The following is a 42,807-nucleotide window of genomic DNA, read 5'->3' as shown; positions in this document are numbered from 1 at the left end:
GATTCGGATCATTTTCAACAATGGTTTTATAGTGTGTCGATAACCGTTTATCCGTCGGTGTCTCATCACTTAAGTACCATGCTAATAAAGCCGGGTGATTGCGATATTGCTCTGCCATCAAAGTAATCGCTTCTACCTCATCATCCTCATCCTCAATAAACGGCGGCGCATATGGGAAATCGTAGAAGAAATCTTTGAGTGAAAAAATAACTTTCTGCCCATATTGCTCAGCTAAATTAAGTTGGTCAAGATTAGGATAGTCATAAGGCATAATCGTATTAAATGGACTGTCGCTTAAATCTTGCAGTTCACTCTCATCAATATTAGCTGTATAAATGCCAATTGGGAAAAAGAGCTCACCATCTCGCCAAAAGCGACCATAATCATCTACATAAGATTTCGGTAATTCACTAACTGTACTCACCTTTTTAATCTTAAATCTCTCAACAAATGCTTCCGCTGGCTTATTCGTTACATAGGTTGTCACGACCGCTTCATAATCTCCTGCAGCTAACGCAGTCGTATCGAACTCTGCAAGCGTATCTAACTTCTCGGTCCAAACTTGCTCCTCGATCGTTTCTTCATCCGCATTTACTAATTTAACGGTTGTCGTATAATCTTCGGCTGTCAGACCAACTGTTCCACGCGTAGCAACTGTAACAATTGGATTACCATCCGGCATGAGTATACCTCTATATTGCGGTGTAACTAACTTCGCAATAAGCGGATCTGGTTTATATTCAACGATTTTCAAATCATCGAACCAGATTGTCCCACTCTCCCCGTAAGAATACAATGCGAAATCAGCATAAACGGTGCCTTTATCCGCAATATAAGTCGGCAAACGAAGCTGTATCCATATACCGTTACTCGACATTGGATCCATGTACTTCCCTAGCTTCCAGCCACCATTTTCATCGTATCCATCCACGGCAATACGCGCGCCTGCCCACATGCCTGTAAGATCTGCCGTTTTTACCCAGACTGTTGCATCATAGGCATAGCCTGCTTTAACCGGAATACGAACGGAAACCGTCGGATTACTACCATTAAACGTGTATTTCAAAGCATATTCACCGTTATTAACTTCAGATGTATCATAATCGGTAAAAGATTTATCCCATGTCGTATCTGTGATATCCTCAAATGAAGTTTCATAGTTGCCATTCGTATCTTCTTCCACAAATAGCTTTTCCGTAATACGCAAATCATCAAACCAGATCGTTCCACCCGTACCTTCTGAATATAGTGAAAATTGTGCAGATACGACATTCTCACCCGCTACATACGTCGGAAGACGAACTAATTGCCATTCTTCTTCGCTATTCACTGGATTCATATATTTCCCGAACGACCAGTTACCTGCTTGATCATAGGCATCAATCGCTACTCGTCCGCCTGCCCACTGTCCTGTAAGCTCCGCTGTCTTCATCCATACGCTTACATCATACGCATAGCCTGCTTTGACAGGGATACGAATAAAACTAACAGGCTTATTACCATCATTCGTATATTTCAATGAATAAGAGCCTGTATGCATATCGCTTGCATCACGTTCCGTGAAATCAGTGATAAATGCCAAGTCCTCTGCATCTTCAAAGGATGTTTCATAAAATACTTCGCTTGTTTCATAAAAAACCGAATCGACGGTCTCAGCATGAGCCAATGGTGTCGGAACAATTCCCGATGAAAATATAAAATATTGAAGCACAATTAATACCACTGCCAACTTAAACTTCATAAGCAAATTCACCTCATCCTAGTATATAAATTTCCTTAATTAATTCATCGAACCCATTTTTCCCAATTATGTATTACGCTTCACCTCCAAATCGAATAAATGTCAACAAAGTGATAGAAAAACAGCATGGATGTAAACGTTTTCTATTGACTCCACAGGGTTTAGTCGTTTAAATAAAGAAACAACTTGCTAATCATTCTCTAAACGCCCCTGCGCAACATTATTCTAGCAATGATTTCGAAATCGTTATTACACTATCGTTCACAAATGTTATACAATCGTTCCTATTTACAGAGGTGAAAATGGATGAGCCAATTCGCTATTCAAGATGTGATGTGCTCTGCTTATGCTGAGGATAACGTGAGGTTTTTTGATTTTAATAAAGAGATGGTAGACGGCCTCCCTTTTAAAATCTATCGCATTTCCGAATCGTATCCGAAATTAGGAGATCACAAACACAACTATGTCCAAATTTGGTACATCAAAAAGGGGCATCTTGTCCACACCATGTATAATGAGCAGGTTGAGCTTGTTCCAGGGAACCTATTTATTGTTCCGCCTCATATCATTCACCGATTTACGATATTATCTCCACAGCAAATCGAAATCATCGGATGTGAATTCATCCCACAACTACTGACCTTGCATAAAACAACCAAAATGTTATTTGCGGATGACGATGAAATCTATTCCAAAATCACTTTAAGCGGAAGCGCCGACATAGAGGCTCAGCAACTATTGGAAAAAATGCTTATTGAATATGAAAGAAAAGAAACGCACTACGAGACAATCATTATGGGCAAAATTTTTCATCTCGTTGGTATCACGATGCGTGCTCGGCTTAATAGTCTACAAATTAGTCATCCGAACAATCGCATGCGACATCACAATATTATTGAAAAAGTGCTTTCCTATATTGATATGCACTATGCGGAGGAATTAACGATCGAGGATGTTACACAAGTGGCGCATCTTTCACGTACCGTTTTTTGCGATTTGTTCAAACGCGCTACGAACAAAACCTTCCAAGAATATTTACAAGCAACGCGTCTCAGTCGTGCAATGGAGCTATTGCTGCATTCCAATATGCGAATTGCAGACATTTGTTATGAAGTCGGTATTAATCATCCAGCCTATTTTTCGAAAATATTCAAAAAACAGTTCGGCGTTACACCCATTCAATATAAACACAAGGCTTTGCATTCGACCCATTAACGACATCTACTTACTAAAGGATGATCCTCCTTGTTCATTAAACAAAAGACGACACTATCCGTGTTCATGAAATTATTTTTGTCCTTCTCTGCGATTATTATTGCACTGTACTTCCTGTATTGGATGATGAACAATGCGGCTTCCAAAACCATTCAAACAGAAATTGAACAATCACTGCAATCTCGCGTTCATTTCTATCACAATTCACTAGAAACGGATATTAAACGTGTCATTCAGTTGAAAAACGAGTATCTACACGATAATGATCTTGCGAAAATCAGCTTCTCACGTGAACAAATGAGTGACTATGAATTCGCCGAGGCGATTCTTCGAATCAAGAATCGTCTATTACTGTTGAAAACCTCCAGCCTATATGTCGAAGATGTGCAAGTTTACATTCCACTGATTAACCGAACGATTTCACCGGAAGGTTATGTTGCCAATCCAACTGAAACAGAAATTACTCAATTAAGGAAATCGAATCTAACAGCTCCCCTCGTAAATTGGCAAAACAAGTTATTGATTGTTGGATTTTCTCCGGAACTGATTAGCAAGGATATAGAACCGATCATTGTCTTTAAGGTTCAACTTTCTATTCCTAATATTCGCTCTTCCTTGAAACAAATTGATACAACCAATAAAGGCGGCATGATCTTTATTGACCATGCGCATCAATGGGCAATCTATGGACATAATACTCCCTCAGAAATTGAACAAGCCCTATACGCCTATTATCAAAACAACGAAGCCTTGTTAAAGACGGGCACCTTCTATCATCAAATTAATGATGAAAGATATGTGGTAATTGCGGAGAACTCCTCTCTGCTAAACTCCACCTCGCTCATTTATTTCCCGGAAAGTGATATTTTGAAGCCATTACAGAACAGCAAAACCTGGATTTGGTGGATTTCTATCGCTTCTATTCTTATTCTATTCGGCTTTTCCATATGGACTTACCGCTTAATTCAACGTCCTTTGCTTAGTCTCGTTCTTGCTTTCCGTAAAGTTGAACACGGTGATCTAACTGTATCCATTAAACGCCGTAGATCTGATGAATTTAGCTACCTATATGATCGCTTTAACGCAATGGTTAGTGAACTCAATGTTCTTGTAAAGGAAGTCTACGAACAGAAAATACGGTCTCAACGAGCTGAACTTAAGCAATTACAATCTCAAATCAATCCGCACTTTTTATACAACAGTTACTTTGTCGTACATCGACTTGCTAAAATTCCAGACATCGATAATGTCGTACGGATTTCCCGACATTTAGGGGAATACTTCCGCTACATTACCAAGAACGATCGAGATGCCGTCACTCTCAAAGAAGAGCTGGCGCACACACTTGCTTACATTCAAATTCAAATGTACCGTTTCGATCAACGTATCCATACCATTTGCGAAGAAATACCGGATTATTGTCGAGACATCTATGTCCCCAAACTGTTTTTGCAACCCATTATTGAAAACGCATATGAGCATGGACTTAAAAACACGCTTCAGAATGGTCTTGTTGAAATTAGCTTTAAGCTTGCGGATAAAGATTTATATATATGCGTCACAGATAACGGCCAAGAGCTGTCGTCGGAACAACTCCAAATTCTACAAGACAAACTCAGTCATCCCAATGATCTGGCGGATACGACCGGCATGCTTAATGTCCATCGACGACTCCAACTGATCTATGGTCAGCAATACGGTATCACACTCTCCAGAACTGAAATCGGAGGCTTGAACGTTACACTCAAATTAAATACAAATCCCAAGACGGAGTGACCACAATGAATGAAAATCCCTATAAATTAATGGTCGTTGATGATGAACGCATGATCGTAAATGGGCTGGTCCAATTAATCGAGGATCATTTTCTTGATGCTGTTGAGGTACGTAAAGCCTATTCGGGATCAGAGGCTTTAGCCGCGCTGCACAAATATCCTGTGGATATTCTCATGACGGACATCCATATGCCTGCTATGACAGGTCTTGAATTGCAAAAGGAAGTAAAAGATCGATGGCCAAAGTGTCAAATGATTTTTCTTACAGGATTTAATGATTTTGAATATGTACAAGAAGCGATCCGCAATGAGAGTACAGATTATATTCTCAAAACAGAGGATGATACTGTCATTCTTGACGCCATCCAAAAAGCGATTACACGCTTGAACAATCAATTTCAGGCAGAAGCATTTCTTGCAAATGCACAAATGAAAATGAAACAAGTTCAACCGATTTTACAAAAAGAGTTTTTATGGCGTATTTTAAATGAACATGAATATACCGAGGTTGAACAACTCCAAAATCAATTAACTGATTTGGAAATCCCATTATGTGCTGACCAACCTGTATTACTCGTACTCACAAGAATCGATGATTGGGGTAATAAGTCGTCCACCAATGATCGACTTTTGATGCAATATGCCATCTCCAATATCGTATCGGAATATATGGGTTCTATGACTACTCACTACTCCCTAACCTATGACAACCATAAGTTCATATGGCTTATTCAAGTTAAACAAGGGGATCAAAGCAAGATAATCACAAATCAATCTATTCCATCCTATGTTTATCAAAATTTGGAAGCAATAATGACAACGTGTAAACAATACCTTGGCGTCACGTTATCCATGCTTGCTGCTAACCATGTTGTCTCCTGGTCAATGTCTGCTTCGAAGTTTTTGGAACTACAACGAATACTCAATATTCAATTTGCAACAAAACAAGAATTTATACTCTTAGAACCTGAAGAGTATATACCAATTCCCTTGCCCACAACATCGATTCAAATTCAGCTCAGCAAAATACCGATGCTTGGTACTTACCTTGAAACAGGACAACGCGAACCCTACTTTACGCTTTTCGTCAGCCTAATTAAGCTTGTCCAAGATAATTCGAAGGAGCAACAAGGTATTCAACTTCATTTGTACTACACCATTGTATCGATCTATATTGCCTATTTATATCAATCAGGTATTTTACATGAACTAAGTCATCGTATTGATATCCAGACGCTAACCCACTTTGAAGGTCACCCTACCTTTGAAAGTGCTGTTCATTACTTACAACAAACAGCTGAGGTCATTTTCTCTCATAAAAAAGAGGATATCGCCGAACGTGACCGAGAGGTCGTACGCAAAATCAAGCAATACATCAAACAAAATCTCGCAGGAGATCTCTCATTAACACGAATTGCCAGCTTGGTTGGCTTTAATCGTTCTTATTTATCACGGCTGTACAAACAAATGACCGGCAAAGGGTTATCTGAATACATTTTTGAAGTGAGAATTCATCATGCAAAAACATTATTACGTCAACCACAACTTAAAATCCATGAAATATCGGATCTGCTCGGCTTCGAATCACCTGCGTATTTTACACGTTTCTTTAAAAAAGCGACTAACTTGACGCCGACAGAATACCGTGAACTTGATCACTAAATCAATTATGTAAAGTGGTAAACAAAAGTCAAGAAAGGTAACAAGTTTCTCGTATCTGGCGGAACGCGTATTAACCTATACTTACAAACATAACGATCCTAAAGGGGAGGAATTGCTATTCAACAAGTTTTTAATGTGCGTGATTTCGGGGCATTGGGTGACAGTGTAACAACAGATACTGCTGCCATTCAACAAGCCATTGATGCCTGTGCATATCAGGGTGGAGGAACGGTCTATGTTCCACCAGGAAACTATCTTGTTGGGCGTATAGAACTTAGAGACCATATCACGCTATGGCTTGAGGCTGGATCCGTACTCCTTGCAAGCACGAACCAACAAGACTATCAAATCGTTGATGTGTATGCAAAATGTACGAATTCGACCCGTTATTACGGCTTATTGGTTGCACAAGGCGCTACCAATATCACGATCAAAGGCAAAGGGCGTATAGATGGTCAGGATAAAGCGTTCTGGACACCAAAAGAAACAATTGGCGAGGGCTGGAACAGCACACCGCCACGCTATGATCCAAAAGATTGGCGCCCCATGCTCCTCCTGCTTGAAGAATGTCATAACGTCGAAATTACAGGCATTACAATTTCAGCATCGCCCGTCTATGCAGGTTGGCTGATTGATTGCAATTATGTGTCCTTACACCATCTACTCATTCAAAATGATTTTTATGGACCTAATAGCGATGGCTTCCATATTAGCTCTTGTCGCTACGTCAACATCCATGCTTGTCATTTCGTTACAGGTGATGATTCGATTGCCATCGATAGCAATGGTCAACAAAACGCACAGCACTTTACGATTAGCAACTGTACATTCAATACCTCCGTTAATGTGTTTCGAATCTATACCGGGCTAGATCCATGGGTAAGAGAGGCCGTTTATAGTGAAATTCGCAACATCACCGTAACGAACTGCTCGGTTGTCAATGCTGCTGGTGTACTTAATGTAACTGCGGAAGATGGCTGTATTGAAGGAATTACCATCTCCAATATGACGATTGGGATGGAACAAGAAGGCACAGCGATTTTCCTAATGGCGAGTAACGGGAAAATTCGCAACATTCATCTTCAACACTGGTACGTTAATGGCAATGGCGCATGTACAATAATTGGCTTACCGGAAGATGAAATTACAGATGTCGCACTCTCTCACATGAACTTTAACCTTACAGCTAAGAAGAAAATGTATGGATACGATATCCCCGATCCCATTCCTAGTTATGCGCAGCATCACTTTGCCCCTTACGGATTTTATATTCGTAATGCGGCAAACGTATCATTAACTCAAGTTCACATGAAACAATGTACGAGTACTGTGCCAAATGATTGGTACACGATCAAATGTATGAAGGTTGACCATTTATATGTCGAAGGTCTCGTTTATGAAAGCGAGACTGTCTTTACAGAAACTCCACTCGTGTATCTGGCAGACGTTCATACTGCCCAGTTCACGAATTGTCGAACTTTAACTAAGACGAAAACCTTTGTGCATGTAACAGGTATCCTACCGACTCAGCTATATTTCACCGGAAGTATGTTGGAACAGGTCACCACTCTTTGTAAAGCAGATCCAAACACAACGTACAACCTTAAATCAACACCAAATCATATTTAGGAGCTGAAAACATGAAAACTACATCAACGAAATGGATGCTTTGTCTCGCTCTCAGTGCATCATTAGTTTTAGCATCTGCTTGTGGTAAAAATAACAACGAAGTAAGTCCTGGTACACCGGCTACATCTGAAGCAACAAGCACACCGGATGATAGTGCTGCTGAATCAATTGATCCATTCGCTAAATACGATCCACCTATTGAAGTTACAGCTGTAAGAGACTTGCCTGCAAGTATTCTCTTTAGAGAAGGCGAGAATATCGACAACAACGTTTGGAGCAGAGAATACGAAGAAAAATTAGGTATCAAAATAAAGTATTTGTGGACGAGCAATTCCGACTACTCACAACGTTTAAATGTCTCCATCACTTCAGGTGACTTGCCGGATATCTTCCCAGTAGACGCTGTTCAATTGAAGCAACTCGTTGATGCAGGTCAAGTGGAAGATTTAACGGAAGTATTTGAAAAGTATGTTTCTCCTGAAGCAAGAGACCTTATTCTAAAAGATCCAAACCAAATGAAATCCGCAACATTCGATGGTAAATTAATGGCATTACCGCGTGTTGGTTCACCGTATGATTCTTCCCAAGTGCTTTGGATTCGTGCGGATTGGCTCAGAAATCTCAATATTCCAGAGCCCAAAACTCTAGAAGATGTTGTTGCGATTGCAGCAGCGTTCACAACACAAGATCCAGATCAAAATTCCAAAGATGATACTTACGGCTTTGCCTTAACGAAGGACCTTCATAAGGGCGGCTTTGCTAATATCCAAGGTTTCCTTAATGGCTTCAACGCATATGTAGGCGCTTGGATTCAAGGTAGTGACGGCAAGCTTACATTTGGAAGCGTGCAACCTGAAATTAAAAATGGATTGGCTAAGCTACAAGAAATGTATAAAGCTGGATACATTGATGAAGAGTTCGCTGTAAAAGACGGATCTAAAGTCATGGAAGATCTCGTTTCCGGCAAAATCGGTCTTTCCTATGGCGCATGGTGGAACCCTGCATGGCCACTTCAAACTGTAAAGGATCAAGATCCAACAGCCGAATGGAAAGCTTATGGCATTCCTGCACTTTCAGGCACAACAAACAAGCTTCAACTTTCTTTCCCCGTTGCACAATATTACGTTGTAAAAAAAGGGGCGAAAAATACAGAAGCAATCATCAAACTACTTAATATTCTTGTTGAAAATGGCTACTCCAAAAATGCAAACATTGAAAAATACTTTATCGCTGAAGATGGCTTCCTTTATAACAACTATCCGCTCGTATTCGTTTCGCCAGCCGATGGTAACGTCAATATTCATTTGAATATGAAGCCCGCTTTAGAAAACAAAGATGACTCCAAATTAACTGGAGAAGAAAAAGGCTACTACGAAAAAATTATGGCATATCGTGCTGGCGATCCTAAGAGCTGGACAAATGAAGGTATGTACGGTTTAGATAGCGCTTGGCCTTTTGTCAAGGAAAAAATCGATGCAGATCTCATTCAACATGATCAATTCTTCGGTGCACCAACGCCAACAATGAGTCAAAAAAATGCAAATCTAGACAAAATGCTTATGGAAACATTCACGAAAATCATCATGGGTGAAGTCAGTGTAGACGAGTTCGATAAATTCGTGAGTAATTGGAATAAACTGGGTGGTTCTGATATTACGAATGAAGTAAATGAATGGGCAGCTGCACAATAAGCCTAACCTAATCTTTCAAAAACGGCTGTTGTTTTCAGTACTTGAAAAACACAGCCGTTTATCTTTCAAGATCTGGAGATGGATGAAGAATGAACAAAAAATTAGTCAGACAGCTCCCGCTGCACTTCATGCTGCTACCGGGCATAATTCTGATCCTGATTTTCAGCTACATCCCAATGGTCGGTATTGTCATTGCATTTCAGCAATTTATACCTACGAATGGACTTTTCGGCTCGGAATATATTGGATGGGGTAATTTTGAATATGCATTTCAATTACCAGACTTATCAATCGTACTAAAAAACACGCTCTTTATCTCGATTATGAAAATCATCGTCGGCTTAATTGCGGCACTTGTTACAGCCCTGTTACTAAATGAAGTGCGCTTGATGTGGTTGAAAAGAAGTGTGCAAACGATCGTTTATTTACCTCACTTCTTGTCTTGGGTTGTATTGGGCGGCATTTTAATTGATATTTTGTCCCCCTCCAGCGGCATCATCGCAAAGGTTTTCACTTTCATTGGACTAGAGCCCATCTTTTTTCTCGGAAAAAATGACTGGTTTCCATATGTAATCGTTATATCTGATGTATGGAAAGAATTTGGTTTTAATACCATTGTCTATTTAGCCGCGATCACGAGTGTTAATCCGGCTCTTTATGAAGCTGCTAAAATTGACGGCGCCAATCGTTGGAAGCAAACCTGGCATATTACCCTGCCAGGCATGCGCCCGATCATTGTATTGCTTGCGACACTAAGCTTGGGAAATGTACTGAATGCAGGCTTTGATCAAATCTTCAACTTATACAGTCCTGCTGTCTATAAATCCGGCGATATCATCGATACAATGGTTTATCGCATCGGTTTGATTGACTTCCAGTACGGACTTGCAACTGCCATAGGCTTATTCAAATCAATCGTTTCTTTCATTTTAATCTCGACTTCTTATTGGTTAGCCTATCGCTTTGCAAACTATCGGATTTTCTAATTAATAATCCATATTGTTGGCAGAAGATTTGCTTAACAGAAAGGTGTGTTCTTCTTTGAAAGTATTTTCGTGGTTTAATAATACCTTCCTGATTCTTCTAGCTTTTATATGTTTATTCCCTTTGCTTCATATATTGGCCATCTCTTTTAGCTCAAGCGCTGCCGCTTCGGCTGGTCTTGTCAAACTATGGCCTGTTGATTTCACGCTAAAATCTTACGAATTCATTCTCTCCAAACACGAATTTTTGAAATCAATGACCGTTACTTTTCAACGGCTTGTTATCGGTACTGCTGTAAACATGATTCTCACCGTTCTAATCGCGTATCCCTTGTCCAAGGAAACGAAAGATTTAAAGTTCCGAACGCTCTATGCATGGTTTTTTATTTTTACCATCTTGTTCGGAGGCGGTCTCATTCCTTGGTATATGACGATTAAATATGTGGGAATTATGAATAGCATCTGGGCATTAATCTTGCCAAGCGCTGTCCCTGTATTTAATGTTATTCTACTCTTGAACTTTTTTCGGGGAATACCGAAAGAGCTTGAAGAATCGTCTTTTATCGATGGTGCAGGGTATTGGACAACCTTATGGAAAATTATGGTCCCCATTTCATTACCCGCGATGGCCACTGTCGGCTTATTTACAATGGTTAATCATTGGAACTCTTGGTTCGATGGCCTGATCCTGATGGGAAGATCCGATCAATATCCACTCGCCACCTACTTACAGACAATCATTAAAGGGATGGACTTAACGAAATTAAGCGGGCAGGATGCAATCGTCATGTCCAAAGTTTCTGACCGAACAGCCAAAGCGGCTCAAATATTCGTGGGTACGTTACCTATTCTGATTGTATATCCTTTTCTACAAAGATACTTCGTTCAAGGGATTGTACTCGGCAGCGTCAAGGAATAATGAAACACGGCTTTTCCTAACCTTACAGACAGGAAAAGCCGTGTTTTTTAACATCATTATGTCCTGCTCCGAAGATTCTACTTTGACTCTTGCAAGTATGAAGGGCGAGTAGTATAATTTCAAGTAATCAGCGTTTAAGAAAACGCTGTCTATTTTAGCGTCGGGGTATGGCGCAGCCTGGTAGCGCGCACCCTTGGGGTGGGTGAGGTCGCACGTTCGAATCGTGTTACTCCGATCATAGTAGTCGATGCGGGAACCCGTATCGGAACAGAAGACCGCTCTCTACTGTATTTTTATATACAGTGGGGAGCGGTCTTTTTCGTAGGGATCCTCTTAGATCATCCTGCTTCGCTTCCGGAAGCGGCCCGGCGATAAGCCCGTCATGTGAGTGAACCACTTTGTAAAAGCATGAATAGAGCCGGCCTGAACATGGTCCGCGATCTCAAGGAGAGTATCGTTTGTGCTTACAAGCAGCTGCTTTACAAGCTCTATTTTACGTTGCATGAAGTAGTTATAAGGTGTTCGGCCTGTATGTTCGCGAAATAGACGAGACGCATGATCAGGGTGATAAGCGGTATATTGGCTTAACCATTGCCTGTCGTAGCGTTCTCTCACCCGTTGATCCAGTTGATCAGCTATAGCAAGCACAACGGGATTAGTTGTCTCAAGCGACAACTCGGACGCTTCGCCTGTTTTCTTCATCGCAATGAGCAGCTCGATTACATAAGCCCGCAGTTGCAATGGAGCAAAGGCTTCATTGGCGCCATAGACACGGACAAGTCTTTCGAAATAAGGAAGGAACACTTGTCTGGACAACTTCTGATAATCTTGAATAAATAGCGTCTCCGACAGGTTGTCGCCAATGCAAATACGGTTGTCCATGCGGGTGTATTCTTGTCCCTTCACGAAAGAAATGTGCGGCATTATGCGGCGATCGATTGGAACGAGCTCGGAGCTCCAGTTGAAATGAAGGCCGTACAGAGAGAAGGGCTCCGCTTCATCCGCGATGATGGAATGTACAACGTTAGGTCCGTAATAGAATAAATCTCCGCTGCAGGCCTCGTATGCTTTCTCCTGAATGCATACGAGGCCTTTTCCCGATGCAACAAACAAGAACTGATAATCTTCGATGACACGCGGCCCGAAGCTGTCGCCGGCATGACAGTTCAAGTAGTTTGCATAAGATACGACGGGGGAAACCATATGCCACGGAATTCGGGCCGGATTGGGCTTGTCAGGCATTGGACATAGCTCCTCATTATATCGATAATCGTTAAATATAAGTCTGCACTATCTAAATACTTCTGTAAATACTGTATTTATACTAAAAGCTATAGATCGATATTTGATAAATAAGGAGGATTAGCTATGTCTCAGTCGCTTTCCAATCCCGACCACAAACCAGTAACGCGAACGTTCAAGGACTCTACAACACTCCTACAGGATGCCGAAGCGTTAAGGGATAGAGCGCAGAAAGATGGATATCTTTTCTTTAAAGGATTATTCCCTCGCGAGCTCATTCTGGAAGTGAGGCGCCAGCTTCTGACCATCCTGGATGCTAATGGACTATTGGATCGGAGCCATCCGCTTTTGTCAGGCGCTGCGAACCAGGCCGCTGTCGACAGTCTGAGCGAAGAAGAGGCGAATTGGAATGGCGTCGGAGTCCCGCTTCACATCTATAAGGAAGTGCAGCGTCTCGAAGCGTTCCATGGGCTGGCACATGAAGCGAAGCTGTTGTCTATATTCACTACGCTGTTCGGCGAGCGTGCCATTGCGCATCCCCGCAATATCGGCAGGCTGATGCTTCCTCACAAGATGGCGTATCCGACGCCGTCCCATCAGGATTTCATCCACATTCAGGGAAGCTATGAGACTTGGACCACTTGGGTGCCTCTCGGCGACGTCCCCAGAACACTTGGAGGCTTGACGATTCTGGAAGGAAGTCACCGTGCGGGACTGCTTGGGGTAACAGCGAATTCCGGCGCCGGAGGACTGGAATCCATTCTTTGCGGACTCGGATACGAATGGGCCGGAGGGGACTATGAAGCGGGCGATGTCATTGCCTTCAACAGCCTGACCGTCCATAAAGCGCTTCGCAATCAAACGCCGGGTCGGATAAGGCTCTCTTGCGATTTACGATTTCAGCCTGCAAGCGAGCCTATTGAAGCCTTATCCCTGCTGCCGCATGGACCCTATACGTGGGATGAGCTGTACATGGGCTGGGAACGCAAGGATCTGCAATATTACTGGACGGATGAGAAGCTGCAGCAAGTTTCATTTGACGAATCCATAAGATGGCAGAAGGATAAAATTTGCTGAGACCCCTACCGCGCTGCCAAGAGCGCGAGAGAGCCTCTGATTGGATTCAGGGGCTCTCTCGGTTAACTTCAGCTGGCAGTTTAAACAATGGGGTGCCGGTTTGCCCCGGCTGTCTGCCCTTCCTCCATATTCTCATACTGGCATTGCAACTCGCGCGCACGTTCCCCCCAATATGAGTTCCGGTTTCAGCTTTTTTTGCATCATATGTTTTTTTTCAGGCTCGGAAATGGTCTTCAACATGAATTGAGCGGATCGCGTGCCCAAATCCTCAAAGGAAGCGTCAATGTATGTGAGGGGCATCGGCAACAAGTCGGCCCAGCCGTTTTTAATCACGGAAATGACGGAAAGATCCGTAGGGATAGACAGATTCAAATGATCCGTTGCCTTTTTTATACCCAATACAATTAAATCGTCGGCGGTCACGAATGCAGTCGGACGATCGTCTTTGGACAAAACATGTAATGTGGCTTCATAAGCTGATTTCAAAGTGAGATCGATGTGCATTTCGCTTAAGTTTCCTATAGGCATGTTTGCTTCTCGGTAAGCCTCTTCAGCTCCCTTGCGAATATCTACCGCTAGCGTCATAGATGAAGGCGCGTTTAGAAGACATATTTTGCGATGACCGAGCTCTAGCATCCTTTGAACCGCAAGGTAGGCTGCCTTGACATTGTCTACATCCACGTAGTTGATTTGCTCGAGCTCCAACCCCGGCCGACCGATGATCACAAACGGAATTTTTGCGGCAAGCAATTCCATCACGTCCTCGTTATTCACGGATGGACAGGTTAGGATCAACCCGCCGACTCGCTTCTCGCGATACAGTTTTTTAAACAACTCGCTATAATTGCGATCATCCGGCGACGTAAACAATTGAAGCACAAAATCCTGCTTTGCATAATAATGGCATATTGTAGCGGATATCGTGGAGAAGAACATATTCTGCCTCACTTGTTCCACGTCGAAAGGCATGAACAAACCGACGGTTTTGACCGTTTTAATCGCCAAATTGCGAGCTACCGCGTTAGGATGATAATCGAGCAACGCAATTGCTTTTTGGACTTCCAAGACTGTCTCGGGTTTTACGAGCGGCAAGTTGTTGATGACCCGTGAAACCGTTTGTCTGGATACACCGGCCAACTTAGCTACATCGTTTATTGTACTGGACATGAATCATGCTCCTTAAGCTGCTGATATTTCAGAGTTTATCTGCTTGCGAATGCGTAACGGCCTGCTTCGATTTCATAAACCCGAAATCCGTTTTCGTCTTTGATATATTGAATGCCGCAGGCCTGATCAGCCGGCAGCCTATTTTCCGTTATTTGCCCTGCGGGCAATATAGGAACGTAAACCATCGCGCGCGATTGCATGGGGACATGCACCGTCAGTTCGAACGATATGTCCGCCGTACGGCTCCATGCAGCATGTACAGTCCCTTTTACCGTGTCCAACGTGGCTTCGGCCGACGTCAGATCGCCAAGCGCGTGAGGCTTGAATTCCATTTCGGACCAACCGGCTGCGGTTTGCCGAATACCGGCTATGTACTCGTAAAACCATTGCACGATGGTCCCGAACATATAATGATTTCTCGAACGAGTGTTAACGTCCCAATATTCCCATAACGTGGTCGCTTCCTGCTCAAACCATAGCCCCATACTCGGATAAGCGATTTGTGTCGCTGCCCGATAAGCCGCCTCCCCATATCCCAATCGGGTCAAAGTCGGGTAAAAATACTTATGACCTATAATGCCTACATCGGCATGACCGCCCATTCGCCGTTCAAAATCTTCGAGCAAGCGCTTCTCGACCTGCCTCTCGACATTCGAGGGTACCAAGGAGAGTGCAAGCGGCAGTATATTTGACGTTTGCCGGTATCCCGCTTCCTGGTTCGTATGATAAAGCCCATTCTCCCGATCGAGACATTCGCGGTTCAGTGCTTCGGCCGTTTCCTCAGCCAATTCTCCGTACCGCTCGCTATCTGCCGAAAATCCCAATAGGCCCGCAATGCCGGCCATCGTTCGAAGCACCAAAATGAGGTGGAACGATGAAGTAATTTGGCCGCCCTCCGGGGAACGTCCCTCCGAATAGCCGGGAGCCAACCAATCGCCCAAGTCGCTGCTGGACATTCCTCCGTCAAGCAAGCCGATCTCATATTCGATATACCTTCTCAAGCTGCCGTAATGCTCCTGGAGCACCTGCATATCGTCATAGTACCAATATAAACGCCAGGCGATCAGGACGTAGGCGCTGCTCCATTCCGGCGCGTGAAAGTCACCCCACCCGCTGTCGGGAACCATAACGGGAATAGACCCGTCGGGCCGTTGGGAATCGCGCATGTCGATCAGCCACTTTTCCCAGAACAAGGCCATATCAAACTGAAAGGCAGCCGTTTCGGCAATCAGTTGGGCATCGCCAAGCCAGCCATTTTTTTCATATTTGGGCGTATCGGTAATAATGCCGTGAAAATTGTTCAGCAGCGTCTTGCGGGTTGCCTCGTGAATCCGGTTAAACAGAAGATTGGAGCATTGAAAACGGCCCGTTGACCGCAAATCGGTATGCACGCGTTTGCCTGTCACATCTGAAAGTTTCATATTGATTCCTTGTCCCGAAATCTCTACATACCGAAAACCCTTATAGCTGAATTTCGGCTCCCATTTTTCAGCCTGCCAGCTCGATTTCAAATAGTGATCCGTTTGTATTTCCGCCTCGATCGCAGTCTGACGGTTATCGACGCGGCCGGTTTCATCCAGCTTTTCGCCGTAAATAAATGAGACGGATTGTCCAGGTCTCCCACCTCGAATTGTCGCTTCCACCCAACCCGCTATCGTGTCTCCCATATCGAAAACATAGTGGCCGTCCCCTAATATGGTCATTTTTACAGCATCCGCATGCCCCACGACTCGGATCGACGGCATCGACTGGGCCTCAAGCCGCGGCGATGGTGGCGGAACTATCTTCGGTTTACATGCATCCGCGGCACAAAAATCGACCTTATTCCAATCCGTCCGGTATTTTCTTGCGTCGTACCGCTCACCGGCAAATATGGAATCGGATAGGGTCGGTCCATCCTCGATCAACTCCCAACGATCATCCGTCTTGACGAGCAGATCGGATCCATCCATATATTGAATGACCAATTGGGCAATAAACCGAGGGCTGTCATTCCACTCTGCCCTATGCCAGTTCCAGACATTGGGTGTCCGCAATCCGTAGAACCCTCTGCCAAGCTCAATGCCGACACAGTTTTTTCCCGCCAACAGCTGCGGCCCGATATCATAGACATGATATAAATTTCGCTTATTATAAACGGTAAACGCCGGTTCCAACTTGTGGTCCCCGACTTTGCCGCCATTCAGATAAGCTTCGCAATAACCGGCCGCGCTTATATACAGCCTGGCTTGTTTGAGGGGCTTTTCAACTTGGAACTCGCTGCGGAAAAGCGGCGCATGTTCGCCGTCGGATGAGAGCCACGCACCGGACCAATCCTCCGGATGCAGGAGTCCCGTCTCCCACCAAGCGATTGGGCTCCATGCGGAAATACGGTCCTCTTCGTCCCATACACATACTTTCCAGTAATAACGGGTAGCCGACTGCAATTTTTCTCCCGCGTAGTCGATACAAACACAGCGGCCGCTCTCGCATTTACCGGAGTCCCATACATCCCCGAACCCGGAGTCCAGATTCTCCTCTATCATGGAAACCAGAATCCGATAAGCGGATTGACGCTGCCCTCGCCGCATGGACTCGTTTATCCAGCCAAGCCGTGGATTGGACCTGTCTATGCCCAATGGATTATTTGCGTATTCGGTTGTCAGCGAACTTACCTTAATCATATGAACAACTTCCTTTCTTACATGAGAACAAGTGCCGAGAGGAAAGTTCTCGGCACTTGCCCGTCGGGTTACAGCCACTTCTCTCAATTGTGAGTCTATTTAAATTCCACAGTAACCGTCGCACCGGCAGTATGAGAATAATTGAACTGTCTCCCCGCACCGTTAGCCGTTGAGGAAACCAATGATCCATTTACATAAACCTGGTTGGATCCGATCGCACCGGTTGTCTCCGTTTAGGAGCCGATCGTCAATTCGTTAAATGTAACGGAAACGATGCCTCCCCAATCAAATGCGGTTTCAGCAATGACCAGTTTCACATAAGCGGTTTTTTTCTGTTGGACAAATGAAGTGAAATCCAGTTGAGTTGTCCCGCCTGTAAGATCTCCTACAAATTCATTTGCGTTATCTGCGCTGTCACCGACATATACGCTGATTTTGGAACCGAATACGCCCGCTCTGACCGCGATCTCGCTCTTCAGACTCAGAAATGCGTCGCCCGCGCTATCCAGTTTGTATATAACGGTGGCTTGCTCATGTATGGGCCACGTATTGTCAGGACCGCCCTGCCCCTTGTAAAACCCGCGAATCGCCGGAACGAATACGCCTCCGGCCGCTTCCACGTTACCGTAAATCGCCTTATCTGCGATGACGACAACCTCGTCCGTCGGAACTTTGTACGTTTCGTTAGCCTCTAGCGTGCGGCACACCGATTCGTTCGAACAGGAAGTCACCTGATCAAACCGGCTTTCGTAGATCGTTCGGACATTGGCAACCGTCAACGCCAATTTCCGTTCAATCACGGTTTCGCCTTGCGTCGCCCTAACAGTCAATTCGGTTGTTCCCGCAGTCACTCCGGTAACGATGCCTTCATCCGAAACGGTGGCCACCGATACGTCGCTGCTGGCCATATCGATCTTGAGCAGCTGCAAGTTCATTTCCACCGCTTGGTCGTTGTAGGCTTTGATGGCAATGGCGATCGTATCGTTCGCGCCGATCACATTCTTGTCAAGAACGGCTTCCAATTCGGAGAGCTTGTTGGAAGCAATCTCCAAACCCAGCTTATTGGACTTGACGACATTGCCTCCGATTGAAACATAGGCTTGAACGGTCGTTGTTCCCGGTTGTTTCAGCTTCAAACCGCCTCCGGACACTTCCGCCAGATCGGAATCGCCTATGATATAGGCGATCTTGGCATCCTTCAAGTACACAGGGTCGCCATTGCTATACTTGGCTTCGATCGTAAGCGGAATGGACTGCCCGGCGAACAGCGTACCGTCAGGAAGGCTGATCACGGCGGAATCGAGTTCGCGCAATTCCGCTTTCTTTTTGATTTTGACATCATTCAAGCTAGCCCACGTGTCATTGGAAGCTGTTCGAAGCTCGACCTTAACGTAAAGCGTTGTCAGCCCCGCCACATCATCCGTCAATCGAATTGCGCGGGCGAGGGTGAAATTGCCTTCTTCTCCGCCGGGCTCGATTCCGCCGACTTCAGTCCACTCCGTCAAGTCGTCGCTGATCGACCATTTGACGCTTTGCGGGTCCGGATTCCCCATGATCGCCCTGCCGCTGTATTCGATCGCCAGCTCGGACATTGGCGTTCCGCTGTTGATCCTCCATACGATGCTGCCGACTTCGGATATATGATCCGGTCTGACCACTTTGTCCGCATAATTGGCATCCAAAGGCACAGTGCGGACGTTGTCAACGGAAAATGCGCGTTCCATCCAATCTCCATCCGCAAGCTCGAACGTTTCGGCGACAAGCGTATCGTACACTTCGGCGATTTTAAGTGCCCTGACAGGACTGCCCTCATACGTGTACGGACTATAAGTGACCGTAACCTGATCCCCGATTTCGAAGCCCAAGTCGTCCAGATCGGCAGTCAGAATGCCGCTCCCCGTCGCTTTAGGCGAATCAAGCACCGCATCCGCCCCAATTTCGAACTCGTGTAGTCCATCCAATTCAATCGCGGCATTGCTCGACACTCCCCGAATGGAGATCGGCCGAATGTCCGTAACGGTGCCGAAAATCTGGCCATAATAAGCGCGAACATGGACGGCCTCGTTATTCTCGTTCGTCGTTATCCTGAGCAATTCCCCATCGTTCAATATCTCGATTGGCACCTCTTCAAGTTCGCCGTCCTCCGCACCTGCCGCTCCTCTTTCGATAACGGCGTCATCCGCAAGCTTCAGCTCTACGAAGTTGACATATTCTCCGATTTCCGGGTCTTGCGATTCCAAATAAATGTATCCTTTTGGCGTCGGCTTGTTTAAATTCTTGTTCTTGCTGACAAAGGCAGCCTCAAAAGACTCGGGATACCGCTTCTCGCTTTCGGCAAACGCCGTCAGTATAAATACCGCTTTTCCTCCGACAGCCAGAACTGCCCCGGAATCTCCCGCCGTCGTCGTTTGAACCGTATAGATGCCGCCATCATCGGAAACGGCTTTGTAATATTGTCCGTTCACGAGACCGGACAACGTAACTGTCGCATCCCGTACAACCTCAGCCTTCAATGAGAATCGCGTTTCTTCATCGGCTTCGTAGAGGACAATATCGGCGATGCGCTGACTGCCCCCGAGATCGATTTCAATCGGGAACTTGCCGAGTTTTCCTCCCCCCTTAACCGTATATTTTGCCGGCAAGGTCTCGGAAAGCTCGCGGATTAGCCGATCGTATGCTGTCCGATACTTCCCCGCGCGGTAGAGAGCCGTTATGGATTGGTAAGTGTCATTTTCGCCGGATTGGATTCGATACGCGTTCATTAGCCGCTCGACATCCGCCCGGTAGCTGATCCACAAATTCCGAAGGCGCATTTGATCGACCGTGTAGACGGTCCCATCCGAATGCCCGGTTTGTTTATCCCAAGGCAGAAAAGCTTCGAATGCCCAGATGGAGGTCCAACTGTACAAACTGGACGGCAACCCCGGAGAAAACAACCTCAGCTCGACATAAGCAACATCCGCATCGCGATCGATATGATCGCTAACCTCCACCACTTCCGAGTTGAAATTTTTTAAAGTCGCCGCCAGCGTTAAATCGCCTTCCTCCGGTCCGGCCCAAACTTCGACCCGGTTATCGGCATTCAGCGAACTCAGTGCTCGTCCTTCCACTTTCACGGTCAGACCGGAAGCGAACGAATCGCCATCGTTGTCCAGTCGGAAGGTCAGACGGCCGCCATCGACGTTCCCATTATCGGGAGTCGCTACATATTTTTCGACCAACACTTCTCGCTGCACGCCTTCGACACCGACGAGCATTGCATTTACGGTCAACGAATCCACAGCTTTGAAATCATATTTTCCAAACGGCTTGTCGTATGCGGGTACAGCGACCAGTTCTGCGCGTTGGCCGTCATAATCGTCAATCAACTGACGATCGCCCGCATGATAGTTGTACACGTTCACATAGTCGGCTCCGTACATGTACGCTTGTTTCAGCGTCTGCATGTCGGTGAGACTGCCTCGTTCCGCATTTACATCCGCGTATTTGCCTCGAGCGACGATATAGTCCAGATAGCGGGCATCCAGCCCCCCCGCCCACTCCGCCCCGAAACGGATGTCATTCACCATATGCGTTTCCCAGTGCGCCCTCTTCTCGTCCCAATCGGGATAGTTTGGCGTGGGGAACATATGCGTGTACGCATTCTCTACCAACTGGCTGTCGGGATAGATGATTTGCCCCTGATCGACGACGATGGCATTGTAACCATAACCTTCCGCAATGGCGCCGGAAAGCGTGCCGATATAAGTCGTAAGATTGCCCGACATCCACAGCTTTTCCTCCTGGGACAAGCCATCCTCAGGATTCAAGGCAACGCCGTCGGCAGCCGCGGCAGCTATGGTGTCCGGCCCAAAGTCTCCACCGGCTTCCGGCGACGCATTAAAAGCAAAATAAGGCCAATATAATGGTTCGTTTTCGGTAAAAATGACGACAGGCGGCAGCGAACTTCCACTCGCTTTCATTGCAGCCGTCTTGCCGGAAATAAAGCTTGCAACACCCTTGACCTTGTCGGCGCGCACTTGGTTGTAGTGCGCGTTGTTCATCGTCAGCCACGGCGTATTGGACCATATATTCGGCGTGGTCAATTTCCAGTTGCCTCTGCCGTCGATGTCGAGCGGGTCGTAAACGATCTGATTGTAAGGTATATCCGTCCAGCGACCGCCCTTGCCGTCAGGTCCGCTCGGCGTGCCTCCCCACCAGGAATTGATGCTGAGATGGATCGGGATGTCGGCATCGCTTGATAAGCGCATTAAATATTCCAGACGACGCTCCAGTTCTTTTTCGCTCCATTGCATGTAAAGAATTTCGAACCCCAGAGCCGGCTTGTACATATCCATTCCGGCATATTCATCCTTGATATCCCGAACAAGCTGCAGATCCGTCTCATAGTCGTCCCATTTGAGCGCCGGCTGGAGCAATCCGACGGTCATCTGCCGGCCGATTTCTTCGTTCTCGAGCAAACGGTCAAATCGACTGTACGCCCACAGCCGGTTGAAGTGAACGCGCGCATCCCCATAATTCCGAAGCTCTACCTCGATTTTGCCCGCGCTTCCGGCAACGGAAGCGGGCACTTCAATAAAATAATGATTGGGACCTTCCGAAGCTTCCTCGTACGTCCTGAAATACACTTCTTCGCCATTGACCAGAACGGTATAGGCCAATAGCTCATCGGAACGGGTATGAATTTCCTCCAACTCCAGTGTGACTTCACGACCGGGATAAGGATGATCCATTTCAAAAGAGATACTCGATTCCGCTTCTTCTAGATATCGAACGGTGTACGTGTCCGCCAGCTCTCCGACTTTGGTGTCGATTTCATCGATTCCCGAGTTGCCTTGCACAATCAAATTTGCATGTTGTTCATCATTCGTTTGCCCAAAAGCAAAGTTGATGACTCGTTCCTGTAGTGCAGGAACGCCTGGCCCGTTCCCGGAGCCCGGGTTTCCTTCATTCTCCGCCTCGGAAACAGTTGTTCCGCCAGAGAACGAGACCCCGTCCGCAACCACGACCCGGCTGGGCGATTTCTCAAACGTTACGCCATCAGCCTGTATGTCCGCCTCAACAATCTCTCCCTCGCCCGTCACTTCTGCCTTCCCTTTGGCAGTAAAGCGATCAATTCGGACGCCGGGAGACAAGTTTATTTTCGCCGAAGCTCCGTTTTTTGGAATAAGCAGCTGGGCGATCGTGCCTCCCAGGACTTGAACCGTCAACCCTTCCGACTGAATAATGACCGATTCGAAGTTTCCGTCCAGCTTCACACCCGAGTACAAATACGTAACAGCGATGACGGACCCATCTTCGGAAATGATATGAATCCGTTGGTTCGGTTTATTGACAACGAGGGAGGCCAGAATGGTACGTATCAAATGAATGCTGTTCTCGCCACCGCCTTCAATGTAAACGGTCCCTTTGACCGTAACGCCGTCAAGCGTCACATCGCCATCCCCGATGCCCGCGGCAAGGTAGAGATTTCCGTTAATCGTCATATTCCGCAAAGTAACGTCCTCTGCGTTCACTACCAGATTACCGTCGATATTTTCGGAGAAAACGCCGGCTGCATTCACCAATCGACCCATCAACCGATCGGATATCGTCAAAGCCTCGGCCCGGGTCAACAGCGATGCAGGCGCGAAATGACCAGAGGGCAAACCTGTAATCGCTTTCAGTTCTAATAATGCACTTATAGCTTCTCTCGCCCAGCCTGAGATTGTATCGGCATCCTTGAACTTACGGTAAGCCTGCTTGTCCGATGCCTTCGCGTGAAACGCCTTGGCCAGAACAACCGCGGCTTCCTCTCTGCTGATCGGGCTTAGCGGCCGAAACTTGCCGTCGCCATCCCCTTGTATGATGCCTGCTCCTATTGCCTTCAGCAGGTCCTCTCGGTACCAGGCTTGCGAGGGAACATCGGCGAGCTCCGCTTCCGGTTTCTCCGTAAACTTGAAGATTCGATTAAGCAAGGCAATGAATTCTGCGCGTCCTATGGATCGGTTTGGTTGGAATGTACCGTCGGCATAACCGTTAATCAAGCCGTAATCTTTCCAACTTCGTATAGTGGCCGCCGCCCAATGGACGTCCTCTGTACGTTGGGTTTCAACCAAAGCCGGCTTTGTTATTGCATCTTCTGCAAAGGCAGTGGATACTGTCGTCCATCCTATTGCTAAGGCTAGCACGCATGAGACGAGGCGTTTGCTTCTTGTAGCCATACTTCACGCTCCTTAAGTGATCAGGTACAAACGGAACAATTTTTTATCTCAGTTGCAACGGTCCATTTTTATGAATGAACCGTTGCATCTGCTGCTTTCTAACGGGATTGCTTCGTCGTCTCCTGAGGGGAAACGGCATAGCCGCGGTCCATTAAGGCGATCAGGGCAAGCAAGCCTCCCCAATGGTAGTAGCGGTCGCTGTTTTTTACGTCGCAGCCCTCGCCGGTATCGCCGTTGTAATTTTCATGGACATGCCCGTGCATCACCCATTCCTTAAGGATGAGTTCGGCCGATTTGTCCGCAAGAAGCCGGGCCGTCTCTGTTTCTCCTTGGTTGCGCAGACCGAGATAGACTAGCATGTTCATCGGAGCCCATATTCGCCCGCGCCAATATTCCTGATCCGGATAAGCCGGATCATTACGCGAGATGGAAGGCAGTACCCAATCCCCCCAGAACTCCTCCGGGTTTAATAAATGCTCGTCGATCATGCGCTTTACTTGCTCATCGGAAACGTACGGCGTCAGCAATGGATAGAAGTTCGTCGGAGACAAACGTTCGCTGAATGCACCCGTATCGGTCCTCAAATTACGGAAAATGCCCGTTTGCTCATCCCATAGCCGCTGCATGCCCGAACCAAACCGATCCGCCGACCGGCGAAGCGCTTCAGCCCGTTCGCGATCATTGAGAATATCCGCGATTTCCGCTAAGGCAAGACAGTCCCAAATATACAAACCCATCAAACCGGCATCGGCAAGTTTTAGCGTATTTTTGGTTTTATCGAACGGGATTTCGTCGTACATCGGCGAATTATCCAGCCCGGATTCAAGCGCTGCTCCAAACGTATCGTGAACGCCCGCCGTTTCCCATAAGTTATCCGCTACCGGCGTCATCGGATTGGAGCCCCAGGCCAGCAACCCTTCCTCGATCTGCCGATTATCCGGCCACCAGGCGTTCCAGGCGCATAATTGCTCGTATACTTCCTCCAAAAACCAACGATCACCGTACTTGCGATAGAGTTGCAGAACAATAAACGAGCCTACCGGCGGTTGTGAGCGATCCCGCGAAATGACCGTTCCCGACCAATCGAAGTTCGGCACGAAGCCGTCAGCCACAGCCGCCCGGGTGATCTCGACCGCATTGGCATAAGCAAGGTCGCGATTGTCCTCCATGCACATGTAAGCGGCAAAGTAGGTATCCCAGCAGAAAAGCTTGTAGCCCTGGTCGTTCCAGATTCGACTTACCGGCGTGACTACCCGTTGATATTTGGGTTCGTAGATGGTATCCCATGCCATGCAGGCTTGCATGGAGGCGTACAAATCCGCTGCATCGCCAAATGCCAATCGGCGAGCTTCCGCAATTCCGCGGCGCCGCTGATCGATGAGCGCCTGGATGGCCTCCAACCCGGTCGGCTTGCCGGTTGACAAGCCGACCGTCTCATGGAGCGACAAGGCGATATAGGGTCCGGATGCGGGAACATGATATTCCTCGACGACGGAGCCGGTCGAATAGAGTCTAACGTTCCGATCCGGAAAGACAGCCTCGATGCTACCGTCGTTCGCGTGTTGGACATACCCTTTGCGGTTCCACAGGATACCGCATTCGGCTATCAGAACAGCGGGCTTGAGCTGGTTGCGCAGCGGAGTGACAAGCAGAAAAAGTTCTCCGTTTTCTACCGCGCTTTCGACACGAAGCTCGATGTCCCGCCATTGCAAGGTCAGCTCGGTATAAGACCCGTCGTAGCTGCGCAAACCGGGACGAACGACTTCCTGATCCTTGTCTTGCCGTCCGATCAAGGCTTCCGCCAGATAACCGCCTTCCCGGTATTCCTTGATGCCGAGCTTAATCGCGGCGCTCTCCGGCAGCAGCACATGCGTCAGGACGCTGCGGGTATACCAGGTGTTCCAGCCGGACGACAAATTCTCTTGCACTTGATCGTATTCGGAGACAGATGCTGCAGTTCGTTCCTGACTTATGTAAATGTCCGACATTCGAATCATTCCTTTATCGTGAATTGGATCGTGACAATTTCCTTAGGTTTCAATTCTAAGGTCAGACAACGATCGGTGCCGTCCGTCTCCAACGTCAGCTCACGGCGTACTTCGCCGTTCAGCCCGATGGCATGAGCGCCAAGAATCGGCAGACGGACGCGGATGGAGCCGCTGGCAGCCGTTTCTCCGAGGTTGACTAACCGAAGTTCGATGCCCTCCCGGTCATCCGGAGCCGGACGCAGGCTGGTGACATGCAATAGCGCATTGTCGATCTCCAACCAACCGCGCTGTCCGCTTTGTCGATATTCCGCTATCGCTGGAACGGCTTCCTCACTTGGATCCGGAATGCGGATACCCCGACTTTGAACCGAAATGGCCTGTTCATCCGCCACGCGCCAAGGCGCGATAGCGCGATCCTGACGATCGACGGTAAGACCATAATGGAAGGTCAGCACCCTTTGTACTTGTCCTCCCGGAGTCTTTAATCCGGGGCCGGGACGATTGGTCGTCGCCATCCCGCGATCACCGCCGCCGAGATAGGCAACGCTCCGCAACAGGGTAATCGCCAACGTCCCTTCATCAGCCGCGCGGTCGGAAGGAATCCATTCGTATTCATGGAGTCCATGCGCGTTAACGATCGTTCTGGTTTCACCATGGTCGGCAAACACGTAATGCTGGAACGGAAAAGTCGTCGGTTCATTTTCCACCCAGACGTCCATTGGGGGCTGCTGCACGCGGTCCGGCCGTTCCGAAACATCGAACGCGCCTCCGGCCTGAATCGGCCGTTCCCCTTTCTTCATCGGAAACAACAGACGCAAGCGATGGTCAAGCGCGCGGTTATCCACCGTCGTTTGGACCGACGCGGTGCGGCTGCGCGACACTAGCGTCACTTCTGTCCGGATGTCCAGCGCAACCAAATCCGAACTTCTCCTTCTCGCATCCGGTTCCGCCGAGCGCGGTACGAGCAGCTCATAGGAAACGGTCAAACGCTGCCATCCGCGGCCTTCTCCCGATACGCGAATGCTTCGGACCGTCGCGGACGTGAAATGTTCGTTTAGCAGCGGGCGGGAGTACAAATATTCGTCGCCAACGTCGCCGCTGTCCTCGAATCGATGCAGACCACGAAAATGCTCTCCGGTCTCCAAATCGGTCCAGGTCAAGGTTCCGTCAGGTTCTGCCGTAATCCGAACGAACTCGTTTTCAATGGAATTGGAGGTCGCCCTCGCCGGGATGTGCGCAAATTCCGGTATTTTTCGCAGTTGAGCGGCAATCGTCTTATAGCCGAGCGGCGGCAAATTGCGAACGAAAATGCGGACTTTATGTCTGTAAGTCTCTCCCTTGCCCAGCGGATACCGCAACGAATCGGTTTCGATCGGACAAACCTTCTCGTATTCGACGATTTCCGCCTCGTACGATTCGCCGGCCTCGTCCGTGACTTTAACAGATCTGTATAGCGTGGCGTCATCCGCGTCAAGTTCGATTTCGGTTAGCGCGTCCCTGCGCCAGGGCAACGGATTGAACAGCAGCACCGGATTGCCACCCGGTGGCAGCCACGACAGAGCGACTTTGTCGGACATCCGCGCAAGCGTCTCCGTGACCAGTTGCTCGCCGATATGACCGGCTTTGCGGTTACGCGTCTCCATTTCGTCATGGACATCGTCGATGCTGCAGCCGCAGATGCTGTCATGGGGATGATTCTGCAAAACGTATTTCCAGGCTTGCCGGACAAAGGCCGGATGATGCCCGTCCCCGGCTGCGAGCGCCAACGCCTCCAAAGGCTCGACCAATCGTTCCAGCAAATTTTGCACGGTCGCGTTCTGCTGTTTGAGATACACTCTGGCCGAAAGCACGTTCGGAATGATCGTGTTAATTACGCCCCCAGGCGTATGGCTCGTACGTCTGAATTCTCCGCCCAACACCGGAACCTTCGGCAATTCGCCAAAGCAGTCTCGAACGTAGCCTTCAATAGAAGAGAATTTCATCGGAGATTCATTCGGCTTTGTGTTCCATTGGTCGATCATTGCTGTAATATGCCGCTGCGGCTCCATATGATCGAAGCCATTCATCAACAGCACATGACCGCTCTTTGCATACGGACCGATATGGCCAATCAGCTCTCGCAGCCGCTCCTCGGCCTGCTCCTGGTCGACAGGCAAGTTCATGGCACTCGTATATCCGTACATGTGTGACAGGTGTACGGTCTTGACCCGATGCCCGCTCGGGCTCTCCCATTCGAATTCGGTTGGCACTTGTTCGGGAGTTCCGTTTAAGCCACGCCAGATGAGAGCGTACTCAAACCCGTATTCCTTCAACAATTGAGGCATTTGGGCAATGTGGCCGAATGTGTCCGGCAAGTAGCCGACCTCCAACATCGGTCCAAATGACGAGCCGATTCGCCTTCCTTCCTCCAGATTGCGAATCATGGATTCCCCGCTGACGAGAAACTCGTCCACAAGCACGTACCACGGACCGATGGTCAATCGACCTTCGCGAATGAACCGTTCAAGATCGGCCCGACGCTCCGGTCTTATTTCAAGGTAATCCTCCAAAGCTATAACTTGACCGTCGAAATGAAAGCGATATTCCTTGTCTTCGTCCATCGTGCGCAGCAGACGGTCGATCAGACCGACAAGCCGAAACCGGAAAGTTTCAAACGGCAAATACCATTCCCTGTCCCAGTGGGTGTGGGCAACTAAATGTATCGATTTGTATGTGCTCATATAAACAGTCTTTCCCCCTGCTTCTTATGCTTTTACAGCACCAGATGTCATGCCTTGAACAAAGTATTTCATTGTAAAGGAGAACAATACCATAAGCGGGATCGAGGCGAGTGTCATCCCGGAGAACATCGAGCCGTAAATGATCTGCTGCGGATCCATGAACCGATATAAGCCTACGGTGACGGTTAACATGGATTGATCGGAAAGGACCAGCAACGGCCAGATGAAATCGTTCCATGTCGACAAGATATTCACTAGACCCATCGATAAAAAAATCGGAAACGCAAGCGGCAACACCAACCGGAAAAAGACAACCGGCTCGCTGCCCCCGTCCATTCGGATGCTCTCGGTGAGTTCTCTGGGAATTTCCTCAAAAAAGGTGCGAAACACAAAAATGACGACCAACTGCCCGCTTGCGATATAAGGAAGAATCGCCGCCCATGGACTATTGATCAAATTCAAATTCGTGACCAGAACGAACTGCGGGATGAGCGTAAGAATGCCCGGTATCATTAAGAAAGACAACAATATCATAAACAGAGCAGATTTAAGCGGAAAATCGAATCGCGCGAACACATACGCACTAAGACTGGAAACAGCCAAAACGCCAATGACCGTGCCCCCGGAAACAACTAAAGAATTCTTTAAATAAACGCCGATTTTGGATGCTGCATCGATGATAAATTCCACATGCGGGGTCAAAGGAAGTCCAAAATAATTGATCGATAACTGATAATTCGTTTTGAACGCCGTTACGAGCATGAAATACATGGGGAACAGTGTGAAAAACAACAACGCGAACAGGAACACAATGACAATGATGCGCGAAAATCTTTGGCTATTCATCTGCGTTACCTCTTTTCCCGCATAAACTTCATATTCAGCAAGGTCAATCCAAGCGTAATCACGAATAGAATGACGCCGATTGCCGAACCGGTTCCGAGCTTGCCGTAAGTAAATGCGTTATTAAACATGTACAATCCAGGAACCATTGTGTCGTAACCCGGACCGCCCTTGGTCATGATAAGCTGATCGCTGAACTGTTGCGTTCCGCCGATTAATACCAATACAGTCGTCAATCTGATTTGCGGCAAAATCAATTGCAAGTCCACGGTCCAGAAGATTTTCCATGCAGAGGCGCCGTCTATTCTGGCTGCTTCTCTTAAAGACTCGTCGATATTTTGAAATCCGGCCAAATAGATAAGGAATCCCAGTCCGCTTACCCACGGAAATCCTTTCATCATGATGGACAACATCGCCGTTAATTGGCTATCGCCCAGCCAAATTTTTTGCCAATTTTCCAAACCCAGCAAGCCGAGCATATGATTAAGCATCCCGTTTCCAGGTTCGTAGAAGAAAAGCCAAAACATCGTTGTGACCATGCCCGGAAGCACCATCGGAATCGTGAAGGAAACTTTAAAAAATCCGGCCAATCCGGTATTGCCCAGGTAGTTGATCAGGTACGCCCCCAAGATGGATGCGCCTTGCAGGATGATAATGTTCCACAACAGAAAGGCCAGCAGAATAATAAAACTGCTTCGGAAGATGGGATCCTGCAACAATTCGACATAATTATCCATGCCAGCGAATGTCGGATTCAAATAATTGGTCATGTTCCAGTCCAGAAACGACATTCTGAAAGCTTCTACAGTCGGGTATAACAGGAACAAGCCGACAAAGAAAAAAGTAGGAAATAGACAAGCGTAAAGCCACATATAGCGCATCGTCTTGCTCATGACTGCCTCCTCGTCCTAATCCGGCGCGATCGGCATACCATACATCTGCCGATCGCGCCGGAAACGATCCCAAGTTCAAAATATTACTGCGCAGCGTTCCATTCCGGATGATTTTTGACGGCTTCTTCAGCGAACTTTTTCAAGTCTTTTCCAAAGTCCTTCAAGAATTCATCCGCCGTCACCTTGCCCGCCAAAAATTCCTGCTGTTTCTTCAACCATCTGTCTTTTTGCTCCGGTGTGAATTCATGGGCGTGGAAACCCATATTCTCGTCATTGCCGAAGGACTCTACGATGGGCTTCAAAATTTCAGGAACTTCAACGCCCGATACGACCGGAATGAGGTTAAGATCCTCGGCGAGCACCTTGGCCCCTCCATCGGGGGCAGTCAAGTATTGCAAGAATTCAACAGACGCACCTTCCGCCTTATTGTCTTTTGCGTTTCGGCTGACGGCAAAGCTCGGCGTCGAACCGATCTTGTATTTATAGCGGACATCTTGACCGAACTCCGAATAAGCAGTGTCCAGATAAGGCATCGGCGCCACGCCATAATTGACCGGGTAGCTACCTTGCTGATGTTGATTCGGATACCAGCTGCCGTTAAGCACCATCGCGGATTTTCCGTCGTTGAATATCCCCTCAAACTCCCAGCTAGCGCTGTTGAAGCCTTCGTTAAAGAAAGGTTTCAAGTCGTTCATTAGCCGCAAGTATTCTCTCAATTCCGGGCTGTCCTTCGTCACTTTGTCCGCAAGGACGGCTTCTGCCCATTCCTTCGGTTCCACTTTGCCGGAACCGTTCGTATCCAGTTCGGCCAAGCGCGATTTCCACAAGTAGCCGAATACGTCAGAAGCCAGCCAACCCAGGTTCCAATCCATGGAATTTTGAATGCTGAACGGGATATAGCCCGCATCCTTTGCTTTCTGCGCGACTTCAAGGAATTCCGAAATAGTGGCTGGTGGCTGCGTAACGCCGATTTCATTGAAAATATCCTTGTTGTAATACAAGTTCACCGTGACGACCTGCGTCGGAATGCCGAACAGGCGGGGGTTATTCGCATCGGTCATATCCGTCGCTGACTCGATCAGCCCGGGAAGGAACGATTCTTTCCATGGCTTGTTCGTGTAAGGGCTGACTTCGTCCAAATAAGGCAGCAGATCGACAATCCAGCCGTTCTTATATGCGTCAGCAAACTTCGAGGTACCGCTTACAACTTCAGGCTCGGAACGAGCGATGAATTGGGCTTGCAGCCAGCTCTCCGATTCCTGCGCCGGAATGTACTTCAAGGTGGCATTATTCCCGGACTTTTCATTGTAACCGGCTACAATCTTTTCGTAGGAGGGCCATGCGTATTCGCCTTGATTATGAACGACTGTAAAGGCAACAGGCGCCGAACTGACGGGCGAAGCGGAGGTCTCGGACGGAGTCGGAGTTCCGCTAGAACCGGAATTACCGCTGCATGCGGACAAAGTCGTCACGATCAGCGCTAACATCAAACAAACTGTGCTGGACTTTTTCATTGGCTATCATCCCCTTATGAATTGTGTCTCTTGTCAATCTTTTCTTTGTTGCCTGGTATGATACTGATCAATTACTGTCGCTCTTTGCTGCCTCTCCTTCTCAATTGATTAAAATGTTAACGTTAACACTGGATTGATCATATCAGCAGCAGAAAGCGTTGTCAATATTCTCAACATAACATTTAGAACAGAAAATTCAAATGATTATTCTCCCAAAGACTTGTATTTTTACGCCATAACGCATAAGCTTAGTAAAGAAATGCAACACGTTTAAATACAAATGTTAACGATACCAAATATAGATTGGGGTTTCCACGAATGGCTAGTACAATTACCGACGTTGCCAAATTGGCTGGCGTTTCGGCGCAAACGGTTTCCAGAACGATTAACACCCCTGAGCTGGTCAGCAAAAAAACGTTGGACAAAGTTCAACGCGCCATCAATGCGCTCGATTATCATCCAAATATAACCGCACGTCTTCTTGTCAACAATAAAGCGCGATCGATTGGTCTTTTTATGCCGTTCTCGAGCGATCAGGTCAAACAAAGTCTGTTTTTTTCCACCCTTTCGGCCACCATCTGCCAGTTTTGTTCTCAGAATAATTTGATTATGCAGATGTTTACGTCCATGTCGCGAGAGGATTCCAGCCAGTTGTTCGTAAAGTTGTTCAAAGAGCGGCAAGTCGGGGGGCTGATCTTAACTTGTCCCTCAGTCAGTAACGAAGAATTAATTTATCTTCTATCAGAGAAAATTCCGTTCATCATAGTCGGTCGGCCAGGTATCCTTACTGCACAAATTCCCTACGTGGATGTTGATAACGTTAAAGCCGGTACAATAGCAGTAGAGCATTTAATACAGTTTGGGCATCGACGGATCGGTTTTCTGAATGGGCCTTCCAATATGACGCTTTCGATCGACCTCCGCGAGGGTGTAACTGCCATTTCCCGATCTTTCCCTGAGCTTGAAATTTTGGAAGCAGAGACGAATCTGACGTTGGAATGCGGCTATATCGAAGCGCTAAAACTTTTGCAAACGGAGAACCGCCCTACAGCTATTTTCACTGCGGACGATCTGCTAGCTGTCGGAGTCAAGAAAGCGGCCGACGAATTGAATCTTCGTATTCCCGAAGACCTATCCATCATCAGTGGCGTTCAAAACGGTTGGGGACATATTTTGCCTTATAAATTGACGCATGTGGATACGCAATTCGAAAAATTAGGCGATATTGCAGCCCAGCACATGGCACGCTATATTTTACATGAGGAACCCATTAATCTTTCTACGTTGCTAGAAGTCCGTTTGGTGGAGGGCCAGTCTTGCGGATACGTTTCTTAAGGGCTCAGCGCCAAAGACCAATTCGAAACATCCCCGCCTTACTCGCCGTATAACTTATCACCTGAAAAACATGGGAAAGGCGGCATGTATATGGAACTTTATTTCAGCGATCGTTTCTTCAGCGCGGGGACAACGGATATTATGAACGAGGGTGGGATGTCGGTAGGCAGGATGGATCTGGAGAGCATGCTGACTGCAACATTGTCGATCTATCGGGATGATTCGCGATTGAGTTATTCGGGGAAATTCCGATTTTTCTCCAATAAGTGGGAGGTGTTGGACGGCGCAGGTAACGAGATTGGCGTGTTGAGAGCCCGTTTCTCCATGTTCAGCAAACGTTACGAATACGATGCCGGACATCGGGGAGTCTATCAGATCGAGGCTCCCGCCTTCTCGCAGGAATATACGATTCTGGATGAAAGGGAGTCCACGGTCGCTACCTTCCAGAGGGTTAGCAACTGGCTCCAGGCAGGCGCCTTCCGACTCCTTAATGGATCACCTCAGCTTGACGATTACGAGTTGATCGCGGTCGTCATGGGCGTGCACAACATGCAAAAACGCGCTCGTAACGCAGCCACATAATACAAGAGGGCGACGGGCAAACCTCTTTGCCCCATTAGCTCTTTGCTCCATTTGCGTAACAAGACCGCGCGAATCACGCGCGGTTTTTTACTCTAGATTGTTCGCCTCCATATGCGTCTCTCCCCAGGAACACATAGCGTCCAGAATAGGCTTGAACGACCAGCCATACTCCGTCAACGAATAGATGACCTTGGGCGGCACCTGATCATAGACCGTCCGCTTTACCATGCCGTCGTCCTCCAGCTCGCGCAGCTGCTGGGTCAGCATCTTTTGCGTAATATTCGGCATCAGTTTGCGAAGCTCGCTGGTCCGCTTATCCCCTTTGTCCAGATGGCACAAAATAACAACCTTCCACTTTCCCCCGATCACATCGAGCGTCGCCTCGACCGGAATATTGTAGGGCATCTTGATTCCTCCCCTTTCACTCTTGGCAGGGTACTTTTTAGTGCCTATAGCACTTTTAAGTACGTACTTACCAAAGCATACTGTTAGGCTTATACTAACATCCATGCAGCGAACTGCACAAGCAGCTCACGTGATGATGAACGCACATTAGTCGCTGCGAATTACACTTATTCCTGGGAGGGAACATAGATATGGCACAATCCGTTGTCCGGGAGTCCTCGGTAACGAAAAGCAAGCAGTCTTCGGGAGCGCTGGCTCTGTTCGCTCTGGCCGTCAGCGCGTTCGGAATCGGAACGACGGAGTTCGTCCCCGTCGGACTGCTTGCATCCATTGCCGGCGATTTGGATATCGGCATCACGCTTGCGGGTCTGCTTATTTCCGGCTACGCCATCGGGGTGGCCGTGGGCGCCCCTATCTTAACGGCGTTAACGAACCGCATGAATCGCAAAACATTGCTAATGACGCTAATGTTTGTCTTCATCGTGGGCAACGTCGTGGCCGCATTATCGACCTCTTTCGCGCTGCTTATGGTCGCACGGTTCATTACCGCGTTTTCGCACGGCGTCTTCTTCTCCATCGGCTCAACGATTGCCGTCCAACTCGTGCCCAAAGAGAAACAAGCCAGCGCGATCGCGCTGATGTTTACGGGGTTAACGATCGCCACCGTGACCGGCGTGCCGTTAGGCACTTATATCGGCCAGTCATTCGGCTGGCGCTCTACATTTTGGGGTGTAGCCATTCTCGGTATAATCAGCCTGCTCGCCATTGCCAAGCTGCTTCCGGCCAGCCTCAAACAATCGCCGCCTTCCAAGTTTGCCGATATGCTGCGCATCCTTGCGAACCGCAGTCTGCTGCTCGGCTTAGCCATCACCGCTTTGGGATACGGCGGCACGTTCGTCGCTTTTACCTATTTGACCCCGATCCTGCAAGATGTCATGCATCTGAAGCCAGGCACAGTGGGACTTGTGCTGCTGGTCTACGGAATCGCGGTCGCCATCGGCAACGAGATAGGCGGCAGATGGGCGAACCGCAATCCCATAGGAGCGCTGTTCCGGATGTTCGTCATTCAGACGCTCGTACTCGTCGCAATGTCCTTTATGATTCCCTATCAAGTCGCCGGACTAATCGCCATTGGTCTGATGGGATTGTTCGCGTTTATGAACGTGCCCGGTCTGCAGCTATACATTGTCCAATTGGCTGAGCGCTATGTACCGTCGGCCGTCGATGTAGCTTCGGCGCTGAACATTGCGGCATTTAATGTCGGCATCGCTATCGGCTCCATTACCGGCGGCATCGTCGTAGACAGTATCGGCTTGCGTCACACGCCATGGGTTGGCGGCATTATGGTTCTCATCGCCGTGTTGCTTGCCGGCGTATCAATCCGTCTCGGACGGAAAAACTAGACTATTGATAAATTGGAGGCTTATACAAATGACTATTGCAAACCAATCGCAGCAACCAGCCACGTCGCTTCAAAGCACAATAACGCTTCATAACGGCATCTCCATGCCGTGGGTAGGTCTTGGCGTCTTCCAGGTGGAAGAAGGCCAGGAGCTCGTCGACGCCATTCGTTCCGCCGTCCGTCAAGGTTACCGCAGCATCGACACCGCCGCCATCTACGGCAATGAAACCAGCGTTGGCGAAGGCATTCGCCAAGCGCTCGCCGAAAACAACCTGACGCGCGACCAATTGTTCATTACCTCCAAAGTATGGACGGCCGACATGGGCTACGAGGCAACGATAGCCGCTTACGAGACGAGTCTGGGCAAGCTTGGTCTGGACTACCTGGATCTGTATCTGATTCATTGGCCCGTCGAGGGCAAATACAAGGACACCTGGCGCGCCATGGAGGAGCTGTACAAGGACGGTCGGGTCAAAGCCATCGGCGTGAGCAACTTTCAGACCCAACATTTGCGGGATTTGATGGACTCGGCCGAGCTCAAGCCCGTCATCAATCAAGTGGAATTCCATCCACGCCTGACGCAAAAGGAGCTCCTCGCCTATACACGCGAAAAAGGCATTCAGCTTGAAGCATGGTCGCCGCTCATGCAGGGGCAGCTTCTGCAAAACGAAACTTTGGCGCAGATCGCCGAGAGGCACGAAAAATCGGTTGCGCAGGTCATTTTGCGCTGGGACTTGCAGCATGGCGTCGTGACGATACCGAAGTCGACCAAACCCGTCCGGATTGCCCAGAATGGAGATCTGTTCGACTTCTCCCTCTCGCAGGAAGAGATGGACGCGATCGATGCGCTTAATGAGAATCGCCGAGTGGGACCGGACCCGGACAACTTTGACTTCTAATTCGATGCATGCGCTGTCTGCGGGCGTTGAGAATAGTTTCCATTTTTTTGCGCATACTAGGTAGGCTGCCGCGAACTTCAAGGCGTATGTTGGACACCTGCGGCAGATACTACGACTCGTATGCGGAGGTACACATGAATCTATTGGCAATAGCAACGGCGCTGATGCTTATCTTGCATCCTGGGGCGCATGAAGCGGCCGCGAACGCGGGAGAAGGCGGCGAGGCGCCAAGCGAAGCGATCTCGCTCATCAATACCGAGGGACAGACGATCGGTCAAGCCGTATTGACGCAAAAAGGCGACAAAGTCGTTATCCACCTGGAAGCGGAGAAGCTGACGCCAGGCAAACACGGCATCCATATTCACCAATTCGGCAAATGCGAAGCGCCGGACTTCAAATCGGCAGGCGACCATTTTAACCCGCAAGGGAAGCAGCATGGCTTCAACAATCCGAAGGGCTTCCACGAAGGCGATCTGCCTAATATCGAGGTCGACGCGAACGGCAAAGTCGCCATTGATATCACGACGGCCGTCGTGACGCTCCAGCCCGGCCACCCCAACTCCATTGTGAAGGCGGATGGCGCCTCCCTGATCATCCACGAAAAAGCGGACGATTACGCGACCGACCCTGCGGGCAATTCCGGAGCGCGTATCGCTTGCGGCGTGATCAAGTAGGCAGAGTCAATCGCGAGTATCCATCCGCGTTCACCGCACTCGAGCAAGTTCGGCGTATGGAGCTGGCGCGAAATAAAAACGCATCTCATGTAAAAAAGCATCTCCGCCGAGTCCTGAAGAGACCGGTGGAGATGCTTTTACGTTTGAGGTGACGTTACTAATGGTGTTTTCTCCCTTTAATTATGCCGGAATGCCTCCCCTGCCAACAATAGATGGAAAACATCCCTCTAAATCCGCTAAAATTGAGCTCCACTACGTCAATTGGACCAATTAGAGGGCGATATTCCCTTTAATCCTCCAATCCATGGAAAATCACAGCAATTAGATGGCGTTTTTCCGCTTGTAGATGGCGTTTTTCCGCTTGTCGGTCACGCGTTCGACTTAGCATGCGGCTTGGCATGCGGCTTAGCATGCGGCTCGGTATGCGGCTCTACATGCGGGCTTAGTATGCGGCTCGGCATGCGGCTTGGCATGTGGCTTAGCATGTGGCTTGGCATGTGGCTTAGCATGCGGCTCGGAGTCGGTTTAGGATGCTGCCATCCCCCTGTTCCGTTCTCCACTCAACCCGAGCATTCAGTAAAGGATGACGCTACAGTTCGCCTACTCCAACGGAGCCAGATACGCGCCGTCGATAACCGCGAAGGTGGAGCTGCCCGGCGTCTTCCAACCTACCGCGAGATGGTCGCCGCCGCCCTCTTCCTTGTGCAGCACCTCGACGTAATAGCGTTGACCCGCGGTCAGCGTGATCGAGCCGGATTGTTGGCCCGGATTCTGCGTAAAGCTTAGCTCGTTCACCCAGTCGACGACTTCGCCGATCTGCACTTTGTTGCCAGGCGTATTGTCCGTGCTGAGGTACAGCACGCTGTTGTTGTCGCCCGCGACTGAGAATTGGAACGTGCCCGTCACCGTCGGCACGATATAGCCGCGAATGCGCGTACCGTAATTGTCGCCCCAGTTCGACGGCGCCTGGAAGCTTGTAAGCGAGCTGGTGCCCGAAGGCGTCGTCGACAAAGGAATGCTCGCCACCGTCGGTCCCGTGATTCCCGTCCAATATTCGCGAGTAATGGAACCGGTCGGCGTCGTTCCGCCAGAAGCATTCGTCGTGACGCTCAGCGCGGAGCTTGCCGCGGACATGTTGCCCGCCGCGTCCTTCGCCTTCACCGTGAAGCTGTAGGCCGTGCTGGCCGACAACCCCGTCACGGTGTAACTCGTTGCGCCAGTCGTCGTGCCTGCCAATGCCGATCCGTTGTAAATCTCGTAGCCCGTCACGCCTACGTTATCCGTGGACGCCGTCCACGATAAGCTTACGCTGCTTGCCGTCTTCGAAGGAGATGTCAATCCCGTCGGAATGCTCGGAGCTTGCGTATCCCCGCCTCCGCCTCCGCCAGTCGCCATGTTCACGAAACAGGATTTGTATTGGCCGGGCGCCGCGTCTCCAAACGTATTGTTGGAGCACATGACGCCGTTCGTGTACGTGCCGTAATTCCAGTTGCTGCCTGCCCCGTAGCGCACTTCCTTCGTGCCCGTGAAGCTGCACCAGTTGTTCTCGCCCGCGCAGAGCTCCCATACCGGCACCGGCGTGGAATCCGTCGTGACGCTGAGCGCCGAGCTTGCCGCCGAAAGGTTGCCGGATGTATCCTTCGCCTTGACCGTAAAGCTGTAAGCCGTGTTCGGGGATAATCCCGTCACGTTGAAGGAGGTCGTGCTGCCGCCGATCGTCGTGCCGACGAGGCCGCCGTTCGCGTAGATTTCGTAACCGGCCAGACCGACATTATCCGTCGATGCCGTCCACGTCAGCGTAACGCTCGTGTTCGTCTTCGAAGGCGAGGTCAGATTCGTCGGCGTCGTAGGCGCGGTCGTGTCCGGCGGGCCGGCTACGACCGTGATCGTCTGTTCCTTTACATGCGCGCGTCCGCCATTATCCCATACGCCGAGAATGACCTGGTACGTACCCGGTTTCTGGTACGTGTATGTCGGACTGACCGTCGTGACGGGCAGGCCCTCGCCCAGATCCCACAGGTTCTCGACGATCGTGCCGTTGTCCGTGGACGTGTTCGTGAATGTGACCGGCTGTCCCAGCTGTACCGTAAGCGGCGCCGTGAAATTGGCTACCGGCTTCGGATCGCTGAAGCCGCGGCTCGTCAATTGCGTATTCGTGCCGTTTCCGCTGACCGTATTGCCGCTCCACTCCAGATGCGACGCGGACGACGGATATTGATCGATGGAAGGACCGCCGTTGCCGGTAATCGTGTTGTTCACGAAACTCAGGCGATCCGTGCCGCCTGCCGTCGTAATCTCGATCGCTTTTCTGCCGTTGTCGCGAATGATATTGCTGTCGAACGTGATGTTCTGCGTGTTGCCGTGGATGCGGACCGCGTTGCCGTCATAACCGGGATAAGCCGCGGACGGGTGGCCGATGGGACCGTCTTCGAACGTATTTTTGTAGAAATATTGGAATTGCTCCGTCTGTCCCGTGCCCTCGCCCTGCAACTGCATGCCCCACATGACCATGTTCTGGATCGTGTTGTAATTCCAGAGCTGGTAGCCCGTACCCGGCGATTGCTGGATGCCGACCTGCTGGCCGCCGTCGACGAGGTTGCCGCTTGTCACGCCGTGGTCGACCATGACCTCCAGGCCCATGTTGCCGACCGAGCCGTCCGTCGCCCTGACGACGTTATTCCGCACAGCGATATACGCGGAGCGTACGGCGCTGATCCAGTGGTCGACGTTGTTGTTCTCGATGATGGAGTTGTCGACGTTTGTATGAAGCTCGATGCCCAGACCTTCCATTTTCTTGCCCGTGCCGGTCACCGTGTTGCTGCGAATGACGGCTCCCGGACTGTCGTCGTTTAGGAAAATGCCGCCGCGTCCCGTCAGATGGATGACGTTGTTCTCGACGAGCGCATTGTCCGAGCCCCACCCGATGCGGACGCCGCCGCCCCAGTCGGAATTCACGCCGGTGTTCGTGATCACGTTGTCTTTCACGACAAGATTGTCGGTGTTGATGCCGTACAGTGCGAATGGTCCGAAGCCCGAAGACATGGCCATGTCTTTGACGTTCAGATTCAGCATCTTGTTGCCGCTGCCGTTCTCCGAGACGACGACCGATTGGGGCACCGTGCTGTTGTTCGCGTCGAGCGTCATGTTGGACACTTCCGCACCCGTCAGATTGTACAAGGAGAAAAACGTATTTGCCGTGGTCGAATTGTATTTGACGATCGTCGTGTCTCTGTTCGCGCCCGTAATTTTTACGCCGGACTTGCCGCTGACCGCGCTTGTTAAATAATACGTGCCTGCGGGAATGAATACCGTGTCGCCGCTGGATGCCGCGTCGACCGCTGCCTGAAAGGCCGCGCTGTCGGAAACCGTGTCGTTGCCTGCGGCTCCGTAACTCGTTACGTCGAACGTCGCGGCATGCGCGATCGGCGTCGGCAGCGCCGGCAGCAGCATCGACATGGCGCATAAAGCGCTGAATAGGCGCAGCTTCAGCCTCGGTCGTTGAATGATCGCTGTCATAAGTAATCCCTCGCTTTGTTTAGATTGGCTTCCACTCAGAATGATTCCTGCTCTCTACCCTGATCGTGAAGTATACAATCCGTGATGATTCTCTATTGCCGCCGCTGTCGGCCTCACCTCCTTGTCATCACCTTGCCAATCTAGCCCTAGCCAAGACGAGTCTGCTTATTTTGCTCGTATGTAACTCCGGGTGCCGCCCCATCCGCGCGATCCAACTATTATCTTTCTTTCTCTTGCAGATAGAATAGGGCGGGAATCCGGCAAACTCTCCTTCATTCCCGCCCTTCTATCGTGCAACAACCGCGCCGCGAAGCGAAACTGTTCATTTCTCGAATCGCTTTACTTGCCGGCTGTATTTATGATTAATAGCTGTATAATTCGATTCATCGTTGTCGAAGCTTGTCATCACGGATGTTCCAATTCGTCTTCATTCAAGGGGAAGATATAACTGAGATGGATATTTCCATAAGTCGACGACCACGTGCTCGAATTATTCGTCGCCTCCCGTTCGCCGCTAAGCGTGGGCACGTATCCGATTCGAAAGTCCTTCACGCCAGTCCGGCTCCATTCCCATATGCCTAACGTGCCTCCCGTCCCCTGCTGTTTTGGAACCGACTTCTGAATATCTATCCAATCGTCCGGGATACGGCTGACTCCGTAACGCTGATCTTGCAAACTGACGCCCTTCTCCATCTGTACGCGCGGGCTGTAAAAATCGTTGCCGTCCGATCGTCCCGCATTCCGATTGCGAATCAGATAGAAGTCGAGCTCTTCTACCTTGGATTCCGGGGCAAGGTTCCACACCAAATATTGTTTGGAGGGATCGTCCTCTCTTAAATGCCACATTTGAGGGTTGCCGTCGCTATCGATGGATCGAATCTCCCAATCGAACCGATCCCACACCCAGAAGCTCATACCGTAATCCCCGTTTGTCGACACGAACGGCACGAACAGATGCCGGCTGTCCAGCATGACAATGTCCTGCACCTCCGAGACGTCCGCCCGTTCATTCAACTCATTAATCATCCGTGCGGCCAGCTCTTTGTCGCTCATCGGCGTCGGCCCGATCCCGATCCATTTCCAGAAAATAAACGAACCGGCGGCAAGCACGAGGATAGCCGCAATGATCGCTCGCTTCATCAATGGCTCCCTCCTCTTCCGTCCGTCCACTGGAGTAAAGGCGTCTTCGATTCATAATAGTAATATTGATTGTCCCGAGCAATAATGAGCCCCAAGCCGTCCGACTTGATGTACGCCTCATAACGAATGCCGCTGCCCCGCTTTGGCTCTGCTCCCAATAAAGCGTAAGGATAAAACTCCTTGCCTTGGTCGCGAGCCTCGTAATACCAATCCAGCGACTCTTCGAATTGCCGCTGCGGCTTCAAGTCATCAATAAGCTCCTTGAACCGGGCTTCATGCAACGACACGCCCTCCTCCGCGGATGGATGGATGCCGACGATTCGTGCATGATCGATCTTGGACAAATAAGTGGATAGTTGATCCTTGGGATAAACAAGCTCATGACCCCAAAACCCGAGCAGTCCAATAACAAGAAAAACATAATTGCACCAAAAGCCTGTCCAAGCATACGAACGATATCGGATCCTGGATGCCCAAGGCAGGAATAAATAGACCAGCCACACGCCAATTGGCACGATCGCCAGCTTTGCGACATAGCCTCCCAAAGGAAAACTAATAGAGAACGAAAACAGACTGATGCACGCGACGAGCAGCGCTCTCCATAGAGCCGGACGCTCGGACGATTGCCGACGATACCGGCGAAGCACGAGTCCTATCAGTATGCCCCAGCTTAACAGCATCGTCGCAATTCCTGCCAGATCGTCCGGCCACAGCTTGATCTCCAGCTCAAATCCCTCTTTTCCCTTTATAGTAATAACATGCACCCTAACCTTCCACTCTCAAAAAAGCAAAAACCGGGCAGCGAGGTCGAACCTTGCGCTGTCCGGTTGGGATTACCTATTTTTTAGGCTTATTCGGTTGAGCCGGCAGCCAATACGGCTTAAATAAACTGGAAGCCAGAGAATTGCCGTCGTGCGATGGGAAAGTAG

The 42,807-nt window shown here is 49.0% G+C and carries 27 protein-coding genes and 1 tRNA gene; 14 read left to right on the top strand and 14 right to left on the bottom strand.

Annotated elements, in window-relative coordinates:
- Nucleotides 1-1,741, bottom strand: a 1,741-nt coding sequence (locus PAT3040_RS01155) for an alpha-amylase family protein (RefSeq protein ID WP_146200330.1), incomplete at its 3' end; no start/stop codon positions are given.
- A 306-nt stretch (nt 1,742-2,047) separates the two neighbouring features.
- Here PAT3040_RS01155 and PAT3040_RS01150 point away from each other — a divergent pair.
- From PAT3040_RS01150 to PAT3040_RS01115, 8 genes are all read left to right on the top strand, one after another.
- Nucleotides 2,048-2,956, top strand: a complete 909-nt coding sequence (locus PAT3040_RS01150; protein ID WP_108991197.1) for a helix-turn-helix transcriptional regulator — start codon at nt 2,048-2,050, stop codon at nt 2,954-2,956.
- 30 nt (nt 2,957-2,986) lie between these two features.
- Nucleotides 2,987-4,732, top strand: coding sequence for a sensor histidine kinase (locus PAT3040_RS01145; protein ID WP_108991196.1), 1,746 nt, complete (start codon nt 2,987-2,989; stop codon nt 4,730-4,732).
- Between the two features lie 5 nt (nt 4,733-4,737).
- Nucleotides 4,738-6,393, top strand: coding sequence for a response regulator transcription factor (locus PAT3040_RS01140; protein ID WP_108991195.1), 1,656 nt, complete (start codon nt 4,738-4,740; stop codon nt 6,391-6,393).
- Between the two features lie 135 nt (nt 6,394-6,528).
- Nucleotides 6,529-8,022, top strand: a complete 1,494-nt coding sequence (locus PAT3040_RS01135) for a glycoside hydrolase family 28 protein (RefSeq protein ID WP_181376376.1) — start codon at nt 6,529-6,531, stop codon at nt 8,020-8,022.
- An 11-nt stretch (nt 8,023-8,033) separates the two neighbouring features.
- Nucleotides 8,034-9,713, top strand: coding sequence for an extracellular solute-binding protein (locus PAT3040_RS01130; RefSeq protein WP_108991193.1), 1,680 nt, complete (start codon nt 8,034-8,036; stop codon nt 9,711-9,713).
- Between the two features lie 89 nt (nt 9,714-9,802).
- Nucleotides 9,803-10,699 carry an ABC transporter permease gene (locus PAT3040_RS01125; protein WP_108991192.1) on the top strand — a complete coding sequence of 299 codons (897 nt, stop codon included), beginning with the start codon at nt 9,803-9,805 and terminating at the stop codon, nt 10,697-10,699.
- A 55-nt stretch (nt 10,700-10,754) separates the two neighbouring features.
- On the top strand, nt 10,755-11,615 hold the full coding sequence (locus tag PAT3040_RS01120; protein ID WP_258234775.1) for a carbohydrate ABC transporter permease: 861 nt from the start codon (nt 10,755-10,757) through the stop codon (nt 11,613-11,615).
- 161 nt (nt 11,616-11,776) lie between these two features.
- A tRNA-Pro gene (locus PAT3040_RS01115) sits at nt 11,777-11,850 on the top strand.
- Nucleotides 11,851-11,948: 98 nt separating this feature from the next.
- On the opposite strand, the gene PAT3040_RS01110 is transcribed toward PAT3040_RS01115, so the two are convergent.
- Nucleotides 11,949-12,857, bottom strand: coding sequence for an AraC family transcriptional regulator (locus PAT3040_RS01110; protein ID WP_108991191.1), 909 nt, complete (start codon nt 12,855-12,857; stop codon nt 11,949-11,951).
- A gap of 126 nt (nt 12,858-12,983) precedes the next feature.
- On the opposite strand from PAT3040_RS01110, the gene PAT3040_RS01105 reads away from it, so the two are divergent.
- Complete coding sequence (locus tag PAT3040_RS01105; protein WP_108991190.1) at nt 12,984-13,934, top strand: phytanoyl-CoA dioxygenase family protein; 951 nt, start codon at nt 12,984-12,986, stop codon at nt 13,932-13,934.
- A gap of 132 nt (nt 13,935-14,066) precedes the next feature.
- Here the strand turns inward: PAT3040_RS01105 and PAT3040_RS01100 are convergent, their stop codons facing one another.
- From PAT3040_RS01100 to PAT3040_RS01065, 8 genes are all read right to left on the bottom strand, one after another.
- Nucleotides 14,067-15,101 carry a LacI family DNA-binding transcriptional regulator gene (locus tag PAT3040_RS01100; protein ID WP_108991189.1) on the bottom strand — a complete coding sequence of 345 codons (1,035 nt, stop codon included), beginning with the start codon at nt 15,099-15,101 and terminating at the stop codon, nt 14,067-14,069.
- Nucleotides 15,102-15,136: 35 nt separating this feature from the next.
- Nucleotides 15,137-17,764 carry an alpha-L-rhamnosidase gene (locus PAT3040_RS01095; RefSeq protein ID WP_108991188.1) on the bottom strand — a complete coding sequence of 876 codons (2,628 nt, stop codon included), beginning with the start codon at nt 17,762-17,764 and terminating at the stop codon, nt 15,137-15,139.
- Nucleotides 17,765-17,997: 233 nt separating this feature from the next.
- Nucleotides 17,998-23,967 carry an S-layer homology domain-containing protein gene (locus PAT3040_RS01090; RefSeq protein WP_108991187.1) on the bottom strand — a complete coding sequence of 1,990 codons (5,970 nt, stop codon included), beginning with the start codon at nt 23,965-23,967 and terminating at the stop codon, nt 17,998-18,000.
- Between the two features lie 98 nt (nt 23,968-24,065).
- Complete coding sequence (locus PAT3040_RS01085; RefSeq protein ID WP_181376375.1) at nt 24,066-25,955, bottom strand: MGH1-like glycoside hydrolase domain-containing protein; 1,890 nt, start codon at nt 25,953-25,955, stop codon at nt 24,066-24,068.
- A 5-nt stretch (nt 25,956-25,960) separates the two neighbouring features.
- Nucleotides 25,961-28,675, bottom strand: coding sequence for an alpha-mannosidase (locus tag PAT3040_RS01080; protein WP_108991185.1), 2,715 nt, complete (start codon nt 28,673-28,675; stop codon nt 25,961-25,963).
- A gap of 24 nt (nt 28,676-28,699) precedes the next feature.
- The gene (locus PAT3040_RS01075) at nt 28,700-29,521 is read right to left on the bottom strand and encodes a carbohydrate ABC transporter permease (protein WP_087569070.1); all 822 of its coding nucleotides are present in this window, start codon (nt 29,519-29,521) and stop codon (nt 28,700-28,702) included.
- A 5-nt stretch (nt 29,522-29,526) separates the two neighbouring features.
- A complete protein-coding gene (locus tag PAT3040_RS01070) occupies nt 29,527-30,411 on the bottom strand; it encodes a carbohydrate ABC transporter permease (RefSeq protein WP_108991184.1) in 885 nt (294 codons plus the stop codon).
- Between the two features lie 83 nt (nt 30,412-30,494).
- On the bottom strand, nt 30,495-31,925 hold the full coding sequence (locus PAT3040_RS01065) for an ABC transporter substrate-binding protein (protein ID WP_108991183.1): 1,431 nt from the start codon (nt 31,923-31,925) through the stop codon (nt 30,495-30,497).
- A 318-nt stretch (nt 31,926-32,243) separates the two neighbouring features.
- On the opposite strand from PAT3040_RS01065, the gene PAT3040_RS01060 reads away from it, so the two are divergent.
- Both PAT3040_RS01060 and PAT3040_RS01055 read left to right on the top strand, forming a co-directional pair.
- Entirely contained in the window at nt 32,244-33,260 is a 1,017-nt protein-coding gene (locus tag PAT3040_RS01060; RefSeq protein ID WP_087569073.1) for a LacI family DNA-binding transcriptional regulator, read from the top strand.
- A gap of 90 nt (nt 33,261-33,350) precedes the next feature.
- The gene (locus PAT3040_RS01055) at nt 33,351-33,842 is read left to right on the top strand and encodes an LURP-one-related/scramblase family protein (RefSeq protein WP_108991182.1); all 492 of its coding nucleotides are present in this window, start codon (nt 33,351-33,353) and stop codon (nt 33,840-33,842) included.
- An 87-nt stretch (nt 33,843-33,929) separates the two neighbouring features.
- Here the strand turns inward: PAT3040_RS01055 and PAT3040_RS01050 are convergent, their stop codons facing one another.
- Complete coding sequence (locus tag PAT3040_RS01050; protein ID WP_087569075.1) at nt 33,930-34,247, bottom strand: winged helix-turn-helix transcriptional regulator; 318 nt, start codon at nt 34,245-34,247, stop codon at nt 33,930-33,932.
- Between the two features lie 191 nt (nt 34,248-34,438).
- Between PAT3040_RS01050 and PAT3040_RS01045 the strand changes: the two genes are divergently transcribed.
- From PAT3040_RS01045 to PAT3040_RS01035, 3 genes are all read left to right on the top strand, one after another.
- Nucleotides 34,439-35,650 carry an MFS transporter gene (locus PAT3040_RS01045; RefSeq protein ID WP_108991181.1) on the top strand — a complete coding sequence of 404 codons (1,212 nt, stop codon included), beginning with the start codon at nt 34,439-34,441 and terminating at the stop codon, nt 35,648-35,650.
- A gap of 28 nt (nt 35,651-35,678) precedes the next feature.
- Entirely contained in the window at nt 35,679-36,548 is an 870-nt protein-coding gene (locus PAT3040_RS01040; protein ID WP_108991180.1) for an aldo/keto reductase, read from the top strand.
- Between the two features lie 134 nt (nt 36,549-36,682).
- A complete protein-coding gene (locus PAT3040_RS01035; RefSeq protein WP_108991179.1) occupies nt 36,683-37,222 on the top strand; it encodes a superoxide dismutase family protein in 540 nt (179 codons plus the stop codon).
- A 600-nt stretch (nt 37,223-37,822) separates the two neighbouring features.
- Here PAT3040_RS01035 and PAT3040_RS01030 read toward each other — a convergent pair.
- The 3 genes from PAT3040_RS01030 to PAT3040_RS01020 form a co-directional block, all read right to left on the bottom strand.
- Entirely contained in the window at nt 37,823-40,738 is a 2,916-nt protein-coding gene (locus PAT3040_RS01030) for a fibronectin type III domain-containing protein (protein ID WP_108991178.1), read from the bottom strand.
- A 405-nt stretch (nt 40,739-41,143) separates the two neighbouring features.
- On the bottom strand, nt 41,144-41,878 hold the full coding sequence (locus PAT3040_RS01025; RefSeq protein WP_108991177.1) for a hypothetical protein: 735 nt from the start codon (nt 41,876-41,878) through the stop codon (nt 41,144-41,146).
- Nucleotides 41,878-42,642, bottom strand: coding sequence for a hypothetical protein (locus PAT3040_RS01020; protein WP_108991176.1), 765 nt, complete (start codon nt 42,640-42,642; stop codon nt 41,878-41,880). Before PAT3040_RS01020 ends, PAT3040_RS01025 begins: the two co-directional genes overlap by 1 nt.
- Nucleotides 42,643-42,807: the final 165 nt, after the last annotated feature.

This window comes from Paenibacillus agaridevorans, from assembly GCF_003112455.1.
In the GTDB taxonomy this organism is placed as follows: domain Bacteria; phylum Bacillota; class Bacilli; order Paenibacillales; family Paenibacillaceae; genus Pristimantibacillus; species Pristimantibacillus agaridevorans.
Note: the sequence above shows the minus strand (reverse complement) of the source record. Positions and strands in the feature narration are given on the sequence as shown.

What these genes read in the sequence shown, in the direction of transcription:
- PAT3040_RS01105 (WP_108991190.1), top strand. Translation starts at nt 12,984, where the DNA reads ATGTCTCAGTCGCTTTCCAATCCCGACCACAAACCAGTAACGCGAACG.
- PAT3040_RS01075 (WP_087569070.1), bottom strand. Translation starts at nt 29,521, where the DNA reads ATGAATAGCCAAAGATTTTCGCGCATCATTGTCATTGTGTTCCTGTTC.
- PAT3040_RS01110 (WP_108991191.1), bottom strand. Translation starts at nt 12,857, where the DNA reads ATGCCTGACAAGCCCAATCCGGCCCGAATTCCGTGGCATATGGTTTCC.
- PAT3040_RS01050 (WP_087569075.1), bottom strand. Translation starts at nt 34,247, where the DNA reads ATGCCCTACAATATTCCGGTCGAGGCGACGCTCGATGTGATCGGGGGA.
- PAT3040_RS01150 (WP_108991197.1), top strand. Translation starts at nt 2,048, where the DNA reads ATGAGCCAATTCGCTATTCAAGATGTGATGTGCTCTGCTTATGCTGAG.
- PAT3040_RS01080 (WP_108991185.1), bottom strand. Translation starts at nt 28,675, where the DNA reads ATGAGCACATACAAATCGATACATTTAGTTGCCCACACCCACTGGGAC.
- PAT3040_RS01025 (WP_108991177.1), bottom strand. Translation starts at nt 41,878, where the DNA reads ATGAAGCGAGCGATCATTGCGGCTATCCTCGTGCTTGCCGCCGGTTCG.
- PAT3040_RS01085 (WP_181376375.1), bottom strand. Translation starts at nt 25,955, where the DNA reads ATGTCGGACATTTACATAAGTCAGGAACGAACTGCAGCATCTGTCTCC.
- PAT3040_RS01125 (WP_108991192.1), top strand. Translation starts at nt 9,803, where the DNA reads ATGAACAAAAAATTAGTCAGACAGCTCCCGCTGCACTTCATGCTGCTA.
- PAT3040_RS01030 (WP_108991178.1), bottom strand. Translation starts at nt 40,738, where the DNA reads ATGACAGCGATCATTCAACGACCGAGGCTGAAGCTGCGCCTATTCAGC.
- PAT3040_RS01040 (WP_108991180.1), top strand. Translation starts at nt 35,679, where the DNA reads ATGACTATTGCAAACCAATCGCAGCAACCAGCCACGTCGCTTCAAAGC.
- PAT3040_RS01095 (WP_108991188.1), bottom strand. Translation starts at nt 17,764, where the DNA reads ATGATTAAGGTAAGTTCGCTGACAACCGAATACGCAAATAATCCATTG.
- PAT3040_RS01070 (WP_108991184.1), bottom strand. Translation starts at nt 30,411, where the DNA reads ATGAGCAAGACGATGCGCTATATGTGGCTTTACGCTTGTCTATTTCCT.
- PAT3040_RS01140 (WP_108991195.1), top strand. Translation starts at nt 4,738, where the DNA reads ATGAATGAAAATCCCTATAAATTAATGGTCGTTGATGATGAACGCATG.
- PAT3040_RS01100 (WP_108991189.1), bottom strand. Translation starts at nt 15,101, where the DNA reads ATGTCCAGTACAATAAACGATGTAGCTAAGTTGGCCGGTGTATCCAGA.
- PAT3040_RS01060 (WP_087569073.1), top strand. Translation starts at nt 32,244, where the DNA reads ATGGCTAGTACAATTACCGACGTTGCCAAATTGGCTGGCGTTTCGGCG.
- PAT3040_RS01055 (WP_108991182.1), top strand. Translation starts at nt 33,351, where the DNA reads ATGGAACTTTATTTCAGCGATCGTTTCTTCAGCGCGGGGACAACGGAT.
- PAT3040_RS01065 (WP_108991183.1), bottom strand. Translation starts at nt 31,925, where the DNA reads ATGAAAAAGTCCAGCACAGTTTGTTTGATGTTAGCGCTGATCGTGACG.
- PAT3040_RS01045 (WP_108991181.1), top strand. Translation starts at nt 34,439, where the DNA reads ATGGCACAATCCGTTGTCCGGGAGTCCTCGGTAACGAAAAGCAAGCAG.
- PAT3040_RS01130 (WP_108991193.1), top strand. Translation starts at nt 8,034, where the DNA reads ATGAAAACTACATCAACGAAATGGATGCTTTGTCTCGCTCTCAGTGCA.
- PAT3040_RS01090 (WP_108991187.1), bottom strand. Translation starts at nt 23,967, where the DNA reads ATGGCTACAAGAAGCAAACGCCTCGTCTCATGCGTGCTAGCCTTAGCA.
- PAT3040_RS01035 (WP_108991179.1), top strand. Translation starts at nt 36,683, where the DNA reads ATGAATCTATTGGCAATAGCAACGGCGCTGATGCTTATCTTGCATCCT.